The sequence below is a fragment of the Streptomyces sp. NPDC052107 genome, from assembly GCF_040680215.1.
Taxonomy (GTDB): domain Bacteria; phylum Actinomycetota; class Actinomycetes; order Streptomycetales; family Streptomycetaceae; genus Streptomyces.
Window position 1 is genome coordinate 111,931 of sequence record NZ_JBFAWG010000015.1, and the last position, 56,546, is coordinate 168,476.

General features: G+C 70.5%; 52 protein-coding genes and 6 pseudogenes (2 of these 58 only partly in view). 30 read left to right on the forward strand and 28 right to left on the reverse strand.

Going from position 1 to position 56,546, the window contains the following annotated elements; translation table 11 throughout:
• Positions 1-462: the 3' portion of a 2-oxoglutarate and iron-dependent oxygenase domain-containing protein gene (locus tag AB0M27_RS19190; RefSeq protein ID WP_365723037.1), read on the forward strand. Its footprint begins 504 nt before the window's first position; 462 of the gene's 966 nt are visible here — the last part of the coding sequence; its start codon lies off the left edge, out of view; it ends in the stop codon at positions 460-462.
• Between the two features lie 303 nt (positions 463-765).
• Positions 766-1,137: pseudogene (locus AB0M27_RS19195) on the forward strand (acyltransferase papA2); the annotation flags it as partial.
• A 14-nt stretch (positions 1,138-1,151) separates the two neighbouring features.
• On the opposite strand, the gene AB0M27_RS19200 reads toward AB0M27_RS19195, so the two are convergent.
• The 8 genes from AB0M27_RS19200 to hemL form a co-directional block, all read right to left on the reverse strand.
• On the reverse strand, positions 1,152-1,622 hold the full coding sequence (locus AB0M27_RS19200; protein WP_365723038.1) for a hypothetical protein: 471 nt from the start codon (positions 1,620-1,622) through the stop codon (positions 1,152-1,154).
• 25 nt (positions 1,623-1,647) lie between these two features.
• Positions 1,648-2,730 (reverse strand): c-type cytochrome biogenesis protein CcsB, encoded by a 1,083-nt coding sequence (gene ccsB / locus AB0M27_RS19205; protein ID WP_365723039.1) that lies wholly within the window; start codon positions 2,728-2,730, stop codon positions 1,648-1,650.
• The gene (locus AB0M27_RS19210) at positions 2,727-4,454 is read right to left on the reverse strand and encodes a cytochrome c biogenesis protein ResB (RefSeq protein ID WP_365723040.1); all 1,728 of its coding nucleotides are present in this window, start codon (positions 4,452-4,454) and stop codon (positions 2,727-2,729) included. Before AB0M27_RS19210 ends, ccsB begins: the two co-directional genes overlap by 4 nt.
• 3 nt (positions 4,455-4,457) lie before the next feature.
• On the reverse strand, positions 4,458-5,228 hold the full coding sequence (locus AB0M27_RS19215) for a cytochrome c biogenesis protein CcdA (protein ID WP_365723041.1): 771 nt from the start codon (positions 5,226-5,228) through the stop codon (positions 4,458-4,460).
• A gap of 1 nt (position 5,229) precedes the next feature.
• Entirely contained in the window at positions 5,230-5,820 is a 591-nt protein-coding gene (locus tag AB0M27_RS19220) for a TlpA disulfide reductase family protein (protein ID WP_365723042.1), read from the reverse strand.
• Between the two features lie 126 nt (positions 5,821-5,946).
• Entirely contained in the window at positions 5,947-7,227 is a 1,281-nt protein-coding gene (locus AB0M27_RS19225) for a hypothetical protein (protein WP_365723043.1), read from the reverse strand.
• Positions 7,228-7,387: 160 nt separating this feature from the next.
• The gene (locus AB0M27_RS19230) at positions 7,388-8,047 is read right to left on the reverse strand and encodes a histidine phosphatase family protein (RefSeq protein ID WP_365723098.1); all 660 of its coding nucleotides are present in this window, start codon (positions 8,045-8,047) and stop codon (positions 7,388-7,390) included.
• 59 nt (positions 8,048-8,106) lie between these two features.
• Complete coding sequence (gene hemL, locus AB0M27_RS19235; protein ID WP_365723099.1) at positions 8,107-9,423, reverse strand: glutamate-1-semialdehyde 2,1-aminomutase; 1,317 nt, start codon at positions 9,421-9,423, stop codon at positions 8,107-8,109.
• Positions 9,424-9,731: 308 nt separating this feature from the next.
• Here hemL and AB0M27_RS19240 point away from each other — a divergent pair, with 308 nt between their 5' ends.
• The 4 genes and pseudogenes from AB0M27_RS19240 to AB0M27_RS19255 all read left to right on the forward strand — a co-directional run.
• Complete coding sequence (locus tag AB0M27_RS19240; protein WP_365723044.1) at positions 9,732-10,367, forward strand: hypothetical protein; 636 nt, start codon at positions 9,732-9,734, stop codon at positions 10,365-10,367.
• Between the two features lie 13 nt (positions 10,368-10,380).
• Positions 10,381-10,767 (forward strand): annotated as a pseudogene (locus tag AB0M27_RS19245) (tetratricopeptide repeat protein); the annotation flags it as partial.
• A pseudogene (locus tag AB0M27_RS19250) lies at positions 10,761-11,125 on the forward strand (NUDIX domain-containing protein); the annotation flags it as partial. The pseudogenes AB0M27_RS19245 and AB0M27_RS19250, both read left to right, overlap by 7 nt.
• Before the next feature lie 336 nt (positions 11,126-11,461).
• Positions 11,462-11,746 (forward strand): annotated as a pseudogene (locus AB0M27_RS19255) (restriction endonuclease); the annotation flags it as partial.
• Positions 11,747-11,849: 103 nt separating this feature from the next.
• On the opposite strand, the gene AB0M27_RS19260 reads toward AB0M27_RS19255, so the two are convergent.
• The 3 genes from AB0M27_RS19260 to AB0M27_RS19270 form a co-directional block, all read right to left on the reverse strand.
• Positions 11,850-13,127 carry a glycosyltransferase gene (locus AB0M27_RS19260; RefSeq protein WP_365723045.1) on the reverse strand — a complete coding sequence of 426 codons (1,278 nt, stop codon included), beginning with the start codon at positions 13,125-13,127 and terminating at the stop codon, positions 11,850-11,852.
• Between the two features lie 29 nt (positions 13,128-13,156).
• Positions 13,157-13,330 carry a hypothetical protein gene (locus tag AB0M27_RS19265; protein WP_365723046.1) on the reverse strand — a complete coding sequence of 58 codons (174 nt, stop codon included), beginning with the start codon at positions 13,328-13,330 and terminating at the stop codon, positions 13,157-13,159.
• Positions 13,331-13,496: 166 nt separating this feature from the next.
• Positions 13,497-14,756, reverse strand: coding sequence for a nucleotide sugar dehydrogenase (locus AB0M27_RS19270; RefSeq protein ID WP_365723047.1), 1,260 nt, complete (start codon positions 14,754-14,756; stop codon positions 13,497-13,499).
• 847 nt (positions 14,757-15,603) lie between these two features.
• Here AB0M27_RS19270 and AB0M27_RS19275 point away from each other — a divergent pair.
• Positions 15,604-16,893, forward strand: a complete 1,290-nt coding sequence (locus AB0M27_RS19275) for a polysaccharide deacetylase family protein (RefSeq protein WP_365723048.1) — start codon at positions 15,604-15,606, stop codon at positions 16,891-16,893.
• Between the two features lie 446 nt (positions 16,894-17,339).
• Here AB0M27_RS19275 and AB0M27_RS19280 read toward each other — a convergent pair whose 3' ends face one another.
• From AB0M27_RS19280 to AB0M27_RS19290, 3 genes are all read right to left on the reverse strand, one after another.
• Complete coding sequence (locus tag AB0M27_RS19280) at positions 17,340-17,888, reverse strand: DUF1062 domain-containing protein (protein ID WP_365723049.1); 549 nt, start codon at positions 17,886-17,888, stop codon at positions 17,340-17,342.
• A 297-nt stretch (positions 17,889-18,185) separates the two neighbouring features.
• Entirely contained in the window at positions 18,186-19,769 is a 1,584-nt protein-coding gene (locus AB0M27_RS19285; RefSeq protein ID WP_365723050.1) for an MFS transporter, read from the reverse strand.
• 12 nt (positions 19,770-19,781) lie between these two features.
• Entirely contained in the window at positions 19,782-20,480 is a 699-nt protein-coding gene (locus tag AB0M27_RS19290; RefSeq protein ID WP_365723051.1) for an SDR family oxidoreductase, read from the reverse strand.
• 117 nt (positions 20,481-20,597) lie between these two features.
• On the opposite strand from AB0M27_RS19290, the gene AB0M27_RS19295 reads away from it, so the two are divergent.
• Both AB0M27_RS19295 and AB0M27_RS19300 read left to right on the forward strand, forming a co-directional pair.
• Complete coding sequence (locus AB0M27_RS19295; RefSeq protein ID WP_365723052.1) at positions 20,598-21,089, forward strand: helix-turn-helix domain-containing protein; 492 nt, start codon at positions 20,598-20,600, stop codon at positions 21,087-21,089.
• A 289-nt stretch (positions 21,090-21,378) separates the two neighbouring features.
• A complete protein-coding gene (locus AB0M27_RS19300) occupies positions 21,379-21,873 on the forward strand; it encodes a PaaI family thioesterase (protein ID WP_365723100.1) in 495 nt (164 codons plus the stop codon).
• Positions 21,874-21,888: 15 nt separating this feature from the next.
• Here AB0M27_RS19300 and AB0M27_RS19305 read toward each other — a convergent pair whose 3' ends face one another.
• Positions 21,889-22,350: an NUDIX hydrolase gene (locus AB0M27_RS19305; RefSeq protein WP_365723053.1), complete on the reverse strand. Its 462-nt coding sequence runs from the start codon at positions 22,348-22,350 to the stop codon at positions 21,889-21,891.
• Positions 22,351-22,468: 118 nt separating this feature from the next.
• Between AB0M27_RS19305 and AB0M27_RS19310 the strand changes: the two genes are divergently transcribed.
• The gene (locus tag AB0M27_RS19310; RefSeq protein ID WP_365723054.1) at positions 22,469-22,720 is read left to right on the forward strand and encodes a hypothetical protein; all 252 of its coding nucleotides are present in this window, start codon (positions 22,469-22,471) and stop codon (positions 22,718-22,720) included.
• Between the two features lie 11 nt (positions 22,721-22,731).
• Complete coding sequence (locus tag AB0M27_RS19315; protein ID WP_365723055.1) at positions 22,732-23,910, forward strand: SPFH domain-containing protein; 1,179 nt, start codon at positions 22,732-22,734, stop codon at positions 23,908-23,910.
• 130 nt (positions 23,911-24,040) lie between these two features.
• Here AB0M27_RS19315 and AB0M27_RS19320 read toward each other — a convergent pair.
• Positions 24,041-24,237: pseudogene (locus AB0M27_RS19320) on the reverse strand (hypothetical protein); the annotation flags it as partial.
• A 1-nt stretch (position 24,238) separates the two neighbouring features.
• Here AB0M27_RS19320 and AB0M27_RS19325 point away from each other — a divergent pair.
• Positions 24,239-24,628, forward strand: a pseudogene (locus AB0M27_RS19325) (LysR substrate-binding domain-containing protein); the annotation flags it as partial.
• Positions 24,629-24,704: 76 nt separating this feature from the next.
• Here AB0M27_RS19325 and AB0M27_RS19330 read toward each other — a convergent pair.
• Positions 24,705-25,595 (reverse strand): helix-turn-helix transcriptional regulator, encoded by an 891-nt coding sequence (locus tag AB0M27_RS19330; RefSeq protein WP_365723056.1) that lies wholly within the window; start codon positions 25,593-25,595, stop codon positions 24,705-24,707.
• A gap of 227 nt (positions 25,596-25,822) precedes the next feature.
• On the opposite strand from AB0M27_RS19330, the gene AB0M27_RS19335 reads away from it, so the two are divergent.
• Positions 25,823-27,238 (forward strand): MFS transporter, encoded by a 1,416-nt coding sequence (locus AB0M27_RS19335; RefSeq protein ID WP_365723057.1) that lies wholly within the window; start codon positions 25,823-25,825, stop codon positions 27,236-27,238.
• Positions 27,239-27,345: 107 nt separating this feature from the next.
• Here AB0M27_RS19335 and AB0M27_RS19340 read toward each other — a convergent pair whose 3' ends face one another.
• Positions 27,346-27,945, reverse strand: a complete 600-nt coding sequence (locus AB0M27_RS19340) for a peroxiredoxin-like family protein (protein ID WP_365723058.1) — start codon at positions 27,943-27,945, stop codon at positions 27,346-27,348.
• Positions 27,946-28,038: 93 nt separating this feature from the next.
• Between AB0M27_RS19340 and AB0M27_RS19345 the strand changes: the two genes are divergently transcribed.
• On the forward strand, positions 28,039-28,653 hold the full coding sequence (locus tag AB0M27_RS19345; protein ID WP_365723059.1) for a TetR/AcrR family transcriptional regulator: 615 nt from the start codon (positions 28,039-28,041) through the stop codon (positions 28,651-28,653).
• Positions 28,654-28,665: 12 nt separating this feature from the next.
• Here AB0M27_RS19345 and AB0M27_RS19350 read toward each other — a convergent pair whose 3' ends face one another.
• Positions 28,666-29,499 (reverse strand): MBL fold metallo-hydrolase, encoded by an 834-nt coding sequence (locus AB0M27_RS19350; RefSeq protein WP_365723060.1) that lies wholly within the window; start codon positions 29,497-29,499, stop codon positions 28,666-28,668.
• Positions 29,500-29,597: 98 nt separating this feature from the next.
• Between AB0M27_RS19350 and AB0M27_RS19355 the strand changes: the two genes are divergently transcribed.
• From AB0M27_RS19355 to AB0M27_RS19400, 10 genes are all read left to right on the forward strand, one after another.
• A complete protein-coding gene (locus AB0M27_RS19355) occupies positions 29,598-30,221 on the forward strand; it encodes an ABATE domain-containing protein (protein ID WP_365723061.1) in 624 nt (207 codons plus the stop codon).
• A 167-nt stretch (positions 30,222-30,388) separates the two neighbouring features.
• Positions 30,389-31,450, forward strand: a complete 1,062-nt coding sequence (gene pstC, locus AB0M27_RS19360; protein ID WP_365723062.1) for a phosphate ABC transporter permease subunit PstC — start codon at positions 30,389-30,391, stop codon at positions 31,448-31,450.
• Positions 31,451-31,452: 2 nt separating this feature from the next.
• Positions 31,453-32,694 (forward strand): phosphate ABC transporter permease PstA, encoded by a 1,242-nt coding sequence (gene pstA / locus AB0M27_RS19365; protein WP_365723063.1) that lies wholly within the window; start codon positions 31,453-31,455, stop codon positions 32,692-32,694.
• Positions 32,694-34,418: a phosphate ABC transporter substrate-binding protein PstS gene (locus AB0M27_RS19370; protein ID WP_365723064.1), complete on the forward strand. Its 1,725-nt coding sequence runs from the start codon at positions 32,694-32,696 to the stop codon at positions 34,416-34,418. Before pstA ends, AB0M27_RS19370 begins: the two co-directional genes overlap by 1 nt.
• A complete protein-coding gene (locus AB0M27_RS19375; RefSeq protein ID WP_365723065.1) occupies positions 34,415-37,081 on the forward strand; it encodes a hypothetical protein in 2,667 nt (888 codons plus the stop codon). Before AB0M27_RS19370 ends, AB0M27_RS19375 begins: the two co-directional genes overlap by 4 nt.
• 112 nt (positions 37,082-37,193) lie before the next feature.
• A complete protein-coding gene (locus AB0M27_RS19380) occupies positions 37,194-39,188 on the forward strand; it encodes an Ig-like domain repeat protein (RefSeq protein WP_365723066.1) in 1,995 nt (664 codons plus the stop codon).
• Positions 39,189-39,278: 90 nt separating this feature from the next.
• Positions 39,279-40,187: a sortase gene (locus tag AB0M27_RS19385; RefSeq protein ID WP_365723067.1), complete on the forward strand. Its 909-nt coding sequence runs from the start codon at positions 39,279-39,281 to the stop codon at positions 40,185-40,187.
• Between the two features lie 35 nt (positions 40,188-40,222).
• On the forward strand, positions 40,223-41,044 hold the full coding sequence (pstB, locus tag AB0M27_RS19390; RefSeq protein ID WP_365723068.1) for a phosphate ABC transporter ATP-binding protein PstB: 822 nt from the start codon (positions 40,223-40,225) through the stop codon (positions 41,042-41,044).
• A 187-nt stretch (positions 41,045-41,231) separates the two neighbouring features.
• Positions 41,232-41,507 (forward strand): hypothetical protein, encoded by a 276-nt coding sequence (locus AB0M27_RS19395; RefSeq protein WP_365723069.1) that lies wholly within the window; start codon positions 41,232-41,234, stop codon positions 41,505-41,507.
• A 184-nt stretch (positions 41,508-41,691) separates the two neighbouring features.
• The gene (locus tag AB0M27_RS19400; RefSeq protein ID WP_365723070.1) at positions 41,692-43,518 is read left to right on the forward strand and encodes a phosphatidylglycerol lysyltransferase domain-containing protein; all 1,827 of its coding nucleotides are present in this window, start codon (positions 41,692-41,694) and stop codon (positions 43,516-43,518) included.
• Between the two features lie 15 nt (positions 43,519-43,533).
• Here the strand turns inward: AB0M27_RS19400 and AB0M27_RS19405 are convergent, their stop codons facing one another.
• The 7 genes from AB0M27_RS19405 to AB0M27_RS19435 form a co-directional block, all read right to left on the reverse strand.
• Positions 43,534-44,802, reverse strand: coding sequence for an ArgE/DapE family deacylase (locus AB0M27_RS19405; RefSeq protein WP_365723071.1), 1,269 nt, complete (start codon positions 44,800-44,802; stop codon positions 43,534-43,536).
• Positions 44,803-44,880: 78 nt separating this feature from the next.
• Positions 44,881-45,564 (reverse strand): hypothetical protein, encoded by a 684-nt coding sequence (locus AB0M27_RS19410; protein ID WP_365723072.1) that lies wholly within the window; start codon positions 45,562-45,564, stop codon positions 44,881-44,883.
• An 88-nt stretch (positions 45,565-45,652) separates the two neighbouring features.
• Positions 45,653-47,062, reverse strand: coding sequence for a HAMP domain-containing sensor histidine kinase (locus tag AB0M27_RS19415; RefSeq protein ID WP_365723073.1), 1,410 nt, complete (start codon positions 47,060-47,062; stop codon positions 45,653-45,655).
• The gene (locus AB0M27_RS19420) at positions 47,063-47,782 is read right to left on the reverse strand and encodes a response regulator transcription factor (protein WP_365723101.1); all 720 of its coding nucleotides are present in this window, start codon (positions 47,780-47,782) and stop codon (positions 47,063-47,065) included. It abuts the gene before it with no gap.
• 168 nt (positions 47,783-47,950) lie between these two features.
• Positions 47,951-48,598: a CE1759 family FMN reductase gene (locus AB0M27_RS19425; RefSeq protein ID WP_365723074.1), complete on the reverse strand. Its 648-nt coding sequence runs from the start codon at positions 48,596-48,598 to the stop codon at positions 47,951-47,953.
• Entirely contained in the window at positions 48,595-49,683 is a 1,089-nt protein-coding gene (locus tag AB0M27_RS19430; protein WP_365723075.1) for an LLM class flavin-dependent oxidoreductase, read from the reverse strand. The genes AB0M27_RS19425 and AB0M27_RS19430 overlap by 4 nt, the downstream gene beginning before the upstream one ends.
• 141 nt (positions 49,684-49,824) lie before the next feature.
• Positions 49,825-50,715 (reverse strand): NADP-dependent oxidoreductase, encoded by an 891-nt coding sequence (locus AB0M27_RS19435; protein WP_365723076.1) that lies wholly within the window; start codon positions 50,713-50,715, stop codon positions 49,825-49,827.
• Positions 50,716-50,851: 136 nt separating this feature from the next.
• Here AB0M27_RS19435 and AB0M27_RS19440 point away from each other — a divergent pair, with 136 nt between their 5' ends.
• A complete protein-coding gene (locus tag AB0M27_RS19440; protein ID WP_365723077.1) occupies positions 50,852-51,256 on the forward strand; it encodes a helix-turn-helix domain-containing protein in 405 nt (134 codons plus the stop codon).
• 26 nt (positions 51,257-51,282) lie between these two features.
• On the opposite strand, the gene AB0M27_RS19445 is transcribed toward AB0M27_RS19440, so the two are convergent.
• A complete protein-coding gene (locus AB0M27_RS19445) occupies positions 51,283-51,762 on the reverse strand; it encodes a hypothetical protein (protein ID WP_365723078.1) in 480 nt (159 codons plus the stop codon).
• A gap of 126 nt (positions 51,763-51,888) precedes the next feature.
• Between AB0M27_RS19445 and AB0M27_RS19450 the strand changes: the two genes are divergently transcribed.
• From AB0M27_RS19450 to AB0M27_RS19460, 3 genes are read left to right on the forward strand one after another with little or no spacing between them, the layout of a single operon-like run.
• Positions 51,889-52,227 carry a YnfA family protein gene (locus AB0M27_RS19450; RefSeq protein WP_365723102.1) on the forward strand — a complete coding sequence of 113 codons (339 nt, stop codon included), beginning with the start codon at positions 51,889-51,891 and terminating at the stop codon, positions 52,225-52,227.
• Between the two features lie 56 nt (positions 52,228-52,283).
• Positions 52,284-53,045 (forward strand): SDR family NAD(P)-dependent oxidoreductase, encoded by a 762-nt coding sequence (locus AB0M27_RS19455; RefSeq protein ID WP_365723079.1) that lies wholly within the window; start codon positions 52,284-52,286, stop codon positions 53,043-53,045.
• A complete protein-coding gene (locus AB0M27_RS19460; protein ID WP_365723080.1) occupies positions 53,045-53,215 on the forward strand; it encodes a hypothetical protein in 171 nt (56 codons plus the stop codon). The genes AB0M27_RS19455 and AB0M27_RS19460 overlap by 1 nt, the downstream gene beginning before the upstream one ends.
• A 341-nt stretch (positions 53,216-53,556) precedes the next feature.
• On the opposite strand, the gene AB0M27_RS19465 is transcribed toward AB0M27_RS19460, so the two are convergent.
• Entirely contained in the window at positions 53,557-54,750 is a 1,194-nt protein-coding gene (locus AB0M27_RS19465; protein WP_365723081.1) for an RtcB family protein, read from the reverse strand.
• 223 nt (positions 54,751-54,973) lie between these two features.
• Here AB0M27_RS19465 and AB0M27_RS19470 point away from each other — a divergent pair, with 223 nt between their 5' ends.
• The gene (locus AB0M27_RS19470) at positions 54,974-55,822 is read left to right on the forward strand and encodes a DUF3558 domain-containing protein (protein ID WP_365723082.1); all 849 of its coding nucleotides are present in this window, start codon (positions 54,974-54,976) and stop codon (positions 55,820-55,822) included.
• Positions 55,823-55,950: 128 nt separating this feature from the next.
• A protein-coding gene (locus AB0M27_RS19475; protein WP_365723083.1) for a DUF3558 family protein crosses the window boundary here: on the forward strand, positions 55,951-56,546 show its 5' portion. It continues 286 nt past the right edge of the window; the window shows 596 of its 882 coding nt (coding positions 1-596); it begins with the start codon at positions 55,951-55,953; its stop codon lies off the right edge, out of view.

A 56,546-nucleotide genomic window follows, 5' to 3' on the forward strand; every position in this document is an offset into this window, starting at 1 on the left:
TCCCGGCACATGGACCATCCGACGTACGGCTTCAACATCAACTGGTATCCGGGCACGGACGTCGTCGGCGAGCCGCTGCCCGGGCAGTTCCGGATCGGCCCGCACACCGACTTCGGGACGGTGACCATCCTCGACCGGCAGGCCGGCAAGGGCGGGCTGCAGGTGTACACCGACGCCGGCGGCTGGGAGGACGCGCCGTACGACCCGGACGCCTGCACCGTCAACATCGGTGATCTGCTGGCCCGTTGGACCGGCGACCGGTGGCGGTCCGGGCGGCACCGGGTGCTGCCCCCGCCCGTCGACACGCCCGCCGAGGAGCTGATGTCGCTCGTGTACTTCGGCGAGTGCACCCCGGGCACCCGCGTGGAGTCCGTGCCGGCGCCGGTGGGCCGGGTGGCGTATCCGCCGGTCGACTCACATGTGTACCTGCGCGAGAAGCTGGACTCGATCACCATCGGGTGAGCCCTCGGGTGAACCGGACCCCGACGCCTCACCGTCGGTCATTCACTTCCGCGTTCGGCCCGCCACCCGTTCCGTTGAAATGAACCCGACGGGCATGACCCGGCCGCGTCCCGCGGCATTGCCTTGAAAGGGGGCCCGCACTCAGGGGCCCCCTTCTGCGATGGGAGACGCGTGCGAATCACTGACATCCAGCGCTGCGAGGTCCGGCCGGGACGGCTCGTCGAGTGGACACTGAGCCCGGCGACGGCGCTCCCGGAGGACTCCCGGCCCCCGGCCTACATCCGCACGACGGGCTTCCCGGACGCCCTGCGCGAGGTGCGCGCGCAGCTGCGGGCCAACCGGTCGCTGGCCCGGATGCCGCTGGCCCGGGTGCTGAGCCTGCTGGGCGCGGACTTCCGGCCGACCTCGCCGGACCTGTACTCGATCGTCTCCTACGTCGACGCCCGGACCGTCCGCGGCGCCGAGCGCTGGGCCGGGCAGCGGGCGCACGCGCTGCTGCGGGTGTCGTACGGCGACCAGGTGTGCGTGTGGGTGAACCGGCTGCACGAGGGACTGTGACTGGCGAGCCGGTATCCGGACACGGACGTGGCGGGGAAGAACCTGCGGCTGTACGTCGAGCGGCTGCGCGACCACATCGCCTCGGTGGCCCACGGCAGTCCGTCCGCGGTGTCCTGAGCGCCCGTGCCGCCCTAGGTGAGCTGCCCGGGAAGGGGCACCGAGGGCTCGGGGGGTTGCGGGGGCCGCTGCGCCGTGAGGCCCTGCGGGGGCTCCAGGATTTCAATCAGGCGTTCGAATCTGGCGCGCCAGCTCGACTCCGCCGCCGCCTCGCCCCGGAACTCGTGGGTGAAGCGCAGCACGCTCTCGGTGTCGCCTTCTCTCTCCAGATGGAACCGGATCCGGCCGCCGCCCTCGACGGTGTACTCCGCGACCCGGTCCACGTCCCAGGCGGTGACCCGGCCGGAGCCCAGGTCACGCAGGGTGACCGCGCCGTCGAGGCGGGGCTGCAGAACGTCGACGGCGGTGCACCACGCCCCGAGTCCCTCGGGGGTGGCCACCGCCGGCCAGACGTCTTCCATGGGCCTCGGGAGCCGCACCAGGAAGTGGAGTATGTGCGTGTTCCCGTGGGTCTGGCTGGTGCCCTGTGCGATGGAACCGCTCATGACACCAGTGTGGGCGACCCGCGGCTCACACGCCCGCGTAGGAGTGCTTGCCGCTGACGAAGATGTTGACGCCGTAGTAGTTGAACAGCCAGCATCCGAAGGCGATCATCGCCAGATAAGCGGCCTTGCGGCCCTTCCAGCCGGCCGTCGCGCGGGCGTGCAGGTAGCAGGCGTAGGCGACCCAGGTGATGAAGGACCAGGTCTCCTTCGGGTCCCAGTTCCAGTAGCGGCCCCAGGCGTCGCCGGCCCAGATCGCGCCCGCGATGATCGTGAACGTCCACAGCGGGAAGACGGCCGCGTTGACCCGGTAGGCGAACTTGTCGAGCGAGGCGGAGGCGGGCAGCCGCTCCAGCACCGAGGTGGCGAACCTGCCGGGCTTGCCGCCGGTCTGCAGCTTGTTCTCGTACGAGTCCTTGAACAGGTACAGGATCGTGGCGACCGCGCCGACGTAGAACACCGCGCCGCAGAAGATCGCGGTGGAGACGTGGATGTACAACCAGTACGAGTGCAGCGCGGGAACCAACTGGTCGCTCGCGGTGTACAAGACGGTGACGGCGAGACCGAGGTCGAGGAGGACCGTGGTGATCAGGAACAGCCCGAGCCAGCGCACGTTCTTCTTCAGCGCCAGCAGCGTGAGGTACACGCCGACGGCCACCGTGGAGAAGGTGATGTTGAACTCGTACATGTTGCCCCACGGCGCCCGCTGCACGGAGGCCGCGCGGGCGACGACACCGGCCAGCTCCACCAGGAAGGCGAGCACGGTGAGCGAGACGGCGATACGCCCGTAGAGGTCGCCCTGCGCGTCCCCGCCGTGCGCGCCGGGCCCGTCCGGCACATCGCGGGCACCGGAGGCCGAGCGCACGACGACCTTGGGCCGCTCCAGCACGGCGGTGCCCCCGGCCTTCTTCACGGTGACGGCGGGAGCCTTCGCGGACGTCTCCGTCCGAGCCGTCAGCGCGGCGGCCGTGCGGGCCACCTTGCTGCGGCTGCCCAAGAGCCATTCGGCGATGTACGCGAAGAAGGCCAGGGTGTAGACGGCCATCGACGAGTAGATCAGCGTGTTGCTGATGCTCGCCAGGTGTTCGTTTGTGGCGGCGGCGAGAGTCACTGCTTCTCAGCCCCTTCGGCAGGTACGACTTGGAGGTCGGGGGTGGTGGAAGGGTCGTCGTCGGGGTCGGGTGCCCCCGGCGCCTGGTCGTAGAGGATTCCGGCGAGGTCACCCAGTTCCTCGGGCACCTTGGCGGACTCGCTGCGGCCGAGCCCGGCCATCTCGACGACCGTCACGCCGTCGGCGCCGCGCACCGCGCGCACCCACACCCGGCGCCGCTGGATGAACAGGGAGGCGGCCAGGCCGAAGATCGCGGTGAGGGCACCGCCGAGCGCCCAGCCGCTGCCGGGCTCCTGGACGATCTCGAAGCCGGCCCACTCCTTGATGTCCTTCTCGAAGGTGATGGACCCGGCGCCGTTCGGCAGGGTGAGCGTGTCGCCCGGCTGGAGAAGCTTCTTCAGCAGCTGGCCCTTGCCGTCCTTGAACGCCTTCATGTGCGTCTTGTCCAGCTGGTACACGCTCTGCGGGATGCCGGAGTTGACGCCGAGGTCGCCATGGTAGGCGTTCACCGCGAGCAGCGGGTTCACCAACGCGGGGAACTGGGAGAGCATCGTGCCGCTCTTCGGGTCGAAGGTCGGCACGAAGAAGGCCTGGAAGCCGAGCTGTTCCTTCTGGCCCCGGGCGTTCTTGTAGCCGTCCATCACCTTGATCACGCCGTTGGAGGTGACGTTCCCGTCGAGCGGCAGCAGCGGTACTGCGTCGCGGTAGACGACCTGTCCCTTGCCGTCGCGGACCGTGATGACCGGCGCGTAGCCATGGCTGACGAGATAGACCTTGGCGTCGCCGATGTGCAGCGGCTGGTTGACCTTGATGGTGGTCGACTTCTGCTTGCCGTACGCACCCTCGCTGTAGTCGATCTTGGCTTGGTAGGTGCGCGGCGTGCCCTTGTTGGGGCCGCTGACCTCGTAGGTGCCCGTGAAGTCCTTGAGGTCGAAGCTGAACGGCACGAGGTCGTCGTTCTGGAACAGGCTGCCGGACTTGAAGTCGTCGTACATCGGCAGCGCGTTGGAGAAACCGTCGCCCTCCACCATCAGCTTGGTGCCGTCCGACTTGTACAGCTGGCCGGAGGCGAAGGCGATCAGCAGCACGATCAGGGCGATGTGGAAGGCCAGGTTGCCCAGCTCGCGCACATAGCCCTTCTCGGCGGCGACGGCGTCACCGGCGACGTGGGCGCGGAAGCGGCGCTTCTTCAGCAGGGCGAGCGCGGCCTCGCGGACCTGCTCGGGCTCGGCGGTCGTGCGCCAGGTCGTGTAGGCGGGCAGCCGGGTCAGCCGCTTGGGGGCGCCCGGCGGCTGGCCGCGCAGCTGGCCGACGAACTGCCAGGTGCGCGGGACGATACAGCCGATGAGGGAGACGAACAGCAGGATGTAGATCGCGGAGAACCACACCGAGCTGTAGACGTGGAACAGGCCGAGCTTGTCGTAGATCGGCGCGAGCGTCTTGTGGGCCTTGCGGAAGTCGTCGACCTTGTTCAGGTCGGCGCCGGTCTGCGGGATGAGCGAGCCGGGGATCGCGCCGAGCGAGAGCAGCAGGAGCAGCAGCAGCGCGACCCGCATGGAGGTCAGCTGCCGCCAGAACCAGCGGGCCCAGCCGATGACACCGAGACCGGGCGCGGCGGAGAGCTCCTCCGCCGGGGCGGTGGACAGCTGGGAGCCGGCCGCGCCGAGGTCCTCCTGGTCCTGGCGAGCCTGGTCCCGGCTCTTGTCGGTTTCGGTTGTGCTCATCGATCAGATCCCCACAGAGAAGCCGGTGGACCAGGTCTGCATCTGCTGCACCAGGAGGTCCCAGACACCGGTGAGCAGGAGCACACCGGTCGCGATCATCATCGTGCCGCCGACGCGCATCACCCAGACATAGTGGCGCTTGATCCAGTCGAAGGCGCCGAGCGCCTTGCGGAAGGCGATGGCGGTGAGGACGAACGGGACACCGAGGCCGAGGCAGTACGCGACGGTCAGTATGGCGCCCCGGCCCGCACTCGCCTGCTGGGAGGAGAGGAAGGCGACGGAGGAGAGGGTGGGACCGATGCAGGGCGTCCAGCCGATCCCGAACAGGGCGCCGAGGACGGGCGCGCCGACCAGGCCCGTGGTCGGCCGCCTGTGGAAGCGGAACTCACGCTGGGTCAGCCAGGGCATCAGCCCCATGAAGAAGACGCCCAGCAGGATCATGAGCACGCCGAGCACCTCGGACAGGACGTCCTTGTACTCCTGCAGGGTCGAGCCGAAGTAGCCGAACAGTGCCCCGCCGGAGACGAACACGGCGGTGAAGCCGAGGACGAACAGGAAGGCACCGGTGGCCATCCGCCCCCGCCGTGCCTCGGCCAGGTCGGTGCCGGCCACCCCCGTGACGTAGGAGAGGTACCCGGGGACCAGCGGCAGGACGCAGGGCGAGAAGAAGGAGACGAGCCCGCCGAGCAGGGCGACCGGCAGGGCGATCAGCAGGGCGCCGTTGAGCACCGTCTCGTTCTGCCCCGTCGCGGCCAGGGTCACGAGTGCGCTCACGTCACTTCTCCGCGAGGACCGGCTTGAGCATCTTCAGCAGGGCGGTGTCGTCGAGCGCCTCCAGGGCCCGCGCGGCGACCTTGCCCTGCTTGTCGATGACGAGCGTGGAGGGGATCAGCTGCGGGTTGAGGGTGCCCTTCTTGAAGCGGAGCATCAGCTTGCCCGTGGGGTCGTACAGGCTGGGGTAGCTGATCCCGTGCTCCTTCTCGAAGGCGACCGCGGGGGTGGTGCTGGTGTCCCGGGTGTTGATGCCGACGAACTGCACGCCCTTGCCCTCGTACTGCTTGGACACCTTGGCGAAGTACTGGGCCTCCTCGCGGCACGGCCCGCACCACGAACCCCAGACGTTGATGACGACGACCTGGCCCTTGTAGCCGGCGACGTCGAGGGTCTTGCCGTCGATGGTCTTGCCGGACAGGTCCGGGGCGCCGGCGCGCTTGCCCACCGGGACGGTGGCGATGCCGTTGTTGCCGGTGACGAAGTTGGTGTTGCCACCGCCGCCGGAGGTGCCGCCCTTGCCGCACGCGGACAGGGTCAGGGCCGCGACGGCGGCCACGGCGCTGAGCAGGACGGCGCGGCTACGGGTACTCATGTGAAAAGTTTCGCATGTCCGTTCCGGCGATCTGTGGCGGCCCCCTGCCGGGTGGAAAACCGCATTTCAGGGCGTATTTACACGGGACATTTCCGGCGGGCGCCGCATCGACGGGCTAGGCGTGGGCTAGGCGAGGAACTGCTTCCAGCCGCCCGCGGGCCGCTGCCCGACCTCCAGCGTGCGGAGCTTGGCGAGCACCTCGGGCTTCTGCACGTCCATCCAGTCGACGAACTGCCGGAAGGAGACCAGCCGTACGTCCGCGCCCTTCTCCTTCTCCCGCGCGGTGTGCTTGAAGGCCTCCTCGACGGAGTCCATGTAGATGCCGCCGTTCCACTGCTCGAAGTGGTTGCCTATGAAGAACGGCGCCCGGTTTGTCTCATATGCCCGCTGGAAGCCCGCTATGTACGACTGCGCCGACTGCTTGCGCCAGCCCGGGTAGTTGTAGGCAGGCGCCTTGGTGGAGTTCACGGACTGGTTGGCGAGCATGTTGTAGTCCATCGAGAGAACCTCGAAGGACCGCCCGGGGAACGGGATCTCCTGCAGCGGCAGGTCCCAGATGCCGAGCCGCTTCACCGGCCACACCTGGCGGCCGCCCGGCGAGGAGGCGTCGTAGCGCCAGCCCAGCTCGCGGGCGGTGGGCAGCAGGTTGTCCTGGCCGAGCAGACAGGGTGTACGGCCGCCGGTCAGCTCCTTGTCGTAGTCGAAGGGCAGCGAGGGCAGGTCGTGCCAGCCGGTGTTGGTCCGCCACTGCTTCACGAACGACTTGGCCTGCTCGATCTCGTTCCTCCACTGCTGTGGCGTCCACCACTTGACCGAGCCGTGGGTCTCGCCGCAGAAGTGCCCGTTGAAGTGGGTGCCGATCTCGTGGCCCTCCAGCCAGGCCCGGCGGACGTTGGTCAGCGTGGACTTGATGTGCTCGTCGGTGAGGTAGCCGATGGCGGAGGCCCCGCGCGAGTTGTTCGGGGGCGCGTACATCCGCTTCTTCGACTCGGGCAGCAGATACAGCCCGGAGAGGAAGAAGGTCATGCTCGCGCCGTGCTCCTTGGCGAGGTCCAGGAAGCGCGGGAAGAGCCCGTTGCCGACCTCGCCGGCGCCGTCCCAGGAGAAGATCACGAACTGCGGCGGGGTCTGGCCGGGCTCCAGCGGCTCGGGCCTGGCCGGCTGGTGCGGCTGCTTGCCCGTGAAAGACGTGGAGCCGTCCCCGATCGGCCGGCCGGCAGGCGCCTTGTGCTCTCCGCCCTGACCCTTCTCGCCCTGACCGTCCTCCCCCTGCCCGGAACCGTTCGCGTGTCCGGCACCGTCCGAAGACGTGTGACTCCCGCAGCCGGCGAGGGTGGCGGCGGCCGCCGCGCCCGCGCCGATGCCGAGCAGTCCCCTGCGGGAGAGGGTCCGGGAGACGGTGCGCATGGAAATCCCCGATTCGTCGCGCCTGCTTGGTGGTCACCCATTGAGAGGGCGCAACGATCGGGGAGGTTCCTCCGATTTATATGACTTTCGTAACGAATACCACAAAAGTGCGCTAAGCCACTCCAAACGAACCGTCAGGATCCGGCATTTCAGGGCTCTTTCAGGCCCCGAAGGCCTTCCCCTGGGCGGTGCCCTTGCCCTTCTGCGGCTTGGCACCGGCCCGCAGATGGACCGGGACGAGATCGATGGCCGGCTCGCTGTAGCCGACCGACACGATCTTGTCGCCGAGGTAGGTGAAGGACGTCAGGGAGGCCAGCGTGCACTGCCGCTTGCGCGGATCGTGCCACAGCCGCCGCCGCTCGACGTACGACCGCACGATCCAGATCGGCAGCTGATGGCTGACCAGCACCGCCTCGTGCCCGCGCGCCTGGTCCTTGGCCGCGTTCAGCGCGCCCATCATCCGCACGACCTGGTCGACGTAGGGCTCACCCCAGGACGGCCGGAACGGGTTGACGAGGTGCTTCCAGTTGCCTGGCCGCTGCAGCGCGCCGTCGCCGACGCCGAAGGTCTTGCCCTGAAAGACGTTGTCGGCCTCGATGAGCCGCTCGTCGGTGTCCAGGTCGAGAGCGTGCGCCTTGGCGATCGGGGTGGCCGTCTCCTGCGCCCGCTCCAGCGGCGAGGCGCAGACGTACGTCACGTCGCGCGAGGCGAGGTGCTCGGCGACCCGGTCGGCCATCCGCCGCCCCAGCTCGGATAGGTGGTAGCCGGGCAGCCGCCCGTACAGAATCCCGGTCGGGTTCTCGACCTCCCCGTGCCGCATGAGATGGACGACGGTGACGTCCTTGTCCCTGCCGCTGCCGCTGTTGCTGATGCTGGTGCTCACGCGGTGGCCTCCGCAGCCGCCCGGGCCGCCGCCGGGAGGGCGTCGGCGATCTTCTGGATGGCCCGCTCGTCGTGGGCCGTGGACACGAACCAGGACTCGAAGGACGACGGCGGCAGGTAGACGCCGTTCGACAGCAGCGAGTGGAAGAACGCAGTGAAGCGGAACGACTCCTGCCGCTTGGCGTCCTCGTAGTCGCGGACCTGCCGGTCCGTGAAGAACACCGAGAACATGTTGGAGGCGGTCTGCAGCCGGTGCGCGACCCCCTCCTTGTTCAGTGCCTCGGTGACGAGGGCCTGGATCTGCGCGGACACGGCGTTGACCGTCTCGTACGCGGCGTCGTCGAGCAGCCGCAGCTGGGCGAGCCCGGCGGCGGTGGCGACCGGGTTGCCGGAGAGCGTGCCGGCCTGGTACACGGGCCCCGCGGGGGCGAGGTGGGCCATGACATCGGCCCGCCCGCCGAAGGCGGCGGCCGGGAACCCGCCACCCATGACCTTCCCGAAGGTCATGAGGTCGGGCTTGACCCCGTCGACCCCGTACCACCCGGCGCGGCTGGTCCGGAAGCCGGTCATGACCTCGTCGGAGATGTAGAGGGCGCCGTTCTTGTGGCAGGCGTCCCTGAGCCCCTGGTTGAACCCGGGTTCCGGCGGCACGACGCCCATGTTGCCGGGCGAGGCCTCGGTGATCACGCACGCGATCTCGCCGGGGTGCCGGTGGAAGGCCTCCTGCACGGCCTCCAGATCGTTGTACGGCAGCACGATCGTGTCCCCGGCCTGGGCGCCGGTGACGCCCGGGGTGTCGGGCAGCGCGAAGGTCGCGACACCGGACCCCGCGGCGGCGAGGAGGGAGTCCACATGCCCGTGGTAGCAGCCGGCGAACTTGATCACCTTGGACCGCCGGGTGAACCCGCGGGCGAGCCGGATGGCGGACATGGTCGCCTCGGTGCCGCTGCTGACGAGCCGGACCTGCTCCACCGGCTCGACCCGGGCGACGATCTCCTCGGCGAGCGCGACCTCGCCCTCACCGGGCGTGCCGAAGGACGTACCGCGGGAGACTGCCTCCTGAACGGCGGCGATGACCTCGGGGTGCGCGTGCCCGAGGATCATGGGCCCCCACGAGCACACGAGGTCGACGTACTCCCGCCCATCGGCGTCGGTGAGGTACGGACCGCGGCCGGACACCATGAAGCGGGGCGTGCCGCCGACGGCGCGGAAGGCGCGCACCGGGGAGTTCACACCGCCGGGCGTGACGGCGGACGCGCGGTCGAAGAGCGCCTGGGAGGCGGGCGCGTCGTAGGGATAGGGCGTTTCGCTCAGGGCACTCATGACGTGCGACTTCTCCGGCTTCTCGGACTCCGGTGACTTGGGTGACCTCCTCAGGGTAGGCCGCGGCCCGGCCCTGCCGCGGCCGACCTCCGGTCCGCAGCGCCGCGCGCGAGTCATCTGCGAGACTGAGGCCTGATACACACAGCTGTTACGCACGTAATGATCAGGGGCCGGACAAGAACCCGTGGACTGTTGTTCCACCGCACGTTTCGGCGGGCGGCCGTGGGGGAGGTCACTGACACGATGATCGGGTTGCGCGGCGGGGGCCACGCGTCCTAGAAAAGCAGTCGGGTGGAGATATGCATCGCGGTGGCGGACTGGGCGAGGGGACTGAGGACCTGGGTCCTCGACGTGCCCGGCGGGGAAGGCACCGGCGCGACGCGGAGGAAACGACCGAAACACGGCAGAGCGACACACGTCAGACACAGGGTGTACCGGGTGATCCCGAGCGAGGCCGGGTAGACCGCCTCCGGGCGGGGAGCAGGAATGGTGGTCGGGTGGGGGTGACGTACAAATACTTCGGCGCGCCGGACGGCGCGACCGCGGCCCGTGTCCCCATCTCGATGCGCCCCGAGGAACTCGGCGGCGACGAGCTGGGCATGAACGGCATGTTCACCAAGATCAAGCCGGAGACCATGGCCGCCATGGTCCTGACCGGCATCGAGGGCGTCCCCCTGCACAAGGTCCCGCCCCTGGAACTGGTCGTCCTCCACCCCGACTACGCGGTCGTCAAGCTCCCCATGACCGTCGTCGACCCCCTGCGCGGCATCGGCGAGGAAGCGGTCGGCGCGGCGGCCTTCATCTGGTCGACGGTCCCGGACCGGGGTGGCCCGCGGGACGCGTTCAACGTGTACCAGCTGCTGCACGAGTGGCAGGACTTCAGCCACCGGCTGCATGAGGCGGGGCATCAGCCGTACTGCCTGGTGTGGCCCTGAGCTGGGGTTTCGTGTTCGCGGACGCTTCCCGAACGAAGCCTTACGACTCGCCTACCTCGCCGGGTGGAAGCACCACGACCTCGGTCAGGAAGGTGCAGCGCAGCGCAACTCCCAGGTCGGTTACCAACTCGCCTGCGAAGCCGACCCACGCGGTCACGCCGCCTGGATGATGCGCGCCCTAGCCCACCAGGCCCTCAGTCTCAAGCAGCCCCACCACTGCGTCGACCTCGTCGAAGGCGCACTTACGCGCGGTCTCGGCAATGTCGACGGCCAGACAGAGGCGCTGCTGCACATCACCCACGCCCGCGCCTACGCCGCCGTAGGCGAGAAGCCCGCAGCAGCCCGCGCCCTGCTCGCCGCCGAAGACGCACTCCTACGTGACGACGGCCCCCAGCCAAGTTTGCCCAGGGCATGTGGGACCTGCCCGTCGGCAAGGGCGAACCCGGCGAGCCCTCACCGAGACCGCCGTACGCGAGCTGTACGAGGAGACCGGACTGACCGTGAAGCCTGAGGTCCTGAAGGTCGCCCACATCATCCACGGCGCCTGGGGTGTTGAAGCGCCCAACGGCTTCCTCACCGTCGTCTTCGTCGCCCACGAATGGACCGGCGGGCCGGAAAACCACGAGCCGCGCAAACATGCCCAGGTCTGCTGGGTTGACACCGGTGCCATCCCGGAGAAATTCGTGGACACCACTGCCAGCGCCCTGCAGCGATATTTCTCTGGTGGTCCTCAGGTGTCGCTGAACGGCTGGACGTAAGCACGTGAGGTCCGCCGCGCTGCTGGTTGGTCAGCACTTCACGCACGGCTCCCACGGGGAGCCTCTTCCGCGGTGAGCTGCTTGCTGCACTCGTCGCTCCAGAACGCCTCCATCCAAGCCGCATCGATCACCCCGCCGTTACAAGGACACTTCTCGTACCAACCTCTCCTTGCCTGGGCGCGGATGACGGCAGGACTCTCCCCCGCTTGTCGTGATCCGTCCCAGGTACTCGGCTGCGGCAAGTGAGGTGTGCGTGTCCGCGCCCTATTTCCAGGCATGCGCCGTCCTGAGCAGTGCCCACACGTGTGCGGGCGGGCCCGTCTACGATCAGCCGCCATGGACTGGCTGGAGCGGATGGCGAAGCTGAGGCAGTGGACCAGGAGTGGAACACGCGCTCCGCACAAGCCGCTACTGCTCCTTTACGCCCTCGGCCGGTTCCAGGAGGACGCCGACGGCGGTCTGCGAGACACCGCGGTGGAGCACGACCTGCAGCGCCTGCTGACCGAGTACGGCCCACCCGACAAGACGACGCCCGCCTACCCCTTCCACCACCTGGTCAGCGAGGGCGTATGGGAAGTGCGCACCGATCGCGGACCGGGAAGCACTGGAAGCGGGGTACGCCAGGTTCCTCCTGTGCCAACCGTTTGCAAGGCGGCACCAGCCCAGCGATCGCGGGCGCTCCACGCACGACGTTGTGCCGGCGGTGCGCTGGGCTGGTGCGTGCTTACGACGTCTGAGGACGAGCGCGGTGGCGCCCGCCCGGCAGGGCGGTCTTGGCCGTCAGCCCGCGCGACTGCCAGGCGTTGTCGCGGAGCTTGAACAGTGCCCAGTAGCGGGTGGGGCACAGCAGCACGATGTTCATGAACACGGCCGCGGGCGTCCCGACGAGCCATGAGTGCCAGCGTTGGCGTGTGGTCAGGCCCGGCCGCATGAGCACATACAGACCTGCTTGACCGTACCGGACGACGATGTATGTGCCGAGATACACCAGAGCCACACCGGGGTTGTGGTACCGGCCGCCAAGGGTCAGGACTGTCATGACGACGGTCCAGGCAAGCATCACCGGCGTGATGACGAGCTGCAGCAGACCGAACGTCGGTGATATGAGCTGCTTGAAGGACAGCCGTGAGTACACGAACGGCAGCATCCACCACCAGGACCGGGCCCAGCGCAGCCGCTGACGGTAGGTCTTGCGGAGGGTGGTCGGCATATCGGTGACCACGCCGGCCTCGTTGACGGCCACGACCTCGCCGCGCATGAGGGCCCTCAGCGCGAGCCACCGGTCGTCACCTGTACCGCACTCCACCTCATAGGCGTCCAGGTGGTCGTAGAGCAACTGGGCCCGGTAGAGGGCCAGTGCTCCCGATGTGGTCTCCAGGGCTCCGAGCATGGAGCGTGAGGAACGCATCATCACGCAGGACGTGCCGATGTCGATGTCCGCGGCCCGGGAGACCCAGGTCTCCTCGAAGTTACGGATGTAGATCATCCCTGTGGTGGCCTGGATCTTCGGGTTGCTCATGGCGCGGAGCTGCTGCTCCAGGGCGTCCGGGAAGGGCTCGCCGTCCGAGTCAATGGTGAGGACGAAGTCGAAGCGCTTCCCCTCCGCCTGGAGGTGCCGGAGCACGGTGACCTGGGCTCCGCGTTTGCCCTTGTTGTCCTGCCGGTGCCAGAACACCCGGGGGTGGTCGAAGGGCTCCACGGGATGCTGCCGGGAGCCGTCGTCGATCACGTGGATCTCGTCGATGGGATGTGTCTGGGCCAGGAGCGAGCGCACCGTGCGGTGCAGGTTCTCCGTGGGCTCCTCGAAGGCCGGGATGATCGCGACCGTCCGGCCGGTGGCGACCGGAAGGTGGGTGAAGGAGCGGCCCTTGAGGAACGAGAGCAGGCAGAGCAGGATCACGACCATGCCCAGCCACCAGTAGAACGTCAGGATCGGGCTCTTCGACTGAAGGTGGACCACCACGGTGGCAGCGGCGAGGGCCGCCGCCACCACTGCGGTCACCACGGTGAATCTGGCCCGTGATGCAGTGCTCAAGCGGACACCCGCCTGCTGCGGGTCGCCAGGCGGAAGACCGCCGCGCCGCTGATCACCAGGAGCATCGCTCCCAGGACGATCCATCCCAGCCCCGTGCCGCCGGTGGCGGCCAGTGCTGCTCCTCCTGCTGCGGTACCTATCGCGGCACCCGCACCGTTGTGTCCGTACATGTTTCCGTCCTTTTCGAGGGTTCGAACGCGCCGTGGGCATGGACCCAGGCAGGAGCCGTCCACTGCGAGAGAAATGGGGGCTCCGTGCCCTGCGTCGTCCGTGGTTCGGTGAGTCCACCGACGACTGCTTGCCGCCGCTTGCCCGGGCTGCTGTTCTCTGGGTGCGTCAGAGCCGCTCGACGTGCGGCGCGGGTGCCATGACGCCACGGGTGTCGAGCACGTAGGCGGCCTCGTCGGCGAGCTGGGCGAGGTCGAATTCGGCATGCGGTGTGAGCAGGACGACGGCATCGAAGTCGGCCACGCTCTCGCCGCTCGGCGCTCCGGCGAAGGGGATGCACCGGCGGCTGTCGTCGGGCAGATACGGATCGACGACAACGACATCGGCGCCCATGGCCCGCAGTCGGTCGATGACCTGGACAGCCGGCGACTGCCTGGCGTCGGACGTACCCGGCTTGTAAGCCGCGCCGAGGGCGAGAATGCGTGCCCCGTGCACGCTGCGACGCAAGCGGCTGCTGAGCGCGTCCTGCAGGCGACGCACCACGTAGTCGGGCTGGCTCTCGTTGATCTCCTGGGCCAGTTCGATGAGCCGGAAGGTCTGCCCGTGCCGTGCCTTGACGTGATGGCTGAGGTAGACGGGGTCGATGGGCAGACAGTGTCCGCCAACGCCCGGGCCGGGCTGGAACTTGGTGAAGCCGAACGGCTTGGTCGCCGCCAGTTCCAGGGTGTGCCACACGTCCACGCCGAGTGTGTGAGCCATGCGTGACAGCTCGTTGACCAGCGCGATGTTGACGTGCCGGTAGGTGTTCTCGAAGACCTTGGCCAGTTCGGCCTCTTCCAGCCCGGAGGCCGGAACGGTGACGTCGGTGACCGAGTCGTAGAAGGTCTTCACACGCCGCAGGCACGCATCGGTGAGACCAGAAACGATCTTCGGTGTGTTCTCCAGCCGCCAGTCGGCGTTGCCCGGATCGATGCGCTCGGGACTGAACCCGACATGGAAGTCTCGCCCCGCGATCAGGCCCGAGCCCTCCTCCAGCAGGGGTATGAGGACGTCGCGGGTGGTGCCGGGGTGCGTGGTGGACTCAAGCACCACGGTGGCCCCGGGCTCCAGCCACCCGGCCAGCGCGCGCCCAGCCTCGCGCACGCAGGTGAGGTCCGGGGCTCTGTCGGTCAGTGGTGTCGGGACGGTGATGACCGCGATGTCGAAGCCCTTGAGGTCCTTCGGATCCGAGCTGGGCCGGTAGGCGCCCGAACGCAGCACGTCCTGAAGGCGGGTTGATGAGATGTCCTCGACGTACGACACGCCGGCAGACAACCTGCCGCAACGCTCGTGGTCGGGTTCGTAGCCGGTCACGATGTGTCCGGCCTCGGCTGCACTGACAGCTAAGGGCAGGCCGACGTAGCCCTGCCCGAGCACGCAGATGTGCATGGTGGTTCCTCCCCTTGAGCCGGTCCGCGGGCGTGCGCAGACCGGAAAACGGCGCCCCTGAAATGCGGCTGCCTGTTCCTGAAGCAGGCAACCGCGGCGTCGGGTACTGCATGAACCGGTGCGTGTCAGCGACTCTGCGAAGCCCCCCGTCGGGCCGGAGCAGTCACTGGTTTCGTTACACCACCGTCAGTCGCGGGTCTGTGGACCTCATGTCCGATGCCAGACACGCACGATGATCTTCACAATTCCCCCCTATGTGTGGACCTCAAGGATTCAATAAGCCTTCCCGGCGCGGAACCCTCTTTACCGAGTCGATACCTATGAACCGCCTCCGAGATCCAGCAGGCCACCCCTATCGTCCGCCGAACATGCTTGTGATCAGGGGAGTTGGCGTTCAACACCCGGTAAACACCCGCATCCTGAAGCTACTCAGCGCCTTGAATGGCCTACGATCCCTTGGTGCGACCGAGTCAGAGTCGTTCCAATTGATCTTCACAATTCCTTTTCTGTTCGTGCCTGGTCAGGGTTGCAATATGCGTCCTTCAAACGGAAGCGCTGTTCCCAAATCGCCACGAGTGAGCTGAAGCACGATCAGAGGCCGCGCGCCGTTTCGCGCGCCCCTGTACCACTGCCCTGGCTCACTGGCCGACCGGGCACGGCCGCTTCCCGGACGCCGACGAGCCGTGAGCGTGCGACCTGACCAGGGCGCCTCGTCGGTGTTGGGGGTCAGGATGAGTAATGGGGGCATGTTATGACCGCACACTCCTTCAACCGAAGGTCGGCTCTGCGCCTTGCAGGAGCGTCCGGCCTAGTCATGGCAGGGCAAGCACTACTGAGGGGCGCCACCGTGTCTGATACGGACGCGACCATCGGCCGTCGCCCCCGGTACCGCCGGGCCGTGTGGTCACAGCAGTTCCAGTCGGGCCACCGGTGGACGGCTGCCGGGGCGGGCACCGCCTCCACCAGCCTCAGCGACACAAGGGAGTTCGCGCGCGGCAGCCAGTCGGTGCGGGTGACCACCAACGGCAGCGGCATGCAGTCCTACGTCCGCAGTACCGGCACGACCGCGCTGAACCTCTCCGGCAAGATGATCCGCCTGATCTTCCGTGTGGAGGACACCACCCACCTGTCCAGGCTGGCCTTCTATGTGGGGACCGGCTCGTTCAGCAACTACTTCGTCTGGCAGTTCCACACGCACTCCGCGGCGGCCACCAACTACGTCCAGCCAGGGGAATGGGTGACGGTCCACCTTCAGTGGGCCGACGCCACCTCAGCGGCCGGCGCCTACTCGATCACTCCGACCGGGGCGCCTTCCACCAAGACGGGCTTCACCGACATGTCGTTCGCCGTGTACGACAGTGGCGGGGGCCCGGTGACGTACCGCTTGCAGGCCGTGGAGTTGATCCCCGACACCTCGTCCGTCTTCCCCAAGGGAGTCGTCTCCGTCACCTTCGACGACTCCCACACTTCGGTGCACGATCTCGCGCGGCCCGTGATGGACCCCCACGGATTTCCTGCGACGAGTTACAACATCGCAGACACCATCGGTGCCGGCGGCTCCCTCACGCTCGGCAAGATGCGGTCGTTGCAGGACCACTCCGGCTGGGAGATGGCGGGGCACGCGTACGCGACGAGCGCCCACACCGCGAGCTATGGCAAGCTGTCCGCCCAACAGGTCGACGACGACTTCCGCAGGCTGCGCGAGTGGCTGGTGTCGAACGGCTTCACCAGCGAGCACTTCGCCTACCCGCACGGCGCTTTCGGCAAGACGACCGACGGGGTACCGGTGGATCTCATCGCCGGCAGGCACTTCACCACGGCCCGGTCGATCATCTCCGAGACCACCGAATCATTCGCGCCGGCCATGCCGTACCGCCTGAAGGCCCTGACGGGCATCACCGACGGCAACGGCATCGGCGGCACGGCTCTGCCACGGCTGACGAGCCCCGGCGGCAGGCTCGACCGCTGCACCGCCAACGGCGACTGGCTCATCCTGTGTCTGCACCGGGTCGTTGCCGGACGGCCGCGCAGCAGCACCGAGATCAGCCAGAGCGGCCTGGCAGCACTGATGAAGGCGATCTCCGACCGGGACATCCCCGTGGCAACAGTCAGGGAGGTGATGGAACACTACGCGTAGCGAGACGCTCTCGCCATCGGCCCACGGCGATGATCGTGGTCCCCTCCGCTGACCGGCCGCCAGGGCACATCCAGGGCACATGAGCCTGGGAAACGGTGTTGACCGGTGAGAACTACCGAGAGCAGTTCCCGCAGGTCAACGCACGTTTCCCCGAGAAATCACAGGTCAGCGTCCCACCCATCCCATTGGCTGCACGTGGCAGGACTTCAGCCATCGGTTGCATGAGGCGGGGCATCAGCCTTATTGCCTTGTTTGGCCCTGAGCTGGGGTTTTGCGGGGTCTTCGGGCCTCGCCGTTTTTGGTGCCGGAGAGGGGCCGTCAGGTGGCCAGGGCCCATTTCGCCCCGCCTCCGCGCCCTTGCGGGATCCGAACCCCGCACCGATCGGCTTCGGGCCAGGGGCCCGCCCGGCGGATCTTGCCGGACGGGCCCCTGGTGCCGAGGAGGGCTAGCGCTTGAGCGTGAAGGTGAAGTCGCCGGAGAGCTTGCCGCTCAGCCGGACTGCCGACACGGCCTTCCCCTCGGTGATCAGTCTCTCGACCTCGGCCCGCGAAAGACCGCAGCCTTCAGCGATCAGACGCACCGGCCGGACGGGGATCCGCGCCGCGAAGCGGACCGAGACGTCGATCACCTCGCGATCCAGGTGATCCGATCCGCCGGTGTCGAGGCGCCAGGCGTTGTCCCAGTCGAGGGCGATGCGATTACGGCGCCGCACGACCGGATCCTGGAGCAGCTCGGCTGCCAGGCCGGGGTCGTTGTCATGCATCCGGTCCAGCAGCTCAGGTCGTACGGAGCGCACGTTCATCCGCTCCAGGACCGTGAGCTTCGCCGTGTCCCCGCAAGCGGTACAGAGCGCGAGGAGCCAGGCGTCGAGGAGCTTGTGGTTTGCGTTGACGCGAAATTTACCGTTCGCCCGGAAGCGCTCGGACGCGCACGCGTGGCAACGGCGGAGAACGGTCGGCAGGCAGGTGGGCATGACCACCCAGTCATTGAGCACAGAAGTACACCGGTTTCAGTGAGAAATCCGCAGCAAGAAGCAGCGCGGCGCACATGCGCGACGCGCGACGAATCAGCTCTCGGGAGGTCTCACACGGTGTACAACAGAACGTCCTTGCCTAGACGACTTGGTCCGGCAGCACGGTAATGGCGCGCAACGGCGCTGCTCCACTGGTTTTCGAGCGCCTCACCGACAGGCCCTGGTCGTCCGAACGGGCAGTCGGCGGCGGTAACTGGCTGACGAAAGAAGCGAGTTGTGCGAGTAGACCGTCTGGCGCAGCTGACCGCCCGTCACGCGTCAGTTCGTCGTGACGGAGGTGTGGTGCGGTCGGTTGTGGATCAGAAGGGCTGAGGCGAGGGCGGCGCAGAGGAATACGGCGGTGATGACGGTCATGCCGGCATGGACGCCGGAGGTGAAGGCGTCGCCGACGGCGGCGGGCACGTTCGCTGGGGTCGCTCGGTGGCCGCTGGTGCCCGTGGAGACGGCGTGTTCGACGGCGGGCCAGGCCGCTTGGGGGACGTGGTGAGCGGCGAGCCGGCTCGGCAGTTGGGACTGAAGGCGGCTGGCGAGGAGGGCGCCGAGGAGGGAGGAGCCGGTGACGGATCCGACCTGGCGGAAGGCGTTGACGGCTCCGGAGGCCATGCCGGCGCGTTCGTGGGAGACGCTGACCAGGGCGGCGGCGGTGCTCGGCGCGGCCACCATCCCGCTTGCGGCTCCGAAGAGCGCGTACAGCCACCACACCCGGGCATACGGGGTGGTCGGATCCAGCGTGGTGAGTCCGGCCGTGGCGGCGGCTCCGATGAGGAAGCCCAGGGTCAGCGGGAGCTTGAAGCCGGTGCGGCGGATCACGCGTCCGGTCGCGTAGCTGACGATGACGTAGACACCGAAGAAGACCAGCAGCCGCCATCCCACGTCCAGGGCGGACAGATGCTGGACGCGCTCGTAGAAGAGCACCGACAGGATGGCCAGCCCGGTGAAGCCGAACAGGGAGACGGCCGCGACGAACATGACCGCGCTGAACGACGCCGACCGGAACAGGCTGATGTCCAGCATGGGTGTGCGGCCGGCGCGCTCGACGAGGACGAAACCGGTCAGGGCCGCGGCCGCGATGATCCAGGCGACGAGGATGCGGGGACTGGTGTAGCCGTCGTGCCCGCCTTCGATGAGGGCGTAGACGAGGGCGGCGATGCCCAGGACGGCCAGAACCTGGCCGGGGATGTCGAGCCTGCCCTCGGGGCCGCGCGATTCGGCGACGAAGACGGCGGCGGCCATGGTCACCACGGCGAGGACGGCGGTCGACAGGAAGACCGTGTTCCAGTGGAAGTGGTCCAGCAGTGTGCCCGCGATCAGAGGACCGGCGGCGAGCCCGATGCCGGAGGAGGCCGCCCAGACGGTCACGACTTCGGTGCGCCGGTGGGGGTCGGGGAACGTGGCTCCCAGGATGGCCAGGCTGTTGGGCAGGATGAGAGCGCCGCCGACACCGGAGACGAGCTGGCCGGCGACGACGCCCCCCGCCGAACCCGCGGTGTAGACGATGAGCGACCCGATGATCATGACCGCGGCGCCGGTGACGAAGGCGCGCTTGCGGCCGTAGAGGTTGCCGATGGTGCCCGCGGACATCACCAGGCTGGCCACGAGCAGGGTGTACGCGGAGGGGATCCAGACCAGGCCGGTCGGGGAGACGTGCAGGTCGTCCTGGATGGCCGTCAGCGCCGACACCGATGCGGTGATCAGCAGGAAGGTCGTCATCGCGCCCAGGCACATGGCGATGAGCGTGACCGTGGCGGCGGTCCGGGAGGGCTGGTTCGGGGAGAGCCGGACACCGGTGTGCCGGTCGGCCGGCTTGAGTCGGCCCGGGGCGGGGGAAGGAGTGGAAGCCATGGTGTCCTCGTCTCAGCCGAGCTGCGGGTAGAGGGCGGCGACGCCACCGGAGAGGCCGGCCTGGATCTGGCGGCTGAGGTCGTCCACGACGATCTCGGGTGCGCCGGCGGCGATGCCGTCCACGGCGGCACGGGCGACGTCCGCCGGGCCGGTCTTGGGCTCGGTGACGTGGCGGGCCATGTCGGTGTCCATGTAGCCGACGTGGAGTCCGGACACGGTGATCCCCCGGGGTGCGAGCTGCTGACGCACCGCGTTGGTCAGGCTCCACTGCGCGGACTTGGCCGCGGAGTAGGCGCCGATGGTGGGAATGCTGAGCCAGGACAGCGCGGACAGGATGTTGAGGATGGCGCCTCCGCCCTGGGACTCGATCACCGGGGCGAAGGCCCGGATCATGCCGAGGGTGCCCAGGTAGTGGGTCTCCATCTCCAGGCGGACGGCGTCCCAGCTGCCGGTCAGCAGATCGGCGCCCGTGGAACTGCCCGCGTTGTTGATCAGCACGGTGATGTCACCGGCCTCCTCGGCGGCCGCGGTGACGGAGGCGGGGTCGGTGACGTCGATCCGGATCGCCTTCACACCGGGCAGATCGATCTGGTCCGGTCGGCGGGCCGCCCCGTAGACCGTGGCACCGCGCGCGACCAGTTCCTGGGCGAGGGCCCTGCCGAGCCCGCGGTTGGCTCCGGTGACCAGGGCGGTTGCTGTGCTGATGTCCATGATTTTTCCCTTGGGATGCCCGGGATGCGCACACCCCAGCTGACTAACCTTTTCAGAAGTTAGCTACGACGTTATAGGCTGACTTTGGAAGGGGCAAGCCAGGTGGAGGGCTGAGAGATGAACGATCTGCTGAAGGAACGGGACGCCTGGTCCATGGCCAACTGCTCCATCGCCAGGACCCTTGAGGTCGTCGGCACCAGGACAGCGCTGCTGATCATGCGCGAGGCGTTCTTCGGCACACGCCGGTTCGACGACTTCGCCAAGCGTGTGGGCATCGGCGAACCCGCCGCCTCGACGCGCCTGAAGGAACTCACCGCCGCCGGTCTGCTGGAGCGCGTCCCCTACCAGGAACCCGGCCAGCGGACCCGGTACGCCTATCAACTGACCGAGAAGGGGCGGGACTTGTTGCCCGTCCTCTCGGCGCTGCGGCAGTGGGGCGACACCTGGGCCTCCGACGAACAGGGACCCCCCGTGGTCGTACGCCACGAGAACTGCGGCGCCCCGGTGCACGTGGCGCTCCGCTGCGAGGACGGCCACGACGTGCCGATCGGTGGCACGTTCGTCGACGCCGGCCCGGGCCTCATCCGCGTCGGCCCGGACAGCCCCTGAACCCGGCGGCGGCGAGGCCCGATCCAGCAGGAGCGGCCCGCCCCGCCATCGACCACCGGCACGATCCAGCAGGGCTGACCCGCCTCCGCCATCGACCACCGGCACGATCCAGCAGGGCTGACCCGCCCCCGCCATCGACCACCGGCACGATCCAGCAGGGCTGACCCGCCCCCGCCATCGACCACCGGCACGCCACACCGACTCACACGCTCCCGAGGAGCTGCCCCCCATGTCCGACACATCGAAGAAGTCCCTGATCACCGGCGCGACCGGCGAGGCAGGAGCGGAAATACACAGGTCACGTGTGTTCGGCTGGGAAGACCCCGCCATTTCCGCCGACGCGGTCGCTCACCACAGCGGTCTCGACTTCCTGCGCGAGATCCTGGCCGGGCGCCTGCCCGCCCCTCCGATCGCCGCCACCCTGGGCTTCACCCTGGAGGAGGCCGAGTACGGCCGGGCGGTCTTCGTACTGGTGCCGGGCGAGGAGCACTACAACCCGATCGGAAGCGTCCACGGCGGCGTCTACGCCACGCTCCTCGACTCGGCGGCCGGCTGCGCGGTGCAGTCAGTGCTGCCCCAGGGCACGGGTTACACCTCGATCGACCTGACCCTGAAGTTCCTGCGCCCGATCACCGTCGACACCGGCAAGGTCCGCGCCATCGGCACCGTCCTCAACAGCGGCCGCCGCACCGCCCTCGCCCAGGCGGAGCTCCGCGACTCCGACGACCGGCTGCTGGCCCACGCCACCAGCAGCTGCATGCTCTTCCCGGTCCAGGCCCGCTGAGCACCCTGCAGCCCGTCAGCGGAGCAGGGCGCCACCGGTGGGCCTGAGGGCGTACCAGGCGGCGATGGACCGCTTGTAGCCGTCGGGCATGGTCAGGTGCGATACCTCGTGCCTGGTGAACAGTCCCGCCTGCCGGTGCTCGTGACTGACGGCCGGCGGCCGTTCCGGGGTCAGCACGGTGCAGCCGTAGGTCACGATCAGTACGCGCCGTCCGGGGACGGGCTCATGGATCCACACGCCGCCGTCGAGGAGCGGACCGGCCTCGACCTCCCAGCCGGTCTCCTCCCGGATCTCGCGCTCCAGGGCCGCCTCGGGACCGGTGTCCGGCGGTTGTGACCCGTCGTCGGTGCCGGTCTCCAGGCGGCCCCCGGGCAGCTCCCACTCGTCGCGTTCGTTGCGCAGCAGGAGCACGCGATCGCGCACGTCGAGCGCGACGCCTTTCACGGAGACCGGCCAGAGCGGTGGCGTGTACGGCACGGTGTCCAGTGTCGCCGGGAAGGCAGACCGGAACACTGCCGCCTCCCACCCGTTGGGAACCGGCCCCGGTCGGTCTATCGTCGGAATTCTCAGGTCAGAACGAGGAGGACGGCCGGTGATGCCGCAGGACGAGGCCGTGGTCGGCTGTACGGGCAAGGTGCTCATCGGGACGCGGGGATCCGCGGGTCCCGGGGAGGTCCTCGTGCGGGTTCGAGGTGGCTCCGAAACGTTTCTGGCCTGGTCCGAGGATCCCCTGCCCGCGGGCGCCACGGTCCTCGTGATCGAATCACGGGGATGCCGCGAGGTCGGCGTCATCGAGTGGGTGGATCCACTGGACGCGCTCGGCGGAGATGCCGCCGGCGCAAGCTGAGGAGTACAGGTATGTTCGGATACCGCGTTCCCGCTCCCGACGAGGCGATGTTGATCTCGGGAGGCCGGAGGGGACTGGGGGGCGCTCCGTTCCGCGTGGTCACGGGCCACGGAAAGTTCGTGCTCCCGATCTTTCGAAAGGTCCGTTTCCTCACCCTCTCCATGTGTGAGGCCGAGGTCACCGAGACCTGTGTGACCAAGCAGGGCATCTCGCTGCACGTCCGCGCGGTCATCGCTTTCAAGGTCGGCAACGACCACGAGAGCATCATCAACGCCGGCCAGCGCTTCCTCTCCGACCAGGAGCAGATGTCCGTGCTCACCGGCCGGATCTTCGCCGGCCACCTGCGGGCCATCATCGGCTCGATGACGGTCGAGGAGATCGTCACCGAGCGGCAGAAGCTGGCCGCCGAGGTCCTGGACACCTCCAAGACGGAGATGGCCAAGATCGGCCTGATCGTGGACTCGCTGCAGATCCAGTCCATCGACGACGGCGACACCGGCTACATCGACGCGATGTCCGCCCCGCACAAGGCGGCGATCCAGCGGCAGGCCCAGATCGCCCAGGCCCAGGCCACCCAGGCCGCGGTCGAGGCGGAGCAGGAGGCGGCCCGCAAGCAGGCCGAGTACGCCCGGCAGACCGCCATCGTCAAGGCCGAGTACTCGGCCGAGGTGGACCGCGCCCAGGCGCAGGCCGCGCAGGCCGGACCGCTGGCGCAGGCCCACGCCCAGCAGGAGGTGCTGGCCGCCCAGACGGAACTGGCCCAGCGCCAGGCGAAGTTGCGCCAGCAGCAGCTGGTGGCCGAGGTCGTCAAGCCCGCCGAGGCCGAGGCCGAGCGGGTCAGGATCCTCGCCGCCGCCGAGGCCCAGCGCATGAAGATCCAGGCGGAGGCCGCGGCCTCCTACGACCGGGTCGCGCTCGACCGGATGCTCATCGACCAGCTCCCGCAGATCGTGAAGGAGGCCGCCGGCGGTCTGTCCGGCGCCAACGTCAACGTCCTGAACGGCGCGGACGGCCTCGGCGAGATCGCCGCCGGCCTGGTGTCCCAGGGCCTGACGATCCTCGACTCGGTCCGGCAGGGCCTGGGCCAGGACAAGGACGGCCAGGGCACCAGGGGCGACGTCAACAGTCTGCTCCAGCTGCACTCCGGGAAGGAGCGGAAGTCGGACGACGGTCCGGTGGACGTCGACTAGGCGCTCCGCTGGTTCGGCCGGGGGGGCCGTCGTTCGTCTGCCGCGCCGTTGTGGCTGGTCGCGCCCACGCGGCGGTAGCCGCATGTCGAACACAGCCCCGCGCCCCTTCGGGGCGCTGATGTTCGGGGCGTTGATGTACGACCGTGATGTGGCGGTCCGGCCCCGGGCATTCCAACTCACCCAGCACGGCTACGGCCAAGTCCTCGGCGCTGATGCGGGATTCCCCGTCGGCGCCGAGGAGCAAGGTGTCGGTGCGCGCCGGTAGCGGCCCGTGCGTTCGCCGGGTTCCAGTACGGCCGGTGGGCTGAGGTGGACCCAGTCGGCGCCGGTGCCGACGGGGCACCGGCTGGCGGGCGCCTCCCGGGTCACGCTGGCGGAGATCGCCGGCGAGACCTTCGTGGACTTCGTGGCCGGGACGCCCGCCCGCGCCCAGTCCGACCAGGCGTTCGCCGCCGCGGGACTGTCCCGTGACGTCGCGTACGAGGCGGGCGTCGTGGAGCTGATCACCCGGCTGGTCGGGCGTCGGCTCGGGATCGCCCTGCTGCCGTCGGCGTTCATCCGGCCGCTCGCTAAGGACGATCCCCGCCTGGCCCTGGTCCCGGTGGTCGACGGGCCCCGCCGCCTGGAGTATCTGGCCTGGAGCCGCTTCGACCCGAGCACGGCGACCCGGGCGATGCTCGATGTTCTCGGGGTCAGACAGCCGCCGGCACGGTCCTGAAGCCCTGAAGCAGGCCCGGGGAGGCGGTCGACCGGCCGGGCCGCTGCGGTAGGGTGCGGTCGCGCGGCCCCTGTGTCTACACAGCACCCTCCGCGACCGGCCGTGTGGCCGGGGGGCGCGGGGTCGCCGTGCCGGCCAGCAGACGCAGGGCCGCGTCGGACGGGGAGCCGGGCTCGGCCGTGTAGGCGATGAGGCGTTGGCCCGAGGCCCCGGGCAGACACAGGTTCTCGAAGCTCAACTCCAGGGCGCCGACCGCCGGATGGTGCAGGGACTTGACGCCCGAGGTGCAGGTTCGGACCGGATGCCGGGCCCACAGTGCGGTGAACTCGCCGCTCCGGATGGACAGTTGGCCGATCAGTTCGGCCAGGGCACGATCGTCGGAGTGCCGGCCCGCGACCAGGCGCAGGGAGGCGACCGCGAGCAGGGCCTCCTCCTTCCGGTCGGTGTACAGGTCCCGGTACCGCTCGTCCAGGAACAGCATCCGGATCAGGTTGGGGCGCTCGCCGGGGGTGTCCGGGGCCTGCCAGGGCAGATGCGGGGCGAGCAGGGCGTGGCCCAGCCGGTTCCAGGCGAGGACGTCACCACGCCGGTCCAGGACGAGCGCGGGTACGTCCGTCATGGCGCCGAGCAGCTGACGGGCCGAGGGGGTCGCCTGTTCCGCACGGGGTACGGCGGGGCGGCGGCCGCCGGTGGGGCGGGCCAGGTCCTTGAGGTGGGCGGTCTCGTCCTCGCCGAGCCGCAGGGTGCGGGCGATCGCCTCCAGCACGGAGTCGGACACACCGGCCGCGCGGCCCTGTTCGAGGCGGGTGTAGTGGGTGATGCTGACGCCGGCGAGCAGGGCCAGCTCCTCACGGCGCAGGCCGGCGACCCGGCGGCGGGTCGGCGGGGTCGCGAGTCCGACGTCCTGCGGCCGCAGCGCGGCCCGACGGGACTTGAGGAAGTCCCCCAGCTCGGACGGGGCGTCCATCGGTGCCTCCCGGATGTCGGGCGCCCGTGGTCGTGCGGGGTGGGTCGCGGCGGCCTCGGTGCGGCCGTCCCCCATCATGCCCGCCGGGACGGGCGGGCGGGAGGCGTGAGGGTGGTCATGCGATGACCACCCTCACGCCGGCCCGTCAGCGGACGGTTCTGGCTGGGCCGCCGGGACCGGACGAGCCTCTTTCTCCGCAACCACCTGTCGGAGAAAGGACCACCGTCATGTCCACCCTTGCCGAGCAACGGGCGGGCACCGCCCCCGCCGTTCTCACCGCCCGCCTCCGTCTGGTGCTGGTGGTGCTGCTCGCGGCCCAGTTCATGCTGGCCGTGGACTTCTCGATCCTGAACGTGGCGCTGCCGGTGATCGGCACGGGGCTGGGCTTCTCGCTGGCGCATCTGCAGTGGATCGGCACCGCGTTCGCGCTGTGCGCGGCCGGGTTCACCCTGCTGTTCGGGCGGGTCGCCGACCTGTTCGGACGCCGTCGGCTGTTCCTCGGCGGGCTGGTGGTCCTCGGCGCGGCCTCGCTGGCGGGCGGGCTGGCGCGGAGCCCCGAGGTGCTGATCGCGGCTCGCGTCTTCCAGGGCCTGGCCACCGCCGCGGTGACCCCGGCGGGCCTGTCGCTGTTGACCACCTCCTTCCCCGAGGGGCCGCTGCGGGAGAAGGCGCTGGGTCTGAACGGTGCGCTGATGTCGGCCGGTTTCACCACCGGCGCGATCCTCGGCGGGCTGCTGACGGACCTGCTGTCCTGGCGGTGGTCGTTCTTCATCAACGTCCCGGTCGCCCTCGCCGTCCTGCTGGTCGCGCCCGCCGTCGTCGCCGAGTCCCGGCCCGAGACGCGGCCGGGGCTGGACGTGCCGGGCGCCGTCACCGTCACGCTCGGCCTGCTGGCCGTCGTCCTCGGTCTCACCCAGGCCGGCGAACACGGCTGGGGCTCGCCCGCGGCCCTGCTGCCGCTGGCCACCGGCGTGCTCCTGCTGCTCGTGTTCCGGGCCGTGGAACGCCGGGTGCCGGAGCCGCTGGTGCCGCTCGGGGTACTCGGCAGGCGGACGGTGGCCTGGGGCAATGTCGCCGGTCTGATCGCGTTCGTCACCGAGACGTCCCTGGTGTTCCTGCTGACCCTCTACCTCCAGGAGGTGCTCGGCTTCTCTCCGCTGGCCGCCGGGCTGTCGTTCGGTGTGCTGGGCATCGGCACGGTCGTCGGCGGCGCGATCGCTCCGCGGGTCATCGGGCGGACCGGTGCGACGGCCGCGCTCGTCGGCGGGGGCCTTGTCCAGACCGTGTTCACGGCGGCCCTGCTCGGCCTCGGCACCGGTCACTCCTCGCTCTGGCTGCTGCCGGCGGCCACCTTCGCCGGGGGCGTGGGCAACATGCTGGTGATCGTCGGCTTCATGGTCACCGCCACGTCCGGTCTGGCCGACGGTGAGCAGGGTCTGGCCACCGGGTTGGCCACGATGACCCAGCAGATCGGGATCACGATGGGCACGCCGGTGATGAGCGCGGTCGCCACGGCCGCGATGACCGGCACGAGCGCCGCGGGTGTCCTTGCCGGACTGAAGACCGCGATCGCCGTGAACGCGGGCCTCGTTCTGCTCGGCGCGCTGACCAGCGGGGTGTTCCTGCGGCGGAGGGTGCGCTGAGGGGCGGGGACCGTCTCGGTGGGTTCGGCAGTAGCCCGGCTGCGGGTGCGTCGTGGCTGGTCGCACCCACGCGGCGGAGCCGCATATCGATACGGCCCCGCGCCCCATCAGCCGCGGGCGGCACCGGTCCGTCGTACCGCGCCCGCCAGCTCCAGCAACTCCCCGACCTCCCACTGGTCATACGCGTGCTCGCCGTACTTCGCGGCGAGCACGCTGCCGTCCGGGGTGATCAGGAAATCGGCGGGGAGACCGAACCGGCCGCCGTGCGGCCGGGACGCCGGGCCGCGTTCCCGGCCGCGCAGTATCGCCCAGGTGCTGCGGAGCACCGCCCGCACGATCGGTCCCCACACCCGTGGGTCCAGCAGTGCCCGGGGTGCCGACTCCACGCCGAACTCGACGTACAGCCGCTTGTCGGGGTCGGCCACGACGGCGAAGGGCAGGTCCGCCGTGTGCTGCCGCAGTTCGTCGGCGGGCGAGTGGAAGACGACCACCTCCCGGATGCCGGCGGCCTCGATCTCCGCGTGCCGCCGTACGAAGGACCGCAAGTGCAGGTTGCAGACCGGGCAGCCCGCGAAGCGGCGGAACTGGAGATGGACCAGCCCGTCCGGGTCGGGCACGGGGAGCGGCGGGCCGGAGACGGGAGTGAGTGCGCGGGGGCCGAGCTGAGAGCCGGGGCCGGGCGGCCGCCGGGGCGTGGACGGGGACATGGGCAACTGCCTCCCTCGTGGGCACGGCACGGACGCGTAGGCGTACGTCGTACGCCTACCAGCGTAGGCGTATGCCGTACGCTGTCAAGCGTCATGCCTCGATCCCGCTCCCTCACCCCCGACCGACTGGCCTCCGCCGCGCTCGCCGTCCTCGACCGCGACGGACTGGCCGGGCTGTCCATGCGTACGGTCGCCAGGGAACTCGGCATGAGCACGATGGCGCTCTACCGGTACGTGGCCGACCGCGAGGAACTGGAGCGGCTGGTCGTGGAGTTCGTGCTCGGGGCGGTCGACACCGAGGCGCCGCCGACGGACCTGCCGTGGCGCGAGCGCGTCGAGGTGATGGTGCGGCGGTTGCGGGACACGCTGCGCACGCATCCGTCGGTGATCCCGCTGTCGGTCGCCCACCGGCACCACTCCCGCGCGGTGCTGCGCTGGTCGGAGACGGTGCTCGGCATCCTCACGGACGCGGGCTTCGCGGGCGAGCGCCGGGTCGTGGCTCTGCGCAGCCTGGTCGCCTACGTCAACGGCGCCCTGCAGCTGGCGCAGCTCGGCTCCCTGTCGGGCGCGGGCACGGTGGCCATCTCCGCGCTGGATCCGGAGGAGTTCCCGCTCATGGCCCGGACCGCGGCAGACGCCCGACGGGTCGGCGTCGAGCGGGAGTTCTTCGGCGGCCTCACGGTGCTGCTGCGCGGCCTGGAGCCCTGAGGGACTTCCGGTTCAGTCCAGCTGCAGCCGGTCCGCCAGACCCGCCTGCTCGAACGCCGCCACCACGTCGTCGCGGGACTCGGTGAAGTGGGCCCAGCTGTCGCAGTGGGCCGGGACCACCCGGCGGGCGGCGAGCAGCCGGGCGGCGGTGGCCGTGCCCTTGCCGTCGAGGACGAGGAGGGCGTCGTCGAGGACGGGCATCCTGGGCGCGCCGGCGAAGAGGACGGCGGTGTCGACGGGGGCGTACCGGTCGGCGATCTCCTGGACCAGCTCCAGGGAGGCGTTGTCGCCGCTTACGTAGACGCTGGGCAGGTCGGCGGAGGTCAGCAGGAATCCGGTGACCTCGCCGACGAGCGGCTCGGAGCCCTTGGGGCCGTGCAGGGCCGGGGCGGCGGTCACGGTGACCGTGCCGCCGTCGGGGCGGGGCAGGTCGACGGACTGCCAGGGGGTGAGCGGCTCGGTGCCGCCGCCGAGCCGGCCGGCCGCTGCCGGGGTAGTGAGGGTGCGCGGGGTGGCGGCGAGCAGGGCGCGGCCGGAGTGGTCGAGGTTGTCGGCGTGCTGGTCGTGCGAGAGCAGGACGACGTCCACCGGGCCGAGTGCGGCGGCGCTCGTGCGGGGCGGGGCGGTCTTGGTGAGGGTGCGGCCGCTGGGGGACGGGTAGTCGCCGGGGTCGTCGAAGGTGGGGTCGGTGAGGAAGCGGAGTCCGCCGTACTCGATGAGGACGGTGGGGCCGCCGAGGACCTGGACGGGAATCTGCTCGCCGGAAACGGGGATCTGCTCGCCGGAGTCGGGAAACTGCTCGTCGAATTCGGCGGAACCGGAGGAATCGGCGGAACGGGCGGCCATGGTGGTTCACCTCACGGATAGGGGAACTTGCATCCGTGAGAGACGCTACGCCTGTCTCACGGATGACGGCAAGCCGTACCATGAGAACCGTGAACCCCGTGACCCCAGCGACCCCCGCCGACGCCGAGGAGAGCGCCGAGCGGGCTCTCCTGCCGCCCGCGCCCGGCGCCGCGCAGCATCGCGCCCTCGACCTGGCCAACAGCGCGATCGTCCTACCCGGCGGAGGGCGGGTCGACCTGCTCGACACGCCCTCCGCGGCCCAGCGCTGGCTGGTGGAGCGCGGGCTCGCCCCGGCCGAGGCCGATCTGCGCGAGACGTGCGCGAGCCGGCTGCGCTCCCTGCGTGAGCGGATCCGCCCTCTGCTCGCGTCCCGCGTCGAGGGCCGCCCCGCGCCCGCCGATGCCCTGGCCGCCGTCAACGAGGCCCTCACCCTCGCCCCGGCGGCCCTGCTGCTGCAGTGGTCGCCCGAGCGCGGCCTGTACCGCGCCACGGCCCACCCCACCACCCAGATCGTCGAACACGCCCTGGCCGCCCTCGCCGCCGACGCCGCCGACCTGCTCACCGGCCCCGACGCCGGCCGTCTCACCGCCTGCGGCTCGGCCCCCTGCAACCGCTTCCTGCTCCGCCACGGCCGCCGCCACTGGTGCTCCACCCGCTGCGGCGACCGCGCCCGTGCGGCCCGCGCCTACGCCCGCCGCACGGCTCGGCCGCAGGGCGACTGAGCACACCCGAAGCATGGTGGATGCACACACCTCCCCCACTGAAATGACATGAACCGTTCACCGACGCTCCTTCTACGGCGACCGGAACCGACAGCATCCGGCCATTGACTCTCCCCGCGCGGGAACCGCCGTTCTCGCACATGTCGCTACATGTCGCTGCATGTCGCATGAGGGGGCCACACGTGGTGTCCGCGGTAGAGGGATCCGGCAGAGCGGAGCCCAGCAGACCTGAAGGGCCGAAGCATCCCGAAAGCCCCCCGCCACAACGGGGGTTGGCCGCCCGCGGCCTCGGGGACCGGTTCTTCCGATACCAGTTGACGGCCACTGGCGTGACCGTCCTCACGATCATGGCGGCGATTGGCCTGTTCCTGTTGCTCAGGGCCGGGCAGGCGCTGCACGCACGGGGATTCGCGTTCCTCACCACCGCCGAATGGCAGCCGGACGTCCACCGGTTCGGCATCGCCGCGGTCCTCACCGGCACCGTACTGATCGCCGCCGTCGCCGTGACGATCTCCGTTCCCCTGGCCGTGGGCACCGCGCTGTTCATCTCCGACGTGGCCCCGCGCCCGCTGCGGCGCACCCTCGTCACGATGGTCGACCTGATGGCGGCCGTTCCGTCGGTGGTGTACGGGCTGTGGGGGCTGTTCTTCCTCCAGCAGCATGTGATCGGTCTGTCGCGCTGGCTGAGCGACTGGTTCGGGTGGATGCCGCTGTTCACGGTGGACGGCACCCAGCCGGGCGAACCGCTCGCCTCCGAGAGCGTCTACACCGCCTCCACCTTCGTCGCCGGGATCGTCGTCGCCCTCATGGTCGCGCCGATCCAGTGCTCGGTGATGCGCGAGGTGTTCGCGCAGGCCCCGGCCGGCGAGCGGGAGGGCGCCTACGCGCTCGGCGCGACCCGCTGGGGCATGATCCGGGCGGTCGTCCTGCCGTACGGCAAGGGCGGGATCATCGGCGGCACGATGCTGGGGCTCGGCCGGGCGCTCGGCGAGACCATCGCCGTGTACCTGATCATCTCGCCGGTCTTCCGCGTCCAGTGGCACATCCTGCAGACCGGCTCGAACTCCGTCTCGTCCCTCATCGCCCTGCACTACGGCGACGCGTCGCCCTTCGGCATGTCGGCGCTGATGGCGGCGGGCCTGGCCCTGTTCCTGCTCACCCTGGCGGTCAACTTCACCGCCTCGTCCATCGCGGCCCGTTCCCGGTCCGGCGCGCAGAGCGAGGCGTGACGATGACTGTCGTACAAGAAGTCCAGGAAGTCCTGGCAGACGCCGTCCCCCGGGAAGCCGCGGTCGACGTCCCCGACGTACCGCGCCGCATCGGCGGCCCCACCCTGAGCGGGGTCCTCTCCCTCCTGGGCGCCGCCGCCTCGGGCCTGTGCACGGCCGTGCTGCTGTTCGGTGAACTCGCGCCCTTCTCCGGCGCGTTGGGCTTCGCCGTCACCGCGTACGCCGTCTTCCTGCTCGTCTACGCCGTGCTCACCGGGCTGGAGGAGGACGCCCAGGCGGTACGGGACCGGGTGATCACGGTCGTGCTGTGGACGGCGGCCGCACTGATGCTCTGCGCGCTCGCGCTGGTGGTCGGCTTCACCGCCTGGCGCGGCCGCGAGGCCCTGACGCACGGCAACTTCTTCACCCAGGACATGCAGGCGGCAGGCCCGCTGGACCCGCTGACCGACGGCGGCATCGCACACGCCATGCTCGGCACGCTCATCATGATCACCATCGCCCTGGCGATCACGGTTCCGCTGGGCCTGGCCTGCGCCGTCTACCTCAACCAGGTCCCCGGCCGCTTCTCCCGTTTCGTGCGCACGATCGTGGAGGCGATGACAGCGCTGCCGTCCGTCGTGGCCGGGCTGATGGTGTACGCCACCTGGATTCTCGGGCTCGGCATGCAGAAGTCGGGGCTCGCGGCCGGGTTCGCGATCAGCGAGATGATGCTGCCGATCGTGATCCGGGCGGCGGACGTGGTGCTGCGGCTGGTGCCGGGCACGCTGACGGAGGCGGCGGAGGCGCTGGGCGCGCCGCGCTGGCGGACCGTGTGGCACGTGGTGCTGCCCACCGCGCGCTCGGGCCTGGCCACCGCGGTCATCCTCGGCACGGCGCGCGGCATCGGCGAGACCTCACCGGTCCTGCTGACGGCCGGATTCACGGCGGCGCTGAACGCCGACCCGACCGACGGCCCGATGGTCTCCCTCCCCCTCGCCGTCTTCAACTTCGTCAAGTCCCCCCAACCGGCCATGATCGCCCGCGGCTTCGGCGCGGCGGCGGTGCTGATGGCGCTGGTCCTGGTCCTCTTCGCCATCGCCCGCATCATCGGCGGCCGGGGACCCGGCCACCAGAGCAGGCACCAGGCGAGGAGGGCGGCACGGGCCTCCCGCCGCGATGTGGAGAGGTACGCCGAACTGCACTCGCCGGGACTGCGGCTGTTCGAGACCGGTTCCGCTGACCACACCGACGGAGAAACCCACTGATGCTCACGACACTCCGCAGACTGGGCATCCTGGCCGCCCTCCTCTGCGTACTCGCAACGGCGACCCCCGCGGTCGCCGACAGCTACACCCCCATCTCCGGCGCCGGTTCCACCTGGGCGGAGAACGCCGTGGACGAGTGGCGCCGGGCGGTGAACCAGTACGGCATGCGGATCAGTTACGCCGGCACCGGTTCCTCCGACGGCCGGCGTCAGTTCCTCAGCGGCACGGTCGACTTCGCGGTGTCGGACATCCCGTTCCAGACCCACCCGACCGACGGCTCCGCCGCGGAGCGCCCGGCGCCGGGGTCGTACGCGTACATGCCGATCGTGGCCGGCGGCACCGTGTTCATGTACCACCTGACGGTCAACGGGCAGCGGGTCACCAATCTGCGCCTGTCCGGGGACAACGTCACGAAGATCTTCACGGGGGTGATCCGGTCCTGGGACGACCCGGCGATCAAGGCCGACAACCCCGGGCTCCAGCTGCCCCACCGCACGATCGTCCCGGTCGTCCGGTCCGACGGCTCCGGCTCCACCGCCCAGTTCACGCTGTGGATGGCCAACCAGCACAGGGCGCTGTGGCAGGCGTACTGCAGCCGTGTCGGCCGCTCCGGCGCCTGTGGGCAGACGTCGTACTACCCGACGGTCCCCGGCATGATCGCCCAGTCCGGCGACCTCGGCGTGGCGGGCTATGTCGCCCAGAACTACGGCGAGGGCGCGATCGGTTACGTCAACTACTCCTACGCGATCAACGCGCACTACCCGGTCGCCAAGGTCCTGAACCACGCCGGCTACTACACCGAGCCGACCCCGCAGAACGTCGCCGTCTCGCTGCTCAAGGCGAAGATCAACACGAACAGGAACAGCCCGGACTACCTCACCCAGCAGCTCGACGGCGTCTACAACGACACCGACAAGCGCAACTACCCGCTGTCCAGCTACTCGTACATGATCCTGCCGCTGAAGGTGCAGGGCACCTTCACCGAGGACAAGGGCAAGACGCTCGGCGCGTTCTCGTACTACTTCATGTGCCAGGGCCAGCAACAGGCGCCCGACCTCGGCTACTCCCCGCTGCCGATCAACCTGGTGCAGGCGGGCTTCGACCAGATCCGCCGGATCCCGGGCGTGCGGGCGCAGAACATCAACATCAGGAACTGCAACAACCCCACCTTCACACCCGACGGCCACAACCGGCTCGCCGACACCGCGCCCTACCCGGCCGCCTGCGACAAGCTGGGCGCCCCGCCGTGCACCACGGGCAGCGGCGGCGCCAAGGAGGGCGGAAGCGGCGGTGGTTCGGGCGGCGCCTCCGGCGGCACGGGCGCCAGCGGCGGCGGCGCGAACGGCGGCTCGGCGAACGGCGGCACCGCGAGCGGAGGGACGGCCGCCGGCGGCAGCGGCGCGGCGGGCGGTGGTGCCGGTGGCGGCGGCAGCGCGCAGCCGTCCATCGACCCCGACACCGGGCAGACCATCGCGCCGGGCGGCGGCTCCGGAGGGAGCGGCGGCACCGGCGGCACCGCGGCGGCCGGCGGGACCATCGCGCTCGCCCAGCCGGTCGCCGTCGCCGCCGGGCACGGCTGGACCACCACCCAGACCCTGATGCTGCTCGCCGTGATCCTGCTCCTCGGCCTGCTCCTGCTGCCCTCCCTGGTGTCCCGGCTGGTCGGCGCCCGCTCCGGACTCGGCACCACCGACGACCGCGCCGGCGAGGGGAGTTCCCGGTGACACGGCTGCGCACCCGCGTCCGCCGCGCCCTCACCCGGCTGCTCGCCGGGGCCGCCGCCGGCGCCCTGGCCGGGCTGGCTCTCGCCCAGGCGGCCCCGTCCGCCACGGCGGCCGCCGACGGCACCGGCTCCGCCGTCACGGTCTCCGGACGCGGCGAGTTCAAGGACATGAGGTTCACGGTGGACCGCACCACCCACCTCACCAGCCAGGCGATCAAGGTCTCCTGGACCGGCGGCACCCCGACCACGTTCGCGGGCACGCTGTTCAACACGGACTTCGTGCAGATCATGCAGTGCTGGGGCGACGACGACCACACCGTGCCGGACAACCCGGGGCCGCCACGCACCCAGTGCCAGTACGGCGGCTCCCCGACCACCGACCGCGGCAACTGGCCCGGCAACGGCCAGGACGACACCCGCCAGGTGTTCTACAGCGCCGACCCCACGAACTACGGCCAGGACAACGTCTACGGCGCCGCCAACCCGAACGCCCCGGCCGAGGTGCCGTTCAAGGCGGTGGACGGCACGGTCGTCACCACCAACACGCAGAACAACCCCTACTTCAACCGCAACACCACCAACGAGGTGGACTTCGCCCGCACCGGCGCCGACGGCACCGGCCAGGAGTACTTCGAGGTGCAGACCGCGAACGAGGCCCCGCACCTGGGCTGCGGCGTCCCGGTCACCCGCAACGGGGTCACCACGCCCCGCCGCTGCTGGCTGGTGATCGTCCCGCAGGGCCATCTGGACCTGGACGGCCAGCCGTACGCCGACCACAGCCAGGTCAACGCGGGCTCCCCGGTCTCCTCCACCAACTGGCGCAACCGCATCGCCGTCCCGCTCGACTTCAACGCGGTCGGCGCCAACTGCGCACTCGGCGCCAAGGAGCGGCCCACCCTGGGCAGCGAGCTCGCCGCCGACGCCATGACCAGCTGGCAGGCGGCCCTGTGTCCGGCCGGGAAGGTGTACGGCTACACCGAGATGGGCGAACCGGACACCCGTGACCGGCTGACCCGCAAGGGCGACACGGGCCTCGGCTTCACCACCCGCGCCCTGGGCGCCGACTACGGTACGGCGGCCCCGTCAGGCACGACGACATACGCACCCGTCGCCCTGTCCGGCGCGGTCATCGGGTTCACCATCGAACGCAGACCGAAGGCCGGGGCGCCGGAGGACATCCGGAAACTGGCGGGCACCAAGGTCGAGTCGATCAGGCTCACGCCCCGTCTGGTAGCCAAGCTGCTCACGGAGTCGTACCGCAACTCGCCCTGGGGTGCGGTCGTCGGCGGCAGGACGGCCAAGGGCTACGACTGGGCGAGGAACAACCCCGCGGGCCTCGCGAGCGACCCGGAGTTCATCGAGCTCAACCCGGAGTTCGCCTACCTCTCGGTCGCCGAGACCCCGGCCACTGACACCGATCTGCTCACCTCGCTCGGCCACAGCGACAGCGCCCGCGCGCTGTGGCAGTGGATCCTCGCCGACAAGCAGGCCCGGCAGTTCCTCGCCGGGGTCTCCGACCGCTGGGGCATGCAGGTCAACCCGTACTACAGCACCAAGCCGGACGTGAACCCCGCCGGCGCCGCCTTCGACCCCGAGCACACGGACGACTACCCGAAGTCCGACCCCTGGTGCACGGTCCCGCCCGGCACGGACGCGCCCAAGGACGACACGCAGTGCATGACCGACTTCCACCCCTACGTCACCGACATGCACGCCGGTGCCCTGCACACCCGGCGGGCCGACGTGCTGTGGAAGTCGACCTGGGACCCGCTGGCCAACCCGCCCGCCTACAAGCTGCCCGGCCCGCAGACGGTCGGCTCCCGGTTCGTCGTCACGGTCACCGACGCGGCCTCCGCCGCCCGCTACGGCCTGCAGACCGCCCGGCTGCGCAACACGGCGGGTGACTTCGTGGCCCCGACGACCACGTCCCTGACCGAGGCCGCCAAGAGCGCCTCCGGCAAGGACGTCGCCGAGATCACCCCGGCCGGCGCCACCGCGAAGGGCGCCTACCCGCTCGCCCAGCTGGTGTGGGCGGCCGTGCGCCCGGGGTCGCTGAAGGCGAACGCCCGCGCGGACTACGCGGCGCTGCTGCGGTACGCGGCCGGCGCCGGCCAGATACAGGGAGCCGACCCGGGCCGGCTGCCCGCCGGGTACGCCCCGCTCTCCCGTGGCCTGCGCGAGCGCGCCCTGAAGGCCGCCGACACCCTGGCGCACTACACCGGCCCGGGACCCTCCGGGGACGACGGCGGCACGAGCGGCGGCACCGTCGGCGGCGGCTCCGAGACCATCGGCACCGGAGGCGGTTCGGGCGGCATCATCCCCGGAGGCCCCGCCGGTGACGGCGGCACGGGCGGCAGGACCGGCGGCGCGGACGGCGGCGGCAGCGGCAAGGCCTCGCCGTCGCCGAGCGCGCAGGCGTCGTACGACGGCGGCAAGGCCGTGCAGACCACCGCCGCCCAGACCACCCCCGACGACCCGGCGAACCCGCTGCGGTGGGCCGTACCCGCCGGGGCCGCGCTCGGTGCCGCCGCCGGCCTCGGCGCGCCCTTCGCCGGTGGCCGCAGGCTGCGGCTACCGCTGCGGGTGACGCTGCCCGGCGGTCGCACGGTGACGGTCGTCCCGGCCTTCACCCTGCCGGAGAGGCTGCGCCCGCCGCAGCCCTGACATCCGGCCCCCAGACGGCCGCCCGCCCCGACAGGCACTCGGGGCGGACGGCCCGTACCACCCTGCCAGATTCCCCTCTCACACCCGACGCACAACCGTCAGGAGACTCTCGATGCGCAGAACGCGCTTCACGGCGACGCTCGTCGCCGCCGCCGCGGTGGCCGGCGGCCTGGCTCTGACGAGCCCCGCCCACGCCGACCCCACCCCCGCCGGGACCTTCCGCAAGCTGGTCGGCGTGGGCTCCGACACCACCCAGGACGTGCTCAACGCCCTGGCCGGTGACACGGTGAACAAGAAGAGCTACGCCGACACGGCCGTGAAGTCGGCGAGCGGCGCGGGCATCGCCTCCTACGACGCGATCGAGCCCGGCACCGGCTCCACCACCTCGAACATCACCACCCGCTCCGGCGGCCCGTCCTTCCTGCGCCCGAACGGCTCCGGCAAGGGCCGCCTCGCCCTGAGCGAGTCACTGACCGGCGACAAGTACCCGGACTCCTCCGGCGTCGCCATCAAGAACCAGATCGACTTCGCCCGCTCCTCCAGCGGCCCGAGCACCTCCGGCACCACCCTGACCTACATCCCGTTCGCCCGGGACGCAGTCGGCGTCGCGGTGAAGGGCTCGGCGCTGGACACCCTCACGGTGGACCAGCTGCACGACATCTACTCCGGCACGCTCACCAAGGTGAACGGGCAGACCGTGCACCCGAAGATCCCGCAGAGCGGCTCGGGCACCCGCAAGTTCTTCCTGTCGGCGATCGGCCTGACCGACGCCACGCTCTCCCCGGACATCCCGACCGTCCAGGAGAACCAGGCCGACAGCGCGGTCGAGGAGGACGGCGCCCTGGTGCCGTTCTCCGTGGGCAGCTGGATCGCCCAGAACAACGACGTCGCCCCCGACTACAGCAAGCAGGCGGCGGCCGACGGGGCGCACCTGGCGGCCGTGCAGCTGCCCGGCGACACCGGCGCCACCACGCCGGTGATCACGGTCAACGGCAAGCTCTCCCCGGTCACCGCCTACTACGAGAACGCCACCTTCGGCCGTGACGTCTACAACGTCGTGCCGTCCCGGGCGATCGACCCGACCAGCATCTTCTTCGACAAGGACCTCTACGATGTCTTCGTCAGCAGCGGCAGCCACACCGCCGCGCTGGCCTCCGACAGCGCCGAGAAGGTCATCGCCGGCTTCGGCTTCGTCAACGAGCCGTACAACGGCTCGATCAGCGTGGCCAAGCACGCCAAGCTGGGCGGTCTTGAGGAGTCGGGCATCGACGCCTCGACGCCCGCCAAGCCCGGCCTGAAGGCGACCCTGGGCAGCGGAAGCCTGAAGCTGTCCTGGACGGCCCCGGCGGCCACCGGTCTGCCGCTGACCGACTACCGGGTCACGCTGACCGGGTCCGACGGCGCCGTCGTGGCCGTCAAGGACCTCCCGGCGGGCACGACGTCGTACACCTTCACGGGCCTGGCGGTCGGCAGCTACACCGCCACCGTCACCGGAAACAACCTCAACGGCACGGGCGCCGCGGCCGTTTGGACCGGCACGGTCAAGTTCGCGAGCACCACCAAGGCGACGACCACGACCACCGCCTACGGCAAGACGCCCAAGGTCTCCGTCACCGTCACCGACTCGCACGGCGTGACCCCCACCGGCAAGGTCACGGTGAAGGAGGGCGGCACGGTCCTCGGCACCGGCACCCTGGACGCCTCCGGCAAGGCCACCGTCGCCCTGCCGAACCACCTCAAGGTCGCCACGCACACGCTGACCGTCTCCTACGCGGGCAGCGGCAAGCTCTACACGTCCTCCACGACGGCCAGCCTGAAGATCGTCAAGGCGACCCCGTCGGTGAGCACCTCCGCGCCGACCTCGATCAGCCACACCGCCCAGGCCAAGGTGACCGTCAAGGTCAGCGCGACCGGCACCACCCCGACCGGCACCGTGCGCATCTACGAGGGCTCCAGGATCCTCGCGACCGGCACGCTGAGCGGCGGCAAGGTGACCATCACCCTGCCGAAGCTGAGCCGCGGCACGCACACGCTGCACGCCTTCTACACCGGTTCCACCACGGTGAACTCCAAGGCCGGCGCGAACTTCACCATCAAGTCCACCTGATCCACCCGACCCACGGCTGCCGGGGAGCCCGCCCTTGCTCCCCGGCAGCCGGCCGACAGACGAAACATCCAGTGAAGGAGGCAGGCCGCCGTGACCGTCGCCGCCCCTGCCGCGCTCGCACCGGCCACGTCCGGCGCCGGGGTCCGCGGCCTGACCGCCGTACGGCATCTCGCCCGCGGCGCCCTGCTCAGCCTGGCCGCACTGCTGCTCGGCAGCACCGCCCAGCTGCTGGTGCTCAGCGGTGTCCAGCAACACAACTCCCAGCACGCCGCGTTCGACGAGCTGCGCGCCCAACTCGCCCTGGGCACCGCCCCGGTGGCCCAGACCGACCAGCAGGGCAGGCTGCTCGCGCCCGGCACCCCGGTCGCCCTCGTCGACATACCCGAGCTGGGCCTCACCCAGGTCGTGCTGGAGGGCACGGACTCCTCGGTGCTGACCGACGGCCCCGGACACCGCCGGGACACGCCGATGCCCGGGCAGTCCGGCACCAGCGTGCTGATGGGCCGGGCGGCCGCGTACGGCGGCCCGTTCGGGCACCTGGCCGAGCTGGCGGCCGGGGACACGTTCACCGTGACCACCGGCCAGGGCAAGGCGCGCTACCGGGTCACCGATGTCCGCCGGGCCGGTGACCCGGCACCCGCGCCCCTGGCCTCCGGCAAGGGCCGTCTGGTGCTGGTCACGGCCACCGGTCCCCGTTTCATGCCGAGCGGCGTCCTGCGCGTCGACGCCGGCCTGCTCTCGGCGCCGTTCCAGACCCCGGCCGCGGTGATCCGCTCCGGCACCCTGCCCGACTCCGAGGAGCCGCTGGCCCGGCCCTCCGGGGTGCCGTGGCCGCTGGTGATGTGGCTGCAGGCGCTGCTGCTCGCGGCGGTCGCCGCGGTGTGGACCTGGCACCGCTGGGGCCGCCACCAGACGTGGCTGGTCTTCGCCCCGGTCCTCGCGGTGCTCGGCCTTCAGGTCGCCACCCGCACCACCGAACTCCTCCCGAACCTGCTGTAGCCCCCACCGAGCCCTCTGTCACCGAGGTGGCCCCCATGACCGACACCGCCGTACTCCCCGCGACCGACGCCCCGTCCGCCCGGCCCGCCACCCTGGAGGCCCGCGCGGTCTCGGCCTGGTTCGGCAACCACCAGGTGCTCAGCCGGGTCTCGCTGACCATGCCGGCGGGCCGGGTGACCGCCCTGATCGGCCCCTCCGGCTGCGGCAAGTCCACGTTCCTGCGCACCCTGAACCGCATGCACGAGCTGATCCCCAGGGCGGCCTTCGGCGGCGAGGTGCTCTTCGAGGGCGAGGACATCTACGCCCCCGAGCGCCGGCTCACCGACGCCCGGCGAAGCATCGGCATGGTCTTCCAGAAGCCGAACCCGTTCCCGGCGATGTCGATCTACGACAACGTGGTGGCGGGCCTGAAACTGACCGGCACCCGCGTCAGCCGCCGCGAGAAGGACGAACTGGTCGAGGAGTCCCTGACCCGGGCCGGCCTGTGGAAGGAGGTCGGCGACCGCCTCCGGCAGCCCGGCGGCGCGCTCTCCGGCGGCCAGCAGCAGCGCCTGTGCATCGCCCGCGCCCTCGCCGTGCGCCCCCGGGTCCTGCTCATGGACGAGCCGTGCTCGGCGCTCGATCCGACCTCCACCCGCCGCGTCGAGGAGACGATCCAGGACCTGCGGGACGAGGTCACGATCGTGATCGTCACCCACAACATGCAGCAGGCCGCCCGCGTCTCCGACCAGTGCGCCTTCTTCCTCGCCGAACAGGGCACGCCCGGCGGGATCGTCGAGCACGGCCCCACGGAGCAGATGTTCGACTCCCCGGCGGACGCGCGCACGGCGGACTACGTGGCGGGCCGCTTCGGCTGATCCGCCTGCGGCGCGCGAACCCGATCCCCCCGAACACACCCGGCGCCCCGGCCCCGGAGTGACAGCCGACACACGGCGCGGCGCCGTCTGGACGTCCTCGGCGCCGAACCGGCGGACCCTACGTATTGTAGGTTCCCGACCGCCAGCGGTCGCAGGGCTGTTCATTCGTCTGTTCATCGGGGGATCCATGCAGGACACGGAAACGGAGGCCGGCGGCGAGGTCTGTGTGCGCAGTCTGGCGCCGACGCTGGCCCTGCTGGTCGTCAGTCTTCTCGTCGCCGCCGTCGGCGTGTACGAGCTGTGCGGGTTCGGGCTGCACAGCCTCGACCGGCGGCCGCATCTGTTCAGTGACGGCCTCGCGACCGGCGGGGTGATCGTCGCCGTGGTCGCGGCCGGCGCGGCGGTGGGCAACCTGGCCTGGCATCTGACGGCGGCCCGGCGGGACCGGGGAGGGGCCGGGTGACGGGGCAGAGGAGGGTCCGGGGAAGCGCCGGGTAAGAGACGCGGTACGGGAAGGGCCGGGTAAGAGCGGTTGTCGGTACGCTCCTCTCCACACCGCCCAGTCGGTCTACCCTACAGGCTGTAGGGTCCAGGCGGCCCCGACCGGGGTCGCCCCCGTCCCCCTTCCCTCAAGGTGACCAGTCACCATGCCCGCTCAGCAGCCGACCCTGCTCTCCCCACAGGTCCCCGCACAGCGCGGCACGCGCCACGTGCCGCAGCTGCCCGTGCCCGGCCCCCGCCTGCGCGCGCGGGCGGCGTCGGCCACCGTGTGGTACCTGCGGCTGATCGCCGTCTTCAACATCATCGCGGTCATGTCGCTGCCGTTCCGCAAAGAGGTGCAGGAACACAACGACGGCAAGCTCTTCACCGCTCGCCACGTCCACGCGCACACGCACCACGCCGGCCAGTTCTTCACGCCGTACCTGGCCACCGCGGGTCTGGCCTCGGCCGCGGCGGCGATCTTCCTGGCGCTGGTGATGCGGCGCGGGAAGCGGGCCGCGTGGGTGGTCAACCTGCTGTGCGCGGGCCCCCTGTTCGTGCTGTACGTCCTCGCGCTCACCCAGCACCCGTTCCGCGACCACGCCTTCAACTGGGTCTCCACCGCCCTCACCGGCCTCTTCGTGGCCGCGCTGCTGATCGGCCGCCGAGAGTTCAACGCCATCGGCGACCCCTCCAACCCGAAGCTGGCGCTGGCCGTCGGCGCCGGCGGGATCCTGGTGACCGGCGGTCTCGGCACGCTGCTCGTGCACGCCACCAACAAGCTGCCCCACGCCCCCTGGGGCGAAGAGCTCGCCTACACCCTGCTGCGCGGCATCAGCGTCGGCCCGCTCGCCGACCGCGTCGACTCCGTGCACGCGCCCCGCTGGGCCGACATCGTCATCAACATCCTGCTCGCCGCGGCCTTCTGCCTGGTGCTGTACGCCTGCTTCCGTTCCCCGCGCGGCCGCAAGCTGCTCACCGAGGAGGACGAGTCCCGGCTGCGTACCCTGCTCGTCAAGCACGGCGCGCGCGACTCCCTCGGCTACTTCGCGCTGCGCCGCGACAAGGCCGCCATCTTCTCCCCCACCGGCAAGGCCGCCGTCACCTACCGCGTCGTCGGCGCGGTCTCCCTCGCCTCCGGCGACCCGATCGGCGACCCCGAGGCCTGGCCCGGCGCCATCGACGCCTGGCTCACCGAGGCCCGCCGGCACGCCTGGACCCCGGCCGTCATGGGCGCGAGCGAGGAGGCCGGCACGATCTACGCCCGACACGGCCTGGACGCGCTGGAGCTGGGCGACGAGGCGATCGTGGACATCGCGGACTTCACCCTCGAAGGCCGGGCGATGCGCGTGGTCCGCCAGGCCCACAACCGGGTCAAGCGGGCCGGCTACACGGTCCGCATCCGCCGCCACGAGGACATCCCCGCCGACGAGATGGCGCTGCTCGTCGAGTGCGCCGACCGCTGGCGCGACGGCGCCACCGAGCGCGGCTTCTCCATGGCCCTCGGCCGGCTCGGCGACCCGGTGGACGGCCGCTGCGTGATGCTGGAGTGCCGCGACGCCAACGACGAGCCGCGCGCCCTGCTCAGTTTCGTCCCCTGGGGCGAGCAGGGCCTGTCCCTGGACCTGATGCGCCGGGACCGCGACTGCGAGAACGGCCTGATGGAGTACATGGTCGTGGAGCTCCTGCTGCGCGCCAAGGAGCTGGACATCCAGCGGGTGTCGCTGAACTTCGCGATGTTCCGCTCGGTCTTCGAACGCGGCGCCCGCCTGGGCGCCGGCCCGGTCCTGCGCCTGTGGCGCTCCACCCTCACCTTCTTCTCACGCTGGTGGCAGATCGAGTCCCTCTACCGCGCCAACGCCAAGTACCGCCCGGTGTGGGAACCGCGTTTCCTGCTCTTCGCCAAGAGCAGCGACATCCCGAGGATCGGCCTGGCGAGCGCCCGGGCGGAGGGTTTCCTCACGCTGCCGGGGATGGGCGGGCGGAAGTCCTGAGCGGGAGCAGGCCGCTCACTTCACCCCGGCCGTCCGCAGCGCCGTCACCACCACGGACCGCGCCACACCGACCACGTCCCGCACCGACACACACTCCCGCGGACTGTGCGCCACCCGCACATCCCCCGGCCCGTACTGCAGGGTCGGTATCCCGGCCGCCGTGTACAACCGCAGGTCACTGCCGTACGGCGCCCCGCGCTCGCGCGGCCGGGAGCCGCCGTTCGCGTCGGCGCAGGCATCGGCCACGGTCCGCCGCAGCGGGTGCCCGTCCGCCAGCCGCCCGCTCGCGAACTGCCCGCCGGTCCAGGCCACTTGGGCCGGATTCTCCCGCAGCCAGGGATCACCGGCGCACACCTTCGCCACCCACTGCTCGAACTCCCGCCGCGCCGCGTCCGGCTCCTCCCCGATCCGCACCCCGAGCCGCCCCTCCGCGACCAGCAGGTCCGGCACGCTGCTGGCCCAGTCACCGGCCCGCAGCGTGCCGACGGACAGGGCGTACGGGATCGGGTACTCGGCCATCAGCGGGGACGGGTCCTGGTTGCGCGCGGCCTCCAGGTCCGCGAGCGCCCGGTGCAGCGACAGATACGCGTCGATCGCGCTGACCCCCGCGTCCCGTGAGCTGGCGTGGGCCGCCTTGCCGGGCACGGTGAGGCGGAAGGTGAGGGCGCCGGCGTTGGCGGTGACGAGGGTGCCCGCCGTAGGCTCGGTGATCACGCAGGCCTCTCCGGTGTGCCCGCGCCGCAGCGTCCCGAAGGCCCCGAGCCCGCCGTCCTCCTCCCCCACGACGAAGTGCACGGCGACCCGCCCCCGCAGCCGCACTCCGGCCGCCCGGATCGCGGCGAGCGCGGCGAGATGCACGACGAGCCCGGCCTTCATGTCACAGGCCCCCCGCCCGTGTACGACATCGCCCCCGACGACCCTCGGCACGAACGGATCCCCGTGCCACGCGGCCGGATCCCCGGGCGGTACGACGTCCACGTGCCCCTGCAGGATCAGCGTCGGCCCGTCCCCACCGTCCGCCGTGTACCCGACCAGGCCCCAGGCCTCGTCCCGGGCGGCCTCCGTCCCCGGAAACCCGGGGGCGGCGCGCAGGGCGGGCAGATCCATGGACCACAGATCGACGTCCAGCCCGAGCCGCTCCAGCCGTCCGGCGAGCAGATGCTGGATCTCCGACTCGGCCGGAGACCCGGTCACGCTCGGCACGGAGATCAGTTCCAGCAGCATCCGCCCGACGGCGGCCTCGTCCACGCACGCGACAGCGGCGGCCTCCACCTCGGCGAGCATCCTGCGGCCTCCCCCTCCCGAAGTCCGGCCTCGATCATCACCCCGGACCGGGCTCCTGGAACAGCCCGCGGCAGGGGCCTACTTGGCGGACGAGGGCCCGAGGTCCGGCACACTCACGGAATCGGTGACGGACTCGACGGAGTGGGACTCGGTGGCACCGTCCCGCCATCCGGGGTCGTAGGCGCAGGAGGTGCCGGCGCCGCCGCTGAAGTACTGCCGGTCCGGGGACCAGGTGAAGGACATCCGCTCGTCGCCGTCCCGGCGGACGTAGAGCGACCAGTCCGCGCCCTTCCCGCCCTCGCGGTACGACGTGACCTCCCAGCCCTCGTCCCGCAGCCGCCGGTGCAGTCTGCGCAGGCCGGGGACGGCCTGGCTCGCGGGCACATGGTCGAGCGCCCAGTCGTGGTACAGCCGGTAGGCTCCGTCGACGGTCTTGTCCTCGAGTCCCAGCGGGCCTCCGTCGTAGCAGTACTCGGCGTCGAGCGTGTTCTCCGGGCTGACGCCGACCCGCTCGACGCCCGGCCGCACGGTCCGGGTGAACCCCATGACGTCGTAGGCCTCCTGGGAGCGCTTGAAGACCCGGTCCGCCATGTCGTGCGGGGCGACCCGGGGATAGTCCGTCGCCCCGCACGAGTTCAGGGCGAGCGTTCCGATGAGGGCGAGTACGAGGGCGAGCGCGACGCCACCACACCCGAGGGATCCGAAGACGGCGAGGCGGGCCGCGGTACCGGTGGTGTCGGACGGTGTGGTCTTCTCGGGCATACGGGGACGGTATGCGGGCGCGGCGGCCCGGCGGATGAGGGCCGCTACCTGTGAACCGGTAGGTACGGCTACTCACTCGCCCCGGCGCTCACCCGCCGACCGTGAACCCGATCACCGCTCCGCCGCCCTCCCGCCGGAAGGCGAACGGCGCTCCGCCATGGGCCATGGCGACCTCCCGGACGATGGACAGACCCAGTCCCGATCCCGGCAGGGACCGCGCGTCCGCGGCGCGGTAGAAGCGGTCGAAGATCCGGATCAGGTCGCCCTCGGCGATACCCGGGCCCCGGTCCAGCACCTCCACCCGCACGGTCCCCGGCCGCGCCGGCCCGGTGATGTCGACCTCGATCGGCGCCTTCCCGCCCCGGTCGAACTTCGCCGCGTTCTCCACCAGGTTCGACATGGCCCGCTGCAGCATCCCGGGCCGCCCGTCGGTCGTGGTGTCACCACTGGTGCGCAGCACGATCTCGCGCCCGGTACGGCGTTTGGCGAGCCCCACGACGTCCTCGGCGATGTCGGCGAGGTCCACCCGCTGCGGCGGCTCGGTGTCGGACTGCCCGGCCGCGAGGTCGACCAGCTCGTTGACCAGGTCGGTCAGCTCCCGCGCCTCCTGGGTGAGGTCGGCGACCAGTTCCTCCCGGGTGGCGGGGGGCAGTTCGTCGATGCGGCGCAGGAGGGAGATGTTGGTGCGCAGGGACGTCAGCGGCGTACGCAGCTCGTGCCCCGCGTCCTGCACCAGCCGCCGCTGGTCCTCCTCGGACTGAGCGAGCCGGCCCAGCATCCGGTCGAAGGCGCGGCCGAGGCGCCCCACCTCGTCCAGCCCGGCCACCGGCACCTCGATGCCCAGCTGGCGGGTGCGGGCCACGTCCTCCGCGGCGGAGGTGAGGATCACCAGGCGCCGGGTGATCCGGCGGGCCAGCCACCAGCCGAACAGACCGGCCGCCACCACGACCGCCGACATCAGGATCAGCGTCCGCTGCTGCAGCGTGCGCAGCAGGTCCTCGGTGTCGCTGAACTCCTGCGCGACCTGGACCGCGCCCCGTCCTTCACCGAGCGAGATCGTGGCGATGCGGAACAGGTCCGTGTCCACCAGTACATCCTTGTGCTCGACGACCCTCCCGGCCGTCTCCGCGAGCGCCATGGCCTTGTCCCGGGAGGTGACGGGCAGGCTCGGGTTGCCGTGGTCCACGATCTGGCCCTGCGCGCCCAGCACCTGCACATCGGTGCGGGCGGGCCGGACCAGGTCGTGCCCGGGCCGGGAGGAGGAGAAGTCGTCGGGGACCATCTCGTGCTGCCGTACCTCGCCCTGCACGTCCTGCACGACCTGCGTGAACACCGACTGCTGGTCGACGCGGACCAGCCGCGCGGCGGAGCCGTACGACAGGATGCCGACGAGGATCGTGACGGCGGCGGTGACGGCCGCGAAGGAGACGGCGAAGGTGGTGCGCAGGGAGACGAGCTTGGGCCGACCGGGGGCCGACAGCCGCCGCAGGCGGCCCACCTAGTCCTCCCGGAGCACGTAACCCACGCCCCGCACCGTGTGGATCAGCTGCGGGGCACCGGGCTCGTCGAGCTTGCGGCGCAGATAGCCGACGTAGACGGCGAGGTTCTTCGAACCGGGCCCGAAGTCGTAGCCCCAGATCCGGTCGTAGATCGTGGAGTGGTCGAGCACGATGCCCGCGTTGCGCACGAGCAGTTCCAGCAGCTCGAACTCGGTGCGGGTCAGCTCCAGCTCGCGCTTGCCGCGCCAGGCCCGGCGGGCCTGCAGGTCCATGCGGATGCCGGCGGCCTCGATCTGCCGGTCGGAGAGCTGGGGCTCCCGGCCGCCGTTCTCTCCGGCACCAGCGCTGGTGCCGGCCGGCACCGGGCTGGTGCGGCGGAGCAGGGCGCGCAGCCGGGCGAAGACCTCCTCGACGTCGAACGGCTTGACCACGTAGTCGTCGGCGCCGGCGTCCAGGCCCGCGATGCGGTCGGCGGTCTCCACGAGGGCGGTGAGCATGAGGATCGGGGTGCGGTCGCCCTCGGCGCGCAGCACCCGGCAGACCTGGAGCCCGTCGATCCCCGGCATCATCACGTCGAGCAGGAGAACGTCCGGCGGCGTCTTGTGGGCCTGCGCCAGGGCCTCGACGCCGTCGGCCACCGCCGTCACCTCATACCCTTCCAGGGCCAGGGCACGCTCCAGGGCATGGCGGATGGCACGGTCGTCTTCAGCGAGCAGCACAGTCTGGGGCACGCACCCAGTTTGCCAAGGCCTTCGGTGGTTCGGCCGGGACGAGCGGACCTACGATCACCCTTTTTACCCCCCTCTCACCGTCACACGGGCAACCCGGCCCCTGGATCTACCGTCTTCTCACCGTCACGGGGAGACGTGTGGGCGGGTGCTATGTCCTTACATGCCGGACGCGCCGAGTTTCGCCAGCTGCTCCTCGAAGGGCACGACGACCTGGAGACCGCGCGTGGCGTCCGCCTCGAACCCGCCCGGGGAATGAGCCTTGCGCCCGGCCGAGGTGTCCGCCTCGGCCGCCGACAGCCCGGTCATCAGGCCGGCCAGCTCCTGCGCCGCCCGTTCGATCCGCCCCGCCAGTCCCTCCTCGCCCCAGTCCTCCGAGGCGGCGTACACACCCGTCGGCACGACGACGGCCCGCAGATAGGCGAACAGCGGCCGCAGCGCGTGCTCCAGCACCAGCGAGTGCCGGGCCGTACCCCCGGTCGCCGCGATCAGTACCGGCTTGCCCACCAGCGCCTCCTTGTCCAGCACGTCGAAGAACGACTTGAAGAGCCCGCTGTACGACGCGCTGAACACGGGCGTGACGACGATCAGCCCGTCGGACCCCGCCATCGCGTCCTGCGCGGCGGCGAGCGCCTTCCCGGCGAACCCGTTGGTGAAGTTGTGCGCGATCTCGACGGCGAGGTCCCGCAGCTCGATCACCTCCACGTCCGCCTCCGCCCGGCTCGCCACCGCGGTGGTGAGCCGGTCGCCCAGCAGCCGGGTGGAGGACGGGACGCTCAGCCCCGCGGACACGACGACGAGCTTCATGCCACGGTCTCCTTCTGTGCGGCGGCGAGCAGGGACTGGTGGGTCGGCGCCTCCGGCACGTCCGCGGGGCGGCCGTTCGCGAACTCCTTGCGCAGCACCGGCACGACCTCCTCGCCGAGCATGTCGATCTGCTCCAGCACGGTCTTCAGCGGCAGCCCGGCGTGGTCCACCAGGAACAGCTGGCGCTGGTAGTCACCGGCGTACTCCCGGAAGGACAGGGTCTTCTCGATGACCTGCTCCGGGGTGCCGACGGTCAGCGGGGTCTGGTCGGTGAAGTCCTCCAGGGAGGGCCCGTGGCCGTAGACCGGCGCGTTGTCGAAGTACGGCCGGAACTCGCGCACTGCGTCCTGCGAGTTCTTCCGCATGAACACCTGGCCGCCCAGGCCGACGATCGCCTGCTCGGGCGTGCCGTGGCCGTAGTGCGCGAACCGGGCCCGGTACAGCTCGACCATCCGCTTGGTGTGGTCGGCCGGCCAGAAGATGTTGTTGTGGAAGAAGCCGTCGCCGTAGTAGGCCGCCTGTTCGGCGATCTCGGGCGAGCGGATGGAGCCGTGCCAGACGAAGGGCGGTACGCCGTCCAGGGGGCGCGGGGTGGAGGTGAAGCCCTGCAGCGGGGTGCGGAACTTGCCCTCCCAGTCCACGACGTCCTCGCGCCACAGCCGGCGCAGCAGGGCGTAGTTCTCGATGGCGAGGTTGATGCCCTGCCGGATGTCCTGGCCGAACCAGGGGTAGACCGGCCCGGTGTTGCCGCGGCCCATCATCAGGTCCACGCGCCCGTCGGCCAGGTGCTGGAGCATCGCGAAGTCCTCCGCGATCTTCACCGGGTCGTTGGTGGTGATCAGCGTGGTGGAGGTGGACAGGATCAGCTTCTCCGTCTGCGCTGCCACATAGCCGAGCATCGTCGTCGGGGAAGACGGCACGAACGGCGGGTTGTGGTGCTCGCCGGTGGCGAAGACGTCCAGGCCGACCTCCTCGGCCTTGAGCGCAATGGCGACCATGGCCTTGATCCGCTCGCGCTCGGTCGGCGTACGTCCCGTGGTGGGGTCCGGCGTGACATCGCCGACCGTGAAGATCCCGAACTGCATGGTCGCTCACCCTTCAGGTTGTTTACGGTTCAACTATATCCGCTGAAACCGCCACCCCGGCCGGGTTATTCCGGTCACCTCGCGAGTCCGTCTCCTCTGGGCAGCCCGTCACCTCAGGGCAGGTCCGCGCCGCTTCGCAGGTCAGGGGACGAGTACCAGCCGCCCCCGCACCCCGCCCTCCGCGAGCCGCGCATGCGCCTTGGCCGCCTCCTCCAGGGCGTAGGTCTGAGCCACCCGCAGGGTCAGCACCCCCTCGTCCACCGGCCGCACCAGCTCCGCGAGCTGCGCGCCGTCGGCCCGTACCCACACGTTCTCCAAGCGCACCCCCCGCTCCGCCTCCGGCAGCGCCCCGTCACGGACCGCGACGAACGCGCCCCCGTCCCGGACCCACGCGAGCGCGGGCGTCCCGAGCACGGCGGCGTCCAGCACCGCGTCCACACTTACCGGCTCGACCCCGCCGACCGTGAAGTGCGCCGCACCCAGGGAACGCACCAGCTCCTCGTCGTCCGCCCGGGCATGCCCGGTCACCTCGATCCCCCGGTGCGCGGCCAGCTGCACCGCGAACCCGCCGACCGCACCCGCGGCCCCGGTCACCAGCAGCCGGTCGCCCGGCGCGAGGTCCAGCAGGTCCAGGGCCTGCAGCGCGGTCAGCCCGTTCAGCGGCAGGGTGCCCGCGTGCGCCGCGTCCTCCGAGGCGGGCGCCGCGGCCACGGCCTGCGCGTCCACGACGACGTACTCGGCATGAGCACCCAGCGGATCCGCGACCCCCGGCACCAGCGCCACCACCGGATCGCCGGTCTCCCAGGAGGCGGGCCCGTCCACCGCGTCCACCGTGCCGGCCACGTCCCAGCCGAGCCCGAGGGTCTTGCCGGCCCCACCGAAGACACCGGCGCGCACGCCCGCGTCCACCGGGTTCAGCGCGCTCGCGGCCACCTTGATCCGCACCTGCCGCGCTCCCGGCTCCGGCACCGCGACGTCCGCGATCTCCACGCTCTCCGGCCCGCCGAACGCCCTCACCACAGCAGCACGCATGACAACTCTCCCCAATCACAAGGCAGTTGATGACTTCCGCGGCCCCGTTCCGGCCGCAGCACCAACCGTGGGAGAGCTACTATCCATCGGTAAGTAGTTACCTGTGAGTGCATAGCTGTCCCGAAGGGAAGAGCCCATGGCGACCATGACCGCCGCCCAGCGCCGCGAGCGGGCCCGCACCGACTACGACGCCTTCCTGCGCGAATGCCCCACCAACCAGCTCCTCGGCCGGCTCAGCGACAAGTGGGTCAGCCTCGTCGTCGCCGCCCTGGCCACCGGCCCCCTGCGCTACAGCGACCTCGGCCGCAAGATCGCCGGCGTCAGCCCCAAGATGCTCACCCAGACCCTGCGCGCCCTCGAACGGGACGGCATCATCAGCCGCACGGTCACCCCGTCCGTCCCCGTCCGCGTCGACTACGAGCTCACCCCGCTCGGCACCAGCCTCGCCTGCCTGCTGACGGCCGTGAAGGACTGGGCCGAGACCCACTTCGAGGAGGTACGAGCGGCCCGCGAGCGCTACGACGCGGAGAACCCCGCCTGATCTCCTGATCCCCTGATCAGCGGGCTTCAGAAGGCGTACGCGTCGCCGGTGTCCAGGACCAGCACCTTCATCCGGTCGTTCGTGCGGTCGTTGTCCGCGGCGCCACCGCCCCACGCCGTGTCGATCTCCACCGTGACCTCCGACGGCTTCTCCTTCAGCCGCACCGGCACGTCCAGCTGCTCACCCACCCCGTTCGCGGCCAGCGCGCCCGTCCCGCACAGCACCGTCCGCTCGTCCTCCCGGGCACAGCGCGCGGGCAGCTGCTGCTCCTCGGCCAACGCCAACGACCAGCGCAGCCGCACCCTCGCGTCCGGCAGGGCGGCCGGACCGCCGTTGTGCGGGGTCAGCTTCACCTCCACCCGGTCGCCGTTCATCACCGCGGTTCCGTGAAAGTCGAGGTCGGCCTCGGGCCCGGCCGGCGGGGCGGCCACGGCGGCCCCCGCCCCCAGAACCACACCGGCCAAGGCCCCCGTCACACCCCAGGTCCACTTCCGCACGCCGCTCACCACTCCACGCTCGCGATCCGACTGGCGTAGGGATGTATGCCACGGGGACCCCGGCGAAAGGCGCCCTCCAACAGGTGACAGCGGCCCGTGAACGCCGCGCGCGACCCGCATGCCAAGCTGCTGCCCATGTCGATCCTCCGCTCCGCCGCCCTGTTCGTCGTCGCCGCCGTCTTCGAGATCGGCGGCGCCTGGCTGATCTGGCAGGGCGTACGTGAGCACCGGGGCTGGCTGTGGGTGACCGGCGGGGTCCTGGCCCTGGGCGCCTACGGTTTCGTCGCCACCTTCCAGCCGGACGCCCACTTCGGCCGTATCCTGGCCGCGTACGGCGGCATCTTCGTCGCCGGCTCGCTTCTCTGGGGGGCGGTCGCGGACGGCTACCGCCCCGACCGCTACGACATCGTGGGCGCGCTGATCTGTCTCGCCGGGATGGCCGTGATCATGTGGGCGCCGAGGAACGGTGCCTGAGCCTCACTTAGGCTGGACGGAGCCCTTACCACCCGACCCTCCCCGAGGAGCTGACCATGGCCCCCGCCTCCCGCATCGCCGTCGTCACCGGTGCGAGCAGCGGCATCGGCGCCGCCACGGCACGGCAGCTCGCCGAGGCCGGCTACCGCGTCGTCCTCACCGCCCGCCGCAAGGACCGTATCGAGGCACTGGCGCAGGAGCTGACCACGGCGGGCCACTCGGCGGTGGCCTACCAGCTGGACGTGACCGACCGCTCGGCCGTCGACGAGTTCGCGACCGCCTTCCAGACCATCGGCGTCCTGGTCAACAACGCGGGCGGCGCCCTCGGCGCGGACCCGGTGGCCACCGGCGACCCGGCGGACTGGCGCACGATGTACGAGACGAACGTCATCGGCACCCTGAACCTCACCCAGGCCCTGCTGCCGAAGCTGGTGGCGAGCGGCGACGGCGTGGTCGTGGTCGTCTCCTCCACCGCCGGCCATGGCACCTATGAAGGCGGCGCGGGCTATGTCGCCGCCAAGCACGGCGCCCACGTCCTCGCCGAGACCCTCCGCCTGGAGATCGTCGGCCAGCCTGTCCGCGTCATCGAGATCGCCCCCGGCATGGTGAAGACGGAGGAGTTCGCCCTGACCCGCTTCGCCGGCGACGAGACGAGGGCGGCCAAGGTCTACCAGGGCGTGGCCGAGCCCCTCACCGCGGACGACGTGGCGGAAACCATCACCTGGGCGGTCACCCGCCCCAGCCACGTCAACGTGGACCTCCTCGTCCTCCGCCCCCGCGCCCAGGCGTCCAACACCAAGGTCCACCGGGAGCCGTGATGCCCGAAGAAACCTCCGAGACACCCGACTCCCTGGACAACCTGGAGCAACGCCGCCTGGCCCAGGAGACCAAGGACGAACGCAAGGTCTGGTACTTCCTCGGCTACTTCCTCTTCGGCATCCACATCGTGGCCTTCGTGATGATCTACGCGGTACGCCACGCGAAGTGACTCAGAATTAGCCCACACGGGCTAACCTCATCGATCGCCCGATCGCCACACGAACACCCACCCTAGGCTCGCGCCACACGATCAATTCGACGGCCCTCAGCAGGGATGCAGCCCCGCCCCCTCAGGGATGAGGGCGGCCTGCACAGCTCGCCGCTGGACTGAGTCCGAAGACCGCATCCTGTTGAAACTCAACAGCCCCATGGCTGCCGCTGAGGCACTCGACAGGACCACGCAGAGCTGCAATCTCCGCCTCTGGCGCCTACGGAACGGCAAAGTGCCCATGCCCGGCTATCAGTGACAAAGCGAACCAGGCCCCCGGCACCAACCGGAGGCCTTTCGCGTCACCCCTTCACGCACACGAACTGCTTCAACTTCGCCACGACCTCGACAAGGTCGCGCTGCTGCTCCATAACCTGGTCGATGTTCTTGTAAGCACCCGGAATCTCGTCCAGCACCCCGGAGTCCTTACGGCACTCCACACCCCGTGTCTGCTCCTCCAGGTCCTTGGTCGTGAAGTGACGCTTCGCGGCGTTACGGCTCATACGCCGACCCGCCCCATGGGAAGCCGAGTTGAAGGCCTTCTCGTTCCCGAGTCCTTTCACGATGTACGAACTGGTACCCATCGAGCCAGGGATGATCCCGAACTCACCGGAGCCGGCCCGGATCGCTCCCTTGCGGGTCACGAGCAGATCCATGCCCTCGTACCGCTCCTCGGCAACGTAGTTGTGGTGGCACGAGATCTCCTGCTCGAAGGTGGGCTTGGCCTTCTTGAACTCCTTGCGGACCACGCCCTTCAGGAGCGCCATCATGAGCGCGCGGTTGTACTTGGCGTACTCCTGCGCCCAGTAGAGATCGTTCCTGTACGCCGCCATCTGCGGAGTGTCCGAGACGAACACCGCCAGGTCACCGTCCACCAGGCCCTGGTTGTGCGGGAGCTTCTGCGCGACACCGATGTGGTACTCGGCCAGTTCCTTCCCGATGTTGCGGGAACCGGAGTGCAGCATGAGCCAGACCGAACCTGACTGATCGAGACACAATTCGATCATGTGATTTCCGCTTCCGAGCGTTCCCATCTGCTTATGGGCCCGATCCTGACGGAATTTGACCTCTTCTGCGACCCCGTCGAACCGCCCCCAGAAGTCGTCCCATCCGGCCGTGGCCAGCCCATGGAAGTCCCCCGGCTCCACGGGATCCTCATGCATCCCCCGCCCCACCGGAATCGCCTGCTCGATCTTCGACCGCAGCCGCGACAGGTCCCCCGGCAGATCGTTCGCCGTCAGGGACGTCTTCACCGCCGACATCCCGCACCCGATGTCCACGCCGACCGCCGCCGGGCACACCGCGCCCCGCATGGCGATGACGGATCCGACCGTCGCGCCCTTGCCGTAGTGCACGTCCGGCATCACGGCCAGACCCTTGATCCAGGGCAGGGTCGCCACGTTCTGAAGCTGACGCAGGGCCACGTCCTCGACCGTCGCGGGGTCGGTCCACATCCGGATCGGGACCTTCGCGCCCGGCATTTCCACGTACGACATAGGTTCCTCATTCCCCCGAAAACGACAACAAAGGCTTACACAAGGCTTATAAGCGGCAAAGTGAAAAAGCAGTGCCGGAGCCGGTAAAAAAGGACAAGGGACCGGCGGCCACAGCAGCGCGTGCGATACACATTGTCTCCAGGGGACGCCCCGCTGCGGCAAGCGAATAACCAGCGGGGACACTGGAGCACCAAGCGAGCGCACACCCGAGAGGAGCCCGACCGTGCAGCGGAAGGCGTACGTAACCGGCACCGCCGCCCTCCTCGCGGCGCTGCTGGCCGGCTGCACGAGCGGCTCGGGCGGCGACAGCCCCACGGACAACGCCAATCCGGGCGCCGCCGACACCGCCTCGGCCGTCGCCCAGCCCGGCAAGTACCGCACGCTGCCCGAACCCTGCGGCGCGGTCGGCCACGACAGCCTCGACTCGCTGCTGCCCGGCATCAAGCAGATCGCCGACCCCGACCAGCGGGACAAGGCCTACCAGGGCCAGGCCGCGCTCACCTACGACACCGATCGCAAGGTCGGCTGCCGCTGGAAGGTGGAGTCCGCCGACGCCACCGACCACCTCTCGGTCGACTTCGAGCGCGTGGTGTCGTACGACAACACGGTCAGCGACGACGACCAGGCGAAGAAGCTGTTCGAGGGCAAGGAGTCGGCCGCCGACCTCCCCGCACCGAGCAGCTCCTCGCCGACGAGCGGAACGAGTGGGACGACCGCGCCGACGCCGACGTCCTCACCCTCGTCCAGTGGTTCCCCGTCGTCCTCCGCGAGCGGCGGCGCCTCCCCTTCCGGGTCCCCCTCCGGCTCCTCCTCCGGTTCCGCCGCGGCCGATCTGCAGCCGCGGGTGCTGTCCGATCTCGGTGACGAGGCGTATATCGACGACCAGCTCGGTTCGTCCGGTTCGACCGCCGAACAGCGGACGGTGACTGTGGTGTTCCGCACGTCCAACGTCGTCGTCACCATCGTGTACGAGGAGCAGCCGACGGCCGTAGGAACGGTCCCGGACAGCAAGGAAATGCAGGACAGGGCCCGTAATCTCGCCTCTCAACTGGATGGCACGCTGGGCGGTTGACGGCCGGGGGAGCCGCTCACCGCGCCGCACGCAAAGCACCCGAACGGAAACCGCACAGCTCCTTCACCGCGTACCGTGGGCCCCCGCAGGAACCCGCACGATCACCGAGCGTCATGAGTGAAGGAACCATGCAGCGAGCAGCCCAGCAAGACGACCGTGCCCAGCGAGAGATGCGTGGCAAGCGCCTGAGCCGTGTTCTTGTCTGCGCGGCAGCCGTGCCGGCGGTGCTGATCACCGCCGCCTGTTCGTCGGACTCGGGCGACTCCAAGGGCAAGGGCACGGACAGCAGCACGCAGCAGTCCGCGGGCGGCAGCACCAAGCCCTCGGCGAGCGAGTCCCCGACCGTGCAGGCGGCCGCGTACAAGAAGCTGCCCGACGCGTGCGCGGTGTTGTCGAAGAAGACCCTGACGAACCTCACCCCGAAGGACACATCGGGCAAGAAGGGCAGTTCGGACGATCCGTCGTCGCGTGCCTCCTGCTCCTGGAGCAGCCTGGACAACAACGGCGTGAAGGGCTCGCAGTTCCGGTGGCTGAACGTGTCCCTGCTCCGTTTCGACTCGGACACCACGCGCGGTGCCGGTGACACCCAGGCGCACACGTACTTCGGGCAGCAGGTCAAGGACGCCGAGTCGGTGGCCGGCGCGAAGAACACCAAGGAGATCCCACTGTCCGGGACGGGCACGGAGGCGACGGCCGTGCGCTACGACCTTCAGAAGAAGGAAGG

Coding starts and splice junctions, on each gene's coding strand:
- AB0M27_RS19200 (WP_365723038.1), bottom strand. CDS start 1,622: ATGAGCGGTTCCATCGCACAGGGCACCAGCCAGACCCACGGGAACACG.
- AB0M27_RS19210 (WP_365723040.1), bottom strand. CDS start 4,454: ATGAGCACAACCGAAACCGACAAGAGCCGGGACCAGGCTCGCCAGGAC.
- AB0M27_RS19220 (WP_365723042.1), bottom strand. CDS start 5,820: ATGAGTACCCGTAGCCGCGCCGTCCTGCTCAGCGCCGTGGCCGCCGTC.
- AB0M27_RS19225 (WP_365723043.1), bottom strand. CDS start 7,227: ATGCGCACCGTCTCCCGGACCCTCTCCCGCAGGGGACTGCTCGGCATC.
- AB0M27_RS19230 (WP_365723098.1), bottom strand. CDS start 8,047: ATGCGGCACGGGGAGGTCGAGAACCCGACCGGGATTCTGTACGGGCGG.
- AB0M27_RS19240 (WP_365723044.1), top strand. CDS start 9,732: ATGCATCGCGGTGGCGGACTGGGCGAGGGGACTGAGGACCTGGGTCCT.
- AB0M27_RS19265 (WP_365723046.1), bottom strand. CDS start 13,330: ATGTACGGACACAACGGTGCGGGTGCCGCGATAGGTACCGCAGCAGGA.
- AB0M27_RS19270 (WP_365723047.1), bottom strand. CDS start 14,756: ATGCACATCTGCGTGCTCGGGCAGGGCTACGTCGGCCTGCCCTTAGCT.
- AB0M27_RS19285 (WP_365723050.1), bottom strand. CDS start 19,769: ATGGCTTCCACTCCTTCCCCCGCCCCGGGCCGACTCAAGCCGGCCGAC.
- AB0M27_RS19290 (WP_365723051.1), bottom strand. CDS start 20,480: ATGGACATCAGCACAGCAACCGCCCTGGTCACCGGAGCCAACCGCGGG.
- AB0M27_RS19295 (WP_365723052.1), top strand. CDS start 20,598: ATGAACGATCTGCTGAAGGAACGGGACGCCTGGTCCATGGCCAACTGC.
- AB0M27_RS19310 (WP_365723054.1), top strand. CDS start 22,469: ATGCCGCAGGACGAGGCCGTGGTCGGCTGTACGGGCAAGGTGCTCATC.
- AB0M27_RS19315 (WP_365723055.1), top strand. CDS start 22,732: ATGTTCGGATACCGCGTTCCCGCTCCCGACGAGGCGATGTTGATCTCG.
- AB0M27_RS19330 (WP_365723056.1), bottom strand. CDS start 25,595: ATGGACGCCCCGTCCGAGCTGGGGGACTTCCTCAAGTCCCGTCGGGCC.
- AB0M27_RS19335 (WP_365723057.1), top strand. CDS start 25,823: ATGTCCACCCTTGCCGAGCAACGGGCGGGCACCGCCCCCGCCGTTCTC.
- AB0M27_RS19340 (WP_365723058.1), bottom strand. CDS start 27,945: ATGTCCCCGTCCACGCCCCGGCGGCCGCCCGGCCCCGGCTCTCAGCTC.
- AB0M27_RS19345 (WP_365723059.1), top strand. CDS start 28,039: ATGCCTCGATCCCGCTCCCTCACCCCCGACCGACTGGCCTCCGCCGCG.
- AB0M27_RS19350 (WP_365723060.1), bottom strand. CDS start 29,499: ATGGCCGCCCGTTCCGCCGATTCCTCCGGTTCCGCCGAATTCGACGAG.
- pstC (WP_365723062.1), top strand. CDS start 30,389: ATGAGGGGGCCACACGTGGTGTCCGCGGTAGAGGGATCCGGCAGAGCG.
- pstA (WP_365723063.1), top strand. CDS start 31,453: ATGACTGTCGTACAAGAAGTCCAGGAAGTCCTGGCAGACGCCGTCCCC.
- AB0M27_RS19370 (WP_365723064.1), top strand. CDS start 32,694: ATGCTCACGACACTCCGCAGACTGGGCATCCTGGCCGCCCTCCTCTGC.
- AB0M27_RS19380 (WP_365723066.1), top strand. CDS start 37,194: ATGCGCAGAACGCGCTTCACGGCGACGCTCGTCGCCGCCGCCGCGGTG.
- pstB (WP_365723068.1), top strand. CDS start 40,223: ATGACCGACACCGCCGTACTCCCCGCGACCGACGCCCCGTCCGCCCGG.
- AB0M27_RS19395 (WP_365723069.1), top strand. CDS start 41,232: ATGCAGGACACGGAAACGGAGGCCGGCGGCGAGGTCTGTGTGCGCAGT.
- AB0M27_RS19400 (WP_365723070.1), top strand. CDS start 41,692: ATGCCCGCTCAGCAGCCGACCCTGCTCTCCCCACAGGTCCCCGCACAG.
- AB0M27_RS19405 (WP_365723071.1), bottom strand. CDS start 44,802: ATGCTCGCCGAGGTGGAGGCCGCCGCTGTCGCGTGCGTGGACGAGGCC.
- AB0M27_RS19410 (WP_365723072.1), bottom strand. CDS start 45,564: ATGCCCGAGAAGACCACACCGTCCGACACCACCGGTACCGCGGCCCGC.
- AB0M27_RS19425 (WP_365723074.1), bottom strand. CDS start 48,598: ATGAAGCTCGTCGTCGTGTCCGCGGGGCTGAGCGTCCCGTCCTCCACC.
- AB0M27_RS19430 (WP_365723075.1), bottom strand. CDS start 49,683: ATGCAGTTCGGGATCTTCACGGTCGGCGATGTCACGCCGGACCCCACC.
- AB0M27_RS19435 (WP_365723076.1), bottom strand. CDS start 50,715: ATGCGTGCTGCTGTGGTGAGGGCGTTCGGCGGGCCGGAGAGCGTGGAG.
- AB0M27_RS19440 (WP_365723077.1), top strand. CDS start 50,852: ATGGCGACCATGACCGCCGCCCAGCGCCGCGAGCGGGCCCGCACCGAC.
- AB0M27_RS19450 (WP_365723102.1), top strand. CDS start 51,889: ATGTCGATCCTCCGCTCCGCCGCCCTGTTCGTCGTCGCCGCCGTCTTC.
- AB0M27_RS19455 (WP_365723079.1), top strand. CDS start 52,284: ATGGCCCCCGCCTCCCGCATCGCCGTCGTCACCGGTGCGAGCAGCGGC.
- AB0M27_RS19460 (WP_365723080.1), top strand. CDS start 53,045: ATGCCCGAAGAAACCTCCGAGACACCCGACTCCCTGGACAACCTGGAG.
- AB0M27_RS19465 (WP_365723081.1), bottom strand. CDS start 54,750: ATGTCGTACGTGGAAATGCCGGGCGCGAAGGTCCCGATCCGGATGTGG.